The sequence below is a fragment of the Brevundimonas sp. 01N35 genome (assembly GCF_056399785.1).
The window spans coordinates 1-55,274 of the sequence record NZ_JBFTRZ010000013.1 but is presented as its reverse complement, the minus strand read 5'-3'; the positions used below and the strand labels follow the sequence as shown (position 1 = coordinate 55,274).

Sequence of the window (55,274 nt, the reverse complement as noted above, 5' to 3'; positions counted from 1 at the left end):
TCGATCTCGATCGCCGTCCCGACCATGGGCGAGAGCGTCGCCGAAGGTTCGATCGGCACCTGGCTGAAGAAGTCGGGCGACACCGTCGCCAAGGACGAACTGCTGGTCGAGATCGAGACCGACAAGGTCGCGGTGGAAGTCTCGGCCCCGGCCGCCGGCGTCCTGACCATCGTCGCCGACAACGGCGCGACCGTGACCCCGGGTCAGGTCATCGGTTCGATCTCGGCTTCGGGCGCGGCCGCGGCTCCGGCCCCCGCCCCGGTCGTCGCCGCTCCGGCCAACACGGGTTCGGCCCAGGCTTCGGCTCACCTGTCGCCCGCGGTTCAGCGTGTCGTCTCGGAAAACAACCTGAACCCGGCCTCGCTGTCGGCCTCGGGTCCGAAGGGCAACATCACCAAGGCTGACGCCATCGCCGCCATCGGCGCCGCCGCTCCCGCCGCCAAGGCCGCCGCTCCGGCCGCTCCGCGCGCCGACCAGCCGCGCGAGGAGCGGGTGAAGATGACGCGCCTGCGTCAGACCATCGCCCGTCGCCTGAAGGAATCCCAGAACACGGCCGCCCAGCTGACCACCTTCAACGAGGTGGACATGACCAACGTCATGGCCCTGCGCGCCCAGTACAAGGAAGTGTTCGAGAAGCGCCACGGCGTGAAGCTGGGCTTCATGTCCTTCTTCACCAAGGCCGTGGTTCAGGCCCTGCACGAGCTCCCGGCCGTCAACGCCGAGATCGACGGCACGGACATCATCTACAAGAACCACTACGACATCGGCGTGGCCGTCGGCACCGATAAGGGTCTGGTGGTTCCGGTCCTGCGCGACGCCGACACTTTGTCGCTGGCGGGCATTGAAAAGGGCATCGGCGCCCTGGGCAAGGCCGCTCGTGACGGCGCCCTGACCATGGATCAGATGCAGGGCGGCACCTTCACCATCACCAACGGCGGCACCTATGGCTCGCTGATGTCGACGCCGATCCTGAACGCGCCGCAGTCGGGCATCCTGGGCATGCACAACATCGTGCAGCGCCCGATGGCCATCAACGGCGAGGTCAAGATCCGCCCGATGATGTACCTGGCCCTCAGCTACGATCACCGCATCGTCGACGGCAAGGAAGCCGTGACCTTCCTGGTCCGCATCAAGGAACTGCTGGAAGATCCGGCGCGCGCCCTGCTGGACCTGTAAGGCCCGCAAGCAACGCGAAAACTGACGACGGCGGCTCTTTCGGGAGCCGCCGTTTTCAATTGGGCCGGGCGTGCTAGCCTCGCCCCATGAGCCTTGTCGAGATCGCCCGGTATCAGGATGTGTACGAGGCCGACCTCGCGGCGGCCTTTCTGGCGTCGCACGGGGTCGAGGTCGATGTGACCGAGCGGTTCCAGACGACGGTCGATCCCCTGATGCAGCGCGCGCTGGGACTACGGCTGATGGGGCGGGCCGATCAGGCGGAACAGGCCCGAGATTTGTTGTCGCGCGTTCGGGCGGGCGAGTTCGCGGCCGATGACGAGGACGACCTGTCGCCAGGCGAGCCGACGACGCGCGCCGTCGGTCGGGGGCTGGCTCTGTTCATGGCGGCCACAGGCGGCTTCGCCAGCACCAGCTTGCCGCGACGGCTGCGGCCGGTTCACTGGATCGGCGTGGCCCTGATCGGCGCGATCGCTGCGATCAGCCTGATCCTGGCCCTGACGGGCGTTTTCAGTCCGTCCTATTGAGCGTCGCCAGCACTTCGTCCGTGTCCTGCCCCAGCCTGGGCGGCGGGGCGTCGTAGCGCACCGGCGTCTTCGACAGGCGGATGGGCGAGGCGACGGTGCGGATCGGCGTGTTCAGGTCAGGACGCGACTGTTCGACGGTCAGGCCGCGATGGAGCGCCTGGGGCTCCTCGAACACCTGGTCGATGGTGTTGACCGGGCCGCAGGGGACGCTCGCCCCCTCCAGGGCCGTCATCAGCCCCTTCATGGTGAAACCGGCCGTCAGGGCCGACAGGGTGGCCGACAGCTCGATGCGGTGCTGGACCCTGAGCGCATTGGTCGCGAAGCGGGGATCGGCGCCCATGGGCTCGACGCCGAGGGCCTTGGCCAGGGCGCGGAACTGGCCGTCGTTGCCGACCGCGATCACCACCATGCCGTCCGAGCAGGGGAAGGGCTGGTAGGGGGCCAGGTTGGGGTGGGCGTTGCCCATCCGCGTGGGAGCCTGGCCCGAGACGAAGTAGTTGGTGGCCTGATTGGCCAGCATGGCCGCCTGGACGTCGAACAGGGCGATGTCGACCTGCTGACCCTCGCCGGTGGCGCGGGCGTGCATCAGGGCGGCGAGGATGGCGTTGGAGGCGTAGAGGCCGGTGAACAGGTCCACGACCGCCACCCCGACCTTCATCGGCTCTGCGCCCGGCGCGCCGTCTGGCTGGCCGGTGATGGACATCAGCCCGCCCATGGCCTGGATCATGTAGTCGTAGCCCGCCCGGTGGGCGTCCGGCCCGTCCTGGCCGAAGCCGGTGATCGAGCAATAGACCAGGCGCGGATTGAGGACCGACAGAGCGGCGTAGTCGAGGCCGTACTTCTTCAGCCCGCCGGTCTTGAAGTTCTCGACCACCACGTCGCAGGTCGTGGCCAGTTTGCGCACGGCCTCGGCGCCTTCAGGCGTGGCGATGTCCAACTCGACGGACTTCTTGCCCCGGTTGGCGCAGAAGAAGTAGGCGGCGTCGCCCTTGGAGCCGTCGGTCGTGGTGGTGAAGGGCGGGCCCCAGTGGCGGGTGTCGTCGCCCGCGCCCGGCCGCTCGATCTTGATCACCTCGGCGCCGAGGTCGGCCAGCGTCTGCGTCGCCCACGGGCCGGCCAGGACGCGGCTGAGATCAAGAACACGAACGCCGGAAAGGGGGCCTTGGATCTGGGTCATAGGACCTGACTAGCCCGCCTCAGACGAAGCGAGAAGGCCTAGAGCCCCACGTCCCAGACGCCAGCGTTGCGCATCCGGCATTCGCGCGCTTCCTCGGCGCGGCCGCCCATGTCGCGGGCCATGCCGCGGATGGCGTCGGAGACCGTGCTCTTGTGCACGCCCGGCACAACCGCATGCGCGAAAGCGCAGCCGGCCAGCCGGATCAGCTTGAAGCCGAACCGCGACGACGCGGCCATATGCTCGAGATAGGTCTCGCTGACCTCGCGCGGGTGATCGCGGAACAGGCGTGAAAAGGTGTTCGACATGGTTCCAGCCTAACGCGGTTCCCCGCCGCCCTCTACCCGGATGATGCATTTTGGCCTAAACCTGCGACCGGAACCGGGGTCGCGTCGTCACGCCCCTTCCACCCGGCGTGACGCTCAGAGAACTCCGCAACTCGCGCAGGAAACACGCCATGGCTGACGGCTCGCACGCCCCGCAACAGACCTTCCGCTGGGACGACCCGTTCGACCTGCGCGGCCGCCTGACCGACGACGAGCGGATGATCCAGGACGCGGCGCGCTCCTATGCCCGCGAGGCCCTGCTGCCGCGCGTGGTCGCGGCCTTCCGCGACGAGACCTTTGACCGCGCCATCATGACCGAGATGGGCGAGATGGGCTTCCTCGGCGCCATGCTGCCCGAGCAGTACGGCGGCTCGGAAGCCAGCCACGTCGCCTATGGCCTGATCGCGCGCGAAGTCGAGGCCATCGACAGCGGCTATCGCTCGGCCATGTCGGTGCAGTCGTCGCTGGCCATGTACCCGATCTACGCCTTCGGCTCGGAAGAACAGAAGTTTAAATTTCTCCCGAAGATGGCGGCGGGCGAACTGATCGGATGCTTCGGCCTGACCGAGGCCGACGGCGGGTCCGATCCGGCGTCGATGAAGACGAAAGCGGTCAAGGTCGAGGGCGGCTATCGCCTGAACGGCGCCAAATACTGGATCACCAACAGCCCGATCAGCGACCTGGCCATTGTCTGGGCCAAGCTCGATGACAAGATCAGAGGCTTCATCGTCGAGCGCGACTTCGACGGTTTCACCACGGACAAGATCGGCGACAAGCTGTCGCTTCGCGCCTCGATCACCGGCGACATCGGCCTGAACGACGTCTTCGTGCCGGAAGCCAACATTCTGCCGGGCGTGCAGGGGCTGCGCGGTCCTTTCAGTTGCCTGAACAAGGCGCGGTTCGGCATTGCCTGGGGGGCCATGGGCGCCGCCGAGTTCTGCTTCCACGCCAGCCGCGACTATGTCGGCGAGCGGATGCTGTTCGGCCGTCCCCTGTCGTCGCGCCAACTGGTGCAGAAAAAGCTGGCCGACATGCAGACCGAGATCTTCCTCGGCTTCGAGGGCGCCTATGCCCTAGGACGTCTGCTGGACACCGGCGCCTGGGTTCCCGAGGCCATCAGCCTGATGAAGCGCAACAACTGCGGCAAGGCCCTGGCCGTGGCGCGCGAAGCCCGCGACATGCACGGCGGCGCGGGCATCACCGGCGAGATGCACGTCATGCGCCACGCCATGAACCTGGAGACGGTCAATACCTATGAGGGCGCCCACGACGTCCACGCCCTGATCCTGGGCCGGGCCATCACGGGGCAGAGCGCCTTCTAGGAAGGCTCTTTTCTCGCCGTTACGGTGAAGCTAAGGGGGAGGCGTTCACGGAGATTCCCATGTTCGTCAAACGCGTCCTTCTCGCCGCCGTCTCTGCGGCGCTCATCCTCGCCGCGCCCGCGCAGGCGCAGGAGGGGGCGGTTCAGGACCTGTCCCCGCGCCTGACCGAGGCCTTGGCGGGAACGGACGTGCCCGGCACGGCCGTGCTGACTATCCGGAACGGCGTCGTCGTCGGCGAGGGCGTGGCGGGCGTTCGGGACCTGGACAGCCGAGCGCCGGCCGCGATCGGGGACGTCTGGCACCTGGGCTCGGACGGGAAGGCGATCTCGGCGACGGTGATCGCCCGCCTGGTCGACCAGGGCGTCCTGTCATGGACCGCGCCGTTGGAGACGATGCTGCCGGACCTGGCGGCAGCCATGCGGCCCGAATACCGCCAGGCGACCCTGGTCGATCTGCTGTCGCATCGCGCGGGCCTGCCGGACATCATCGGCCTGGACGAGACCCTGGCCTTTTTCGACGATCCGCGCCCTCTGCCCGAGCAGCGCCGGGCCTATGCGGCGGTCGCCGTGACACAGCCCGCCGAGGTCGAGCCGCGCACCGTTCAGCACTACAGTAACGGCGGCTATATCCTGGCTGCGGCGATCGCCGAACAGGCCACCGGAAAGCCGTTCGAGCAACTGACCGTCGAGCAGGTCCTGAGGCCTCTGGGCATGACGACCGCGGCCTTCGGACCCACCGAGCCCGGGCAGCCTCTGGGTCATGAGGGGGGCAGGCCTCTGACCGGCCCTCGCGCCGACAATCCGGCCGTGCTGGCCCCGGCGGGCGAACTCCACATGAGCTTGCAGGACTGGGCCTTGTTCGCCGTCGACCAGGTCGAGGGCGAGACTGGAAAGGGCAAGCTGTTGTCCGCCGAGAGCTACCGTCGTTTGCATCGTCCCGAAGGCGACAGCGGATCGGCGCTGGGGTGGGGGGCGCGCGGCGATTTCGCCAAGATGCCCGGACGCTTCCTGACCCATGTCGGATCCAACGGCTACTGGAACGCGATGATCGTGGTGCGTCTGGATAATCGCAGCGCCATCCTGACCGTCGCCAACGGAGGCGACGACACCGAGGCGGCGGCGTTGAATTTGAAAGTGTTGCGCATGTTGGCGGCGGAAACGCTGGGCGACTGACCGCGCCGCGTGGTTCGTTGCGAACGGGGCGGTCGTCACGTCTGGAATCTCGCGCTAGGCTGCAAGCCTGTGAAGGGATCGACCATGATGCGACACACCCTGCTGGCCTCGACCGGCGCCGTCCTGGCCGTGATCCTCAGCATCGCGCCGGTCGGCGCCCCCCTTGGCGTCGCGGCGGCCTTGGCCCAGACGCCGGGCTTTCAGGGCCTGCCCTACGATGCGCGGCGCGGCGTCTTCACCTTCGCCGCGGGACTGGACGCCTCCCTGCCCGCCGTGGTCCAGGTCACCACCCTGGGTCAGTCGCGCGGCCCCAGTTCGGCCGGTGAGCCCAAGCCCGCCCAGGGCGGATCGGGCGTGATCATCGACGCCGCGAACGGCATCATCGTCACCAACAACCACGTCGTCGAGAACGGCCAGAAATTCACCGTCGACATGATCGACGGTCGCCTGTTCGACGCGGTGCTGATCGGGTCCGACAAGGCCACCGACATCGCCGTGCTGAAGATCGAGGCCAAGGGACTGTCGCAGGTCGAGACGGTGGATTCCGACACCTTGCGCACGGGCGACCTGGCCTTCGCCGTAGGCTATCCGCTGGGGCTGGATCAGACTCTGACCATGGGCGTGATTTCGGGCCTGAACCGCTCGGGCTTGGGCGACGCCATCGAGGACTATATCCAGACCGACGCGGCGGTGAACTCGGGCAATTCGGGCGGGCCGCTGCTGGACAGTCGGGGGCGGCTGATCGGCATCAACACCTCGATCCTGTCCAGCGGCATGGGCGGCGGCAACGACGGCATCGCCTTCGCCGTGCCGACACGGATCATGATGTTCGTGGTCGATCAGTTGCGCGCCTCGGGCGAGGTCAAGCGCGGCCAGATCGGCGTGGCCCTGGGGTCGCTGACGGCCGAGCGGGCCCGCGACCTGGGCCTCAATATCGTGCGCGGGGCGGTGGTCTATGACGCCGCGCCGGGATCGCCCGCCGAACAGGCGGGGCTGCGCCCCGGCGACGTCATCACCCGGATCCAGAACCGCCCCGTAGCCAACGCCGGGTCGGTCCAGGCCACGGTCGGCATCGCCCGGCCGGGCGCGACCCTGCCGGTGGTCTATCTGCGCGGCGGGCGTGAGGCGACCGCCAGCATGACGGTCGCTTCGTCTGATCCCGTGGCGGTGCGCGTCGGGGTCAGCGCGGGGATGGCGCGCGGCCTGACCTTCCGTAACGCCGGCGACGGCGCGGGGGCCCAGATCACGGTGGTCGAGGGCGGATCGGTCGCGGCGGCGGCGGGGCTGCAGGCCGGCGACGTCGTGGTCGAGGCGGGCGGCGCGGGCGTGGACGGCATGGCGGCTCTGGCCCGCGCGCTGCAGGGCGCGACCGGCGCGATCGACCTGACCGTGACGCGGGAGGGAGAGCGGACGATGATCAGCCTGCCCGGCTGATCCTCAGTCTCGAGGTCCAGACAGCAAAACGCCCGCGCTGCCAGGAGGGGGAGGGGGGCAGGCGCGGGCGTCTCGCTTGGAGGAAGCATCGGCCCATCGAAGCCCTTTAGCGGAAAAATCCTGGGGGGCTGGGGGGGCTGTTCAGGATCCGGGACTCTTCCGAACTCCGACAGGCCGATGGTTTATCTCTGGCATCCGTTCCGGGCGGGCGAACGACCGAATGGGGGCCTTTTCGTGTTCTGCGAAACTTTCGTCTCGGCGGGCCGAAATCAGACCTTGGACAGGATCAGGGTGCCGTTGGTGCCGCCGAAGCCGAAGCTGTTGGACATGACGTGCTTCAGTTCGCCGTCATGGCGTTCGCGCAGGATCGGCATGCCCTCAAATTCAGGGTCCAGGTTTTCGATGTGGGCGCTTTCGGCGGCGAAGCCGTGCTTCATCATTAACAGGCAGTAGATGGCTTCCTGGGCCCCCGCAGCGCCGAGCGAGTGGCCCGTCAGCGACTTGGTCGAGGAGATCATCGGCAGGTCGTCGCCGAAGACGTTGCGCACCGCGCCCATTTCCTTGGAGTCCCCGACCGGCGTCGAGGTGCCGTGCGGGTTCAGATAGTCGATGCGGGGATCGCCGGCCATCTTCAGCGCCAGCTTCATGCAGCGCTCGGCGCCCTCGCCCGAGGGGGCCACCATGTCGTAGCCGTCCGAGTTGGCGGCGTAGCCGGTGACTTCGGCGTAGATGGTCGCGCCCCGCGCCACGGCGCGTTCGTATTCTTCCAGCACGACGATGCCGGCGCCGCCGGCGATGACGAAGCCGTCGCGGTCCTTGTCATAGGCGCGGCTGGCCTTGGCGGGGGTTTCGTTGAAGTTGGAGGACATGGCGCCCATGGCGTCGAACATGTTCGACATGGACCAGTCGATGTCTTCGCAGCCGCCGGCGAAGACCACATCCTGCTTGCCCCAGGCGATCTGCTCGGCGGCCGCGCCGATGCAGTGGGCCGAGGTCGCGCAGGCCGAGGAGATCGAATAGTTGATCCCCTTCAGCTGGAACCAGGTGGCCAGGACGGCCGAGGGACCGCTGGCCATGGCCTTGGGCACCGCGAACGGGCCGATGCGCTTGGGCGAGCCCTTTTCGATGGTGGTGGCGGCGGCTTGCAGGATGATCTGGGTCGAGGGGCCGCCCTCGCCGACGATCAGGCCGATGCGCTCGTCCTTGATCTCGTCGGCGCTGAGCCCTGAGTCCTTCAGCGCCTCTTCAAACGCGATGTGGGCCCAGGCGGTGCCGTTGGCGAGGAAGCGGGCGGCCCGGCGATCCACCAGCGGCGCCCAGTCTTCGGCGGTCACGCCGAGGGCGGGCGGGGCCCAGACCTGGGAGCGGAAGCCGTGCTTGATGTGGTCCGGCGCGGCCTGCACGCCCGATTTCGCTTCGCGCAGGGAGGCTGTGACCTCGTCCTGGCCAGTGCCGATGGAGGAGACGATGCCCAATCCGGTGACGACGACACGCCGCATGCTGGTTTCCTAACGTTCAGTCTTCAGGCGCCGCGTTGACCGCGGTCTGGATTAAATGGGGTCAGGCTTCGGTCGGCGCCACCAGACCATTCCCAAGAGAATGGTCCCACGACAAAGAGAGCGAAACCTGAGCGCGAATGCTAGGTATTCGAGCCGGTTTCGCTCTGGCCGCCGAACAGACCGACGCGCATATCCGCGCAGGTGTAGATGACCTGGCCGTCGGCCTCGAGCACGCCGTCGGCGATGCCCATGACCAGCTTGCGGTTGATGACGCGCTTCAGGTGGACCTTGTAGACCACCTTCTTGACGTCCGGCGTCACCTGCCCGGTGAATTTCACTTCGCCGACGCCCAGGGCGCGGCCCTTGCCGGCGCCGCCGATCCAGCCGAGGTAGAAGCCGACCAACTGCCACATGGCGTCCAGGCCGAGGCAGCCCGGCATGACCGGATCGCCGATGAAGTGGCACTGGAAGAACCAGAGGTCCGGGTTGATGTCGAGTTCCGCCTCGACATACCCCTTGCCGTAGTCGCCGCCGTCGGCGGCAATGGTCTTGATCCGGTCGAACATCAGCATCGGCGGGGCCGGCAGCTGGGCGTTGCCCGGACCGAACAGTTCGCCACGGCCCGAGGCCAGCAGGCCTTCATGATCGAACGACGACGGATATTGGGACTGGCTCAAGGATGACGCTCCGGAAGTGTTGCGGGCGGGTTACACGACCCTGCGCGCCCGCTCAACTGTTGTGAAGTCTAGCTCCGGCCTGTTCCGGCCGGGCGCGAGGCGTTGCACAGAGCCCGGTCCTGGGTTCCGAACACCCCGCGCTGGGCCACCCAGCCGCTCATCTTGCGGGCGCGAACCCGGCACCAACCCTCTTCGCACTCGTCCAGCGAGACGATGGAGCGCGGCGACAGGCGGGCCCGCACCGACGAGGTCGTGGACCGGCCGGAATGGATCATGATTTCTTCGGCCGAGCGGTTGAAGACGCTGCGGCGGCCCGAGGCCACGGTGCGGTGGATCCAGGCGACCGAGCCGTCGGGGTCGCAGATCTTGCGCCACTCGCGGGTCTCGGCGATCACCTGCACGGGCAGGCCCGCGGCGTGGTATTCCCACAGGATCTGGTAATCGAGGCCCGGCCCCTGGCGCGCCCGAACCTGAGAGGATTTCAGCGTGACCCAGCGCGGCACTTCCAGCCCGGTCGGCGTCGGCCGGCCGTCAGGCATGAGGGCGCCGGCGCCCGCGAAGACGCCCAGCCCCAGAACGGCGGTGATGACGGCGATACGCCGGAAACTTTTGAACCTGACCACAGCTTTGCTAGACACCGGATCGACCCGTCCCGCACGGGCGTTCCCGCCCGTCGAAACCCAGGCCCCCTATGTCCGCCCGCAAGCTTAAGGTCGTATTAACCAGGCGCCTGCCCGACGCCGTCGAAACGCGCCTGCGCGAGCTGTTCGACGCCGAGCTGAACCTGACCGACCGCGCCATGGACCGCGAGGCCCTGGCCGTCGCCCTGCAACGCGCTGACGTCCTGGTCCCGACCATCACCGACCATCTGGACGCCGACCTGATCGCGGGCGCGGGCGAGCAGTTGAAGATGATCGCCAACTTCGGCGCCGGCGTGGACCATATCGACATCGACGCCGCCGTGGGGCGCGGGATCATCGTCACCAATACGCCGGGCGTCCTGACCGAGGACACCGCCGACCTGACCATGAGCCTGATCCTGGCCGTCAGCCGCCGCATCGTCGAAGGCGCCAATGTCGTCGCCGCAGGACAGTTTGAGGGCTGGAGCCCGACCTGGATGTGCGGCCGCAAGCTGTGGGGCAAGCGTCTGGGCATCATCGGCATGGGCCGGATCGGCCAGGCCCTGGCCCGCCGCGCCAGGGCCTTCGGCATGCAGGTCCACTATCACAACCGCAAACCCGTCTCGGCCATGATCGCCGAGGAACTGGGCGCGACCTGGTGGGACGATCTGGACCAGATGCTGGCGCGGATGGACGTCATCTCGCTGAACTGTCCGGCGACCAAGGACACCCACCATCTGCTGTCGGCCGAACGCCTGGCCCGGCTGCAGCCCCACGCCATCCTGGTCAACACCGCGCGCGGCGAGCTGATCGACGAGGCCGCCCTGGTCGAGGCGTTGGATCGCCGCGCCCTGTTCGGCGTCGGTCTGGACGTGTTCGAGCACGAGCCGGCGGTGCACCCGGGTCTGGTGGGCCGCGCCAACGTCGTGCTCCTGCCCCACCTCGGCTCGGCCACGATCGAGGCCCGTCAGGACATGGGCGACCGCGTCATCGCCAACATCATGACCTACCAGAACGGCCACCGCCCGCCGGACCGGGTCATCCCGGCGATGTTGTGACCGACGTTATCTGATTTCTTGACCTCTGGCGCCGCCGCTCCGTAATGGGGTTTAGGGGTGAGACCGGAGGGATGGGTGCAGGTTCGAGATCACGGTCGCGGCGCGGCGCTGTCACGACGAGGCCTGCTTTATGCGGGCGCCGCCGGGGCTGTTTTTGCGCTCACGGGCGCGCGGTTGGCGAACGCGGCGCCCGCAGCCGCCTACACCGCCGCCGATTTCTTTGTCGGGCAGAAGACGAAGGCGGTGGTCCTGTCGCCGTCAGGCGCGCGCATTGCGATCCTGGAACAACTCGGAACCCGCGACGAACCGCGCGGCGTCCTCGACCTGCTCGACGCCGCCGCTCCTGAAGGGCGGCGTCGGCGTATCGAACTGGGCAAGCTCACCGTCGAGGCGCTGGAGTGGGCCAATGATCGGCGGCTTCTCGTGCGGGTCGCCATCAAGCGGGTGATACCGGGCAGAAAGCCGCCAGGGTCGAACCTGACCGGCCCCAGTCAAACGGTGACGTCGCGCCGGGTCATGTCTCTGGATCATGAGACCGGGGAAAACGTCGTCCTGTTCGAGGGCGAACGCCAGCGTATGCGCTATTCGCCGGATCTCGGCCGCGTCATCGACATTCTGCCCGACGACCCCGATCACGTCCTGATGACCGCCTGGGAGATGGACGGCGTTATGGGGCTGCACCGGGTCAATATCGTCGACGGCAAGGCCGAACGGCTGGAGCGCGGCGCCTCCGCGACCATCGGCTGGCAGACCCATCAGGGCGTCGCGGTGCTGCGCCGCGACGTCAACGCGCGATGGACGGTGGAGACGATCCACGCCCGCGCTCCGGGCGAGACGGAATGGCGTTTCGTTCGCCGCAACCGCATTGTCGATGCGCCGGACTTCTCATGGGTCGGCGGAGGAAGCGCTCCGAACATGGTCCTGGTGTCGGCCCGCGCCGAGGGCGAAGACGTCGAGACCATTCGCGAGATGAACCTGCACACCCTGGCTTTCGGCGCGCCGATCCAGCCGAGGGCGGGCCGCGACGTGCTGTACGGCCTGATGGATGCCCGCAACCGCTACATGGGAGCCGCCTACTATGGCGACAGGCTGGAGTATGACTTCGTCGAGGCGGGACTGGCGGCGCACCATCGCGCCATGAACCGCTTCTTCGATGACGACTGCGACGTGCACCTCAGCCAGGTCAGCGACGACCGCAACCGATTCATCGCCTATGTCGAGGGGCCCCGCGAGCCGGGCGCCTGGTATCTGTACGACAAGACCGCCCGGAGCATGACGAATCTGGGCTCGCGATACGCCCTGGATTTCGAGCGGCTGGGCGGCTGTGAACTGTTGTCGGTGCGAACGCGCGACGGGGCCTCGATCGAGGCCTATCTGACCGCCCCGCCCGGCGCCGCGCCGGGACCGCTGGTGGTGATGCCGCACGGCGGCCCCGAGGCCCGTGACCAGCGGGGCTATGATCGTCAGGTCCAGGTCTTGGCCGCGCAAGGCTGGTGGGTGCTGCAGCCCAATTTCCGAGGCTCGGGCGGGTATGGGCTGGCCTTCGCCCAGCAAGGCTGGCGGCGCTGGGGCGAGCGGATGCAGGAGGACGTCGAGGACGCGGTCGCTCAGGTCGTGCGCGACAAGGGGCTGGACGGGGACCGGGTGGCCATCATGGGGACCAGCTACGGCGGCTATGCGGCCCTGATGGGCGCCGCGCGACGGCCTGACCTGTACAAGGCCGCGATCTCGATCTGCGGCGTATCGGACCTGTCAGACATACTGGCCTGGGAAAAACGGGACGACGACACCCCGACCAAGGAAGTCTACGGCTTCTGGAAGAAGCGGATCGGCGACCCGGATACGGACGCGGCCATGCTGCGGGCGGCCTCGCCTCGCCTTCGCGCCGCCGACATCGTCTGCCCGGTCCTGCTGGTGCACGGCGTGGACGATGGCATCGTGCCGGTGATTCAGTCGCGCATCATGAACAGCGCCCTGCGCGGCGCGCGCAAGACCGTTGACTATGTCGAGGTGCCCGACGCCGGCCACGCCGACTGGGAGGACGACATCGAGAAAGGACTGATGGAGCGCTACGTGGCTCTGTTGCGTCGGGCTTTCGCCTAGCCGCACACGGGGCAGGCCGGGTCCGCCGCGACCTTCGCCACCCGGCTGGTTGCGGCCAGGCCGTCGTAGAGCAGCAGGCGGCCGGTCAGGGGCTGGCCCGCGCCGGTGATCAGCTTGATCGTCTCCAGCGCCGCCATGGCGCCGATGACGCCGGCCAGGGCGCCGACGACGCCGACGCGGGCGCAGGTCTCGGCGTCGGGCGGGCTCTCGGGGACCAGGCACTGGTAGCAGGGGCGGCCGGCGAAGACGCCGACCTGACCGTTCCAGCGGCCCAGCGCCCCGGACACCAGGGGCACGTCCGCCGCGACGCAGGCGGCGTTGACGGCGAAGCGCGTGTCGAAGTCGTCGGTGCCGTCCAGCACCAGGTCGAACCGCTCGATGACGGCGCGGGCGTTGTCGGGGGTCAGCCGCTCGACGAAGGGCTCGACGGCGACATGGGGGTTGAGGGCGGCCAGATGCTCGGCGCCCGCCTCGACCTTGGGCCGCTCAGCGTCGGCGGTGGTGAAGATGATCTGGCGCTGAAGGTTCGACAGGGCGACCGTGTCGTCGTCGATCAGACCCAGGGTCCCGACCCCCGCAGCGGCCAGATAGAGGGCGGCGGGCGCGCCGACCCCGCCTAGGCCGACGATCAGGACGCGGGCGCGCTTCAACGCCTGTTGGCCGGGGCCGCCGATCTCAGACAGGACCAGTTGGCGCGCATAGCGGTCGACCTCCTCGTCGGAGAAGCGGACGGGTCTGGCGGGGGCGGAGGACTGGGTCACGTCCGCCTGTCTAGCGCAGTCGGACCGGCCCGTCAGGCTGGAACGGGCAGGGCTTGCGCCGCCGTGCTCAGCAGCACTTCGGCGCGGTCGGGCCCAAGTTGGTCGAGCGTGGCGCCGTTGAGCAGGCGCGCGGCGGCGGGGGTCAGTTCGGCCAGGGTCATCGGCCACTCGGGGAAGAGGCGGCAGGGCACGTCCTGATCCGACAGAAGGCGGATGTTCTCGTGACGGGGATCGGCGCGCAGCCGGTCCATCAGCCGGTCCACGTCGGCGCGATGGCCTTCGATGGCCTGCAGGAACCGCCCGCCGTGACGCATCAGCACCCCGGTCAAGCCGTCGCGGCGGTTGTTGCGTTCGGACACGCCGAGGATCTCGGCCAGAACCAGAAGGCTGGTCGCGGCGTCGGCGACGGCGTCGCTGACGTAGATGGCGCGGTGAAGAGGCAAGGCGGTACTCGAAAGGCAGGCGAAAGCGACGCGATCGCAAGGGGGGCGCGCTCCCTGTCACGCCGAGGTTAACAAAGAGGTCACCACGCCAGTGCCGTCGGCGGGCTGCGGCGCGGGGCGTCTTGCGGGAGCGATCAATCCTCGCCATCTGATCCGCCATGACCCAGACATCAGGCTTCCCCGACTGGCACGGCACCACCATTCTGGCGGTGCGCAAGAACGGCCGCACCGTCATCGCCGGCGACGGTCAGGTCTCGATGGGGGCGACCATCGTCAAGGGCGCCGCGCGCAAAGTGCGCAAGCTGGCGGGCGGCAAGGTCCTGGCCGGATTCGCCGGAGCCACGGCCGACGCCTTCACCCTGATCGAGCGGCTGGAAGCCAAGCTGGAGCAGTATCCCGACCAGTTGGCGCGCGCCTGTGTCGAACTGGCCAAGGACTGGCGCACCGACCGCTACCTGCGCCGGCTGGAGGCCATGCTGCTGGTGGCCGACAAGGATGCGATCCTGACCGTCACCGGCGTCGGCGACGTGCTGGAGCCGGAATACGGCGTGGCCGCCGTCGGCTCGGGCGGCAACTACGCCCTGTCCGCCGCCCGCGCCCTGCTGGAAGAGACAGACCTGGACGCCGAGCAGATCGCCCGCAAGGCGATGAAGCTCGCCGCCGAGATCTGCGTCTACACCAACGGCAATCTGACCATCGAGAGTCTTTAAGGGCGCGACCCTGGGCTCGCGGAGCCTCGCGGCTCGAGCAGGTCTTTGCTCTGACGCTCGCCGCCGGGGCGCTTGTGCTTGAGCGCGAGCGCGGTGGTCCGGTTTTCCGCGAATTAACGCGACACTTGTCGATTTCGGGCGATCAATGAGCGCGGAGGATCGCCGCCATGCCGCTCGACGCCCTGCTGTTCGCCGCCGCCATGATGTCCGCCGACAGGCCTTCCTGTCCCGCGGACTCGCCCGCGCCGGTGGTCGCCGCCGAACGGGCCTTCGCCGCCGACGCGCCCGGTCTGGGGATCGGCGGCAGTTTCAACAAATGGGCCTTGCCCGACGCCGTGGTCATCGCCCAGGGGCGGGCGCAGACGGTGCGCGACGTCTATCCGCCCGAGGCGGCGCGTCCCGTCGACGAGCCGAAACTGGAATGGTGGCCCAACTGGGCCGGGATCGCCCGTTCCGGCGATCTGGGCTTCACCACCGGCGGGGTGGCGGTGAACGGCGTGCGCGGCGGTCACTATTTCACGATCTGGGCCTGTCAGCCGGACGGCCGCTGGGCCTGGGTCTATGACGGCGGTTCGGGCGCGACGGCGGCGGCTGTCCCTGGCCCCGACAGCGAGCCCGACCTTATGGCGGCCGGCGATGGCGCCTCCACCTCGCCCGAGGCGGCGATGCAGGAGGTGCGGGCCGTCGAGGCGGCGCTGGCCGAGGCCGCGCGGGCGGATCAGAAGGCGGCGCATCTGGCGGTCCTGACCGACGACGGGCGGCTCTATGTCGCCCCGCGTCCGCCCGCCATTGGACGCGGGGCCATGGCGGCGGCGCTGGACGGCTGGCCCGCAACTTTCGACTTCGGCCCGGCCGAGGGCGGCGAGGCTTCGCGGGCCGGCGATCTGGCCTGGACCTACGGCCCGGCGCGGTGGACAGGCGACGGCGCCGAGCGGCGCGGCTGGTATGTCCGGCTGTGGCGCAAGGGGGCGGACGGATGGGCTCTGATGTTCGCGCAGCTGATTCCGGTCCCTCCGGTCGCCGTCCCCCCTCCCGCTGGCGAGTGAGGCCTCCTATCTGGGGTCCATGACCGACCTTTCTCCCCGCGAAATCGTTTCCGAACTGGATCGCTTCATCGTCGGCCAGGACGACGCCAAGCGCGCCGTGGCCGTGGCCCTGAGGAACCGCTGGCGCCGCAAGCGGGTGCCGGAAGACCTGCGCGACGAGGTCACGCCCAAGAACATCCTGATGATCGGCCCCACGGGGGTCGGCAAGACCGAGATCGCCCGGCGCCTGGCGAAGCTGGCCGGCTCGCCCTTCCTCAAGGTCGAGGCGACCAAGTTCACCGAGGTCGGCTATGTCGGCCGCGACGTGGATCAGATCATGCGCGATCTGGTCGAGAGCGCTCTGGTCATGGTGCGTGAAAAGCGCCGCGCCGGGGTCAAGGCCCGGGCTGAAGGCCAGGCCGAAGAGCGGATTCTGGACGCCCTGGTCGGGCCGGGCTCGCAAGCCGCGACGCGCGACGCCTTCCGCAAGAAGCTGCGCGACGGTGAACTGGACGACAAGGAGATCGAGATCGCCTTGGCCGACACGGGCTCGCCGATCCACGGGCTGGACATGCCGGGCGGCGGGAATGTCGGTCTGCTGAACCTGTCGGACCTGCTGGGCAAGATGGGCGGCGGGCGCACCAAGACGGTCAAGCTGACCGTGGCCGAGGCCCTGATCCCGCTGACCACGGAGGAAAGCGACAAGCTGCTGGATCAGGAGAGCCTGACCAAGGAGGCCCTGCTGCTGGCCGAGAACGAGGGTATCGTCTTCCTCGACGAGATCGACAAGGTGGCGACGCGCCAGGATCGCGGGGGCGGCGCCGACGTGTCGCGCGAGGGGGTGCAGCGCGACCTGCTGCCCCTGATCGAGGGCACGACCGTCTCGACCAAATACGGGCCGGTGAAGACCGACCATGTCCTGTTCATCGCCTCAGGCGCCTTCCATGTCGCCAAGCCGTCGGACCTGCTGCCGGAACTGCAGGGGCGCCTGCCGATCCGGGTCGAGTTGAAGGCCCTGACCCGCGACGATTTCAAACGCATCCTGACCGAACCCGAGGCCAATCTGATCCGTCAGAACCAGGCCCTGCTGGAGACCGAGGGCGTGACCCTGGTCTTCACCGACGATGCGGTCGAGGCCATGGCCGACGCCGCCGTGACCGCCAATTCGACGATCGAGAACATCGGCGCGCGGCGGCTTCAGACCGTGCTGGAGCGGGTGCTGGAGGAAACCAGCTTCAAGGCCTCCGACCTGTCGGGCCAGACCCTGACCTTCGACGGCGACAAGGTGCGCGAAAAGGTCGGCGAACTGGCCAGGAACATCGACCTGAGCCGGTTCATCCTGTGATGGCCTAAGTCTTTCCTCCCCATTTCATGGGAGGTGGCGCGGCCGACGTGACGGAGGGGCCGCTTCAGCGGAGCAAGCCCCTCCACCGCGGAGCCTGTCCTTGGGCTCGCCAGAGGCGAGACCTGAGGGCGGTCCCCCTCCCCACACAATGGGGAGGAAAGCAGGATCAGCCCCGCATAGCCTCCACCGCCGCGACCAGACGGTCGAGATCGCTCGGCGTCGACAGGCGGTGGTCGCCGGCCTCGATCAGGTCCAGGCGCACGTCGCCGCCGGTCAGCCGCTCGATCAGTTCGACCTGATGGCGCCAAGGCACCACGTCGTCCGCGCGGCCTTGCAGCACGTGGATCGGGGCGGTGATGGCGATGACGCCGTCCAGCAGCAGCCAGTCGCGCGCCTCCTCGAACATGCGCCGCGTCAGGACATAGGACCCCAGACCTTCCTCGGTGATGATCGTCTCGCCCTCGCGCAGGATGGCCTGACGCTCATGGTCGGCCAGACCGGGCCACATCAGCTTTTCCGTAAAATCCTGCGCCGGATTGACCAGCACCAGCCCCTTGATCCGCTCAGGTCGGGCCAGGGTCGCCAACAGGGCGACCCAGCCGCCCATGGACGAGCCGACGGGAATGACCGGTCCATCCAGACTGTCGATCAGGGCGACGGCGTCCTCGCGCCAGCGGCCGATGGTGGCCTGTTTCCAGTCGCCGGACGACTGGCCGTGGGCGAAATGGTCGTAGCGGACGAAGTTCCAGCCGCGCTCGCGCGCCGCCGCTTCCAGCGCCAGGGCCTTGGTCCCCTCCATGTCCGAGCGGAAGCCGCCGATCCAGACCACGGTCGGCCCGGCGCCCGTGACCGCCTTGAAGGCCAGGGTCTCGCCGTCGGGGCGGGCCAGAATCTGGGGCAGGGTCTGGAAGTCGGACATGAAGGCTCCTCGGACTGTCATTCGGCGCGGAATGGCTTTAGCAGAGACGGCGTTTCTTCACAGGCCGCGAGGGGCCCCCGCTTGTCCGCACCCAAAGTCCTGTTCGTGTCCGCCAACCGTATCGGCGACAGCATCATCTCGTCAGGGGTGATCCGTGAAATCAACCGCCGCCTGCCGGGGGCGGAAATCACCGTCGCGGCGGGCCGCCCGCCCGCGCCCTTCTTTCGCTCGGCGCCCGGCGTGACCAAGGTCATCGCACTCGACAAGAAGAAGGCCGCCGGCCACTGGATCGAACTGTGGAAACAAGCGGTCGGGACGAAATGGGATCTGGTCGTCGACATCCGCGGCTCGGCCCTGGCCTATCTGATCCCGGCCAAGCGGCGCATCATCTACAATCGCAGTTGGGAGACCGGGCTGCGCAAGGTCGAGACGGTGTCGGCGATGATGGGCGCGGCCGTGCCGCTGGACCCCGAAATCTTCCTCGACGACCGGGCGCGGGCCGAGGCCGCCGCCATCATCGACCCCCAATTGACCCAGGGCGCTGGTCCCGGGCCGATCATCGCCCTCGCCCCCATCGCCCACCAGCCCGGCAAGTCCTGGCCGGCCGACCGCTGGGGCGCTCTGGTCGAGCGGATGAAGGCCGAGCCGCGCTTCGACGGTTGGCGCTTCATGCCCGTCGGAGGACCCGGCGACCGGCCGCCGGCGACCCCGGCGCTGGAAGCCGCGGGCGACCGCGCCATCGACTGTGTCGGCAAGGGCGACATTCTGTGTTCGGCCGCCGCCATCGAGCGCGCGGCCCTGTTCGTGGGCAATGACAGCGGGCTGATGCACGTCTCGGCGGCGCTGGGCCGACCGACGCTGGGCCTGTTCGGCCCGACCGAATGGTGGCTCTACGGGCCGTGGGGACCAAAGACGCGCACGGTGGCCTCCAACGAGACCCGCGGCCAGTTCGCGCCGATCGAAGACCTGACCGTCGATCACGTCTTTGAAGGGGTGCTGGCGCTGCACGACGCCTACATCGACGGCGCAAACCCCGACCAGCCTTGAATTACAGGCCTTCTATCGTCATATTCCCGCAGTCGGGAACGCGACGCCTCCGTCGCGCGCTGGTCCCTGCAAGATTTATCGCCTGTCTTCTGATCACATAAGGAAACGACGCCCATTCGCCGTCCCATGCAAGCGCCGCCCGTCAAGGACGGGCCGCCCATCAACCAGGAAATCCGCGCCACGCGCGTGCTGCTGATCGACCAGAACGGTGAGAAACAGGGCGTCATGCCGCTGTCGTCCGCGCTGGAAGCGGCCGAAGAGGCTGGTCTGGACCTCGTCCAGATCGTCGGCAACGCCGAGACGCCGGTCTGCAAGATCCTGGATTACGGCAAGCATCGTTTCCAGGAGCAGAAGAAGAAGGCCGAGGCGCGCAAGCGTCAGAAGGTCGTCGAGCTTAAGGAAATCAAGCTCCGTCCGAACATCGATGTCCATGACTATGAGGTCAAGGCCAAGTCGATGCACCGCTTCTTCGAGGAGGGCGACAAGGTCAAGGTGACCCTGCGCTTCCGCGGTCGTGAAATGGCCCACCCCGAACTGGGCATGAAACTGCTCCACAAGGTGCAGGCCGACTTCGACGAAGTCGCCAAGGTCGAATACGCTCCGCGTATGGAAGGCCGCCAGATGATCATGATCCTGGCGCCTCGCTAAGAGGCGAAGCCTCAAGGCGAGGTTTTTCAGGTCGCTATGCTCGCCGCGTGGCGGCTCGCGACTTGAGCGAGGGTCTTGGGTCCAGTTCAGACGCCCGGTTCCGGACAGATGTCTGAGGCCGGGCGTCTTGCTTTTGGGGGGACGGCGCCGTAAAAGCCGCCCCTTCGCGTACCGAACCGCCGGGCTAACAGGCATGCCTGGGCGGTTCGTTTCAGCTTCGCACTCCGGGCTCAAGCAGCTCGAAGAGCGATAGCCCACTAAAAAGAGAGAGTGAAAATGCCGAAACTGAAGACGAAGTCTGGCGCCAAGAAGCGCTTCAAATTCACGGCCACGGGCAAGGTGAAGGCTGGCGTTGCCGGCAAGCGCCACCGTCTGATCAGCCACAACTCGAAGTACATCCGCCAGAACCGCGGCACTTCGGTCATGGCCGACGCCGACGCCAAGAAGATCAAATCCTACATGCCGTACGCCTGATCGGCGCGCGCGTTTCGATCTGATCTCTACGTAAGAATTTGAAAGGATAGCGACACATGGCTCGCGTCAAACGGGGCGTAACGTCCCACGCCAAACACAAGAAGGTTCTCAAGCAGGCCAAGGGCTTCTACGGCCGCCGCAAGAACACCATCCGCACGGCCAAGGCCGCTGTCGACCGCGCAGGCCAGTACGCCTACCGCGACCGTCGCAACAAGAAGCGTTCGTTCCGCGCCCTGTGGATCCAGCGCATCAACGCCGCCGCCCGTCTGGAAGGCTTCACCTATTCGCAGTTCATGCACGGTCTGGCCAAGGCCGGCATCGAGCTGGACCGCAAGGTTCTGTCGACGATCGCCGCCGATGAAGCCAGCTTCAAGGGCATCGCCGACAAGGTTCGCGCCGCTCTGGCTTAAGGGCCTGATCGCGCTCAAGCAGCGAGGCTCCGCGAGCCGAGCGCTAGCGCAAGACGACAAAAGCGCCCGTCCCGGTCTCCGGGGCGGGCGTTTTCGTTTGCGGGTGACTCCCGCCGGGGATGGGCGCAGTTTGGCCGGGCCGGATCGACTGGCGACCCGGCGGTTCAGGAGGCTGTGCTGATGTCCATCGCCCGTGTCACCGAGATCACCGCGTCGTCCACCGTCAGTTTCGACGACGCCATCACCCAGGGGATCGCCCGCGCCGACAAGACCCTGCGTCACGTCGAGGGCGCCTGGATCCAGGAACAAAAGGTTCTGGTCCGCGAGGGCAAGATCGCCGAGTACCGCGTCAATATGAAGGTCACTTTCGTCCTCGCCGACTGAGCCTGATCGACGCTGAAGGCTTTGCGTGACGGCCGTGTCGGGCTAGACGCTGCGGACCATGACCGATCTCGCCCAGCTAGAACTCGACCTGATCAACGCCATCGGAGCGGCCCCCAGCGTCGCTGCGATCGAAGAGGTGCGCGTCACCGCCCTCGGCAAGACGGGGACCATCTCGGCCCTGCTGAAGGGGATGGGCGCGCTCAGCCCCGACGAACGCCGCGAACAGGGGCCGATCATCAACAGCCTGCGCGACCGCGTCGCCGCCGCCATCGCCGGCCGCAAGGCCGAGTTGGAGGCTGCCGAACTGGACGCCCGCCTGCTGGCCGAGCGCGTCGACCTGACCCTGCCCAGCCGCCCGCGCCGCAAGGGCGGGGTGCATCCGACCATGCAGGTCATGGACGAGATGATCGCCCTGTTCGCCGAGATGGGCTTTGCCGTCGCCGAAGGCCCGGACATCGAGGACGACTTCCACAATTTCACGGCCCTGAACTTCCCGCCCAAGCATCCGGCGCGGGAGATGCACGACACCTTCTTCCTCAAGCCGGACCCGGAGACGGGCGAGCGCAAGGTGCTGCGCACCCACACCAGCCCGGTGCAGGTGCGGACCATGCAAACCCAGAAGCCGCCGATCCGCATCATCGCGCCGGGCCGCACCTTCCGTAAGGATTCCGACGCCACCCACACGCCGATGTTCCACCAGATCGAGGGTCTGGTGATCGACCGCGACATCCACATGGGTCATCTGAAGACGACGCTGGAGACCTTCATCGCTCGCTTCTTCGAGCTGGACGACGTCAACGCCCGCTTCCGCCCCCATCACTTCCCCTTCACCGAGCCCTCGGCCGAGATGGACATCCGCTGCGACCGCTCGGGCGGCAAGCTGACGCTGAACGAGGGCGACGACTGGCTGGAGATTCTCGGCTGCGGCATGGTTCACCCCAACGTGTTGCGCAACTGCGGCATCGACCCGGACGAGTATCAGGGCTTCGCCTTCGGCATGGGCGTCGACCGCCTGGCCATGCTGAAATACGGCGTCTCCGACCTGCGCCCCATGTTCGACGCCGATACGCGCTGGCTGGCGCATTACGGCTTCTCCGCCTTCGCCGCCCCCAACCCTGCCTCGGGACTGTCCTGACATGAGCCTGCTTCCGATCAACCGCCCTGTCGCCTTGGCCGAGGACTTCGGCGCTGCGGTGTTCGAGAACGTCGACCTGACGCTCTATGACGTCTTCGCCCATGCGGTGAAGAACGGACCTGGCCTGATCCAGGGGCGGACCTTCAAGGGCTGCCGCATCCAGGGACCCGCCATCGTTCTGGCTTCCAACGGCGTGACCTTCGAAGAAACCAATTTCGGCGACAGCCGCGGCGACATCCGCAACCTCGTGATGAAGCCCGTCGGCGACAAGGCGATCGGCACGGTGCCGATGCGCGACTGCGCCTTCATCGGCTGCGAATTCTATGGCGTCGGCTTTACCGGGACGGATGAATTCATCGCCCAGATCATCGCCCTGCCGAACTCTATCTAGATCGAAGACAGACATGACCGACCAGACCCAGACACCGATGTCCGCAGAAGAGAAGTTCGGCCGCGACCTGGTGGCCCGCACGACCTTCGAGAAGGAGGCCGTCTGGCTGCCTTCGCTGGCGGTGCACCATATGAACGCCGGCCAGACCTTCATCGAAGACAAGACCTTCACCGAATGCCTGATCGAGGGGCCGGCGGTGATGGCGGTGATGAACGGCACGTCCTTCGACACCTGCAACATGGGCGTGGCGGAAAATCCCCGCACCCTGCTGCTGGAGCCGCGCGGCGACATGATCGCCGGCGTCGTCGGCATGTCGAACTGCCGCTTCGTGCGCTGCCGTTTCGTCCAGGTCGGCTTCACCGGCGCGCCGGACCTGCTGGACAGCATCGAAAAGGATCTTCTCAGCGCGCGCGAACAGGCGGCCCAGGCATGACCGACGTCAACACCAACGCCCCGATCACGCTCGAGCCCCTGGGCGCCGGGCCGACCTATACCAACGTCAACGTCTGGCTGCCGCAGCTCTTCCTGGAGACGGCGCGGGCGGGCTCGCAGATGATCGAGAACCGTCGGTTCGAAGGCTGCCTGATCGAGGGGCCGGCCGTGTTGCTGGCGGTCGAGGGCTGTCAGTTCGACGGATGCGACATGGGCGTCTCCAACGGCGATCCGCGCAATCTGATGCTGGCCCCCCAGGGACCGCGCCAGGTCGTGGGCGTGGTGCCGTTCAAGAACTGCCAGTTCGTCAACTGCCGCTTCCTCGGCGTCGGCTTCACCGGCGCGGCGGGCTTCCTTGAAAACATGGTTCAGGCGCTCGGCGGCGGAGCCTCCGAATGAAGTTCACGCTTTCCTGGCTGAAGGAACACCTCGACACGACCGCCGAGGTCGATGAGGTCGCCGCCGCCATGACCATGGCGGGCCTGGAGGTCGAGGAGGTCCACGATCCCATCGCGGCGCTGGCCCCCTTCACCGTGGCCAGGATCGTCTCGACCGAACGCCACCCCAACGCCGACCGGCTGCAGGTCTGTCAGGTCGAGACGGTGGACGGGCTGAAAGAGATCGTCTGCGGCGCGCCGAACGCGCGCGCGGGCCTGACCACCATCTACGCCCCCATCGGCGCCTATGTGCCCGGCCTGGGCGTGACCCTGGTCGAGAAGCCTGTGCGCGGCGTGGTCTCCCACGGCATGCTGTGCTCGGGCGCCGAGCTGGAACTGGCGGACGACAGCGACGGCATCCTTGAACTGAGCGACGACCTGCAGGTCGGCATGCCCGCCGCCGGGGTCTTCGGCGCCGAGCCGGTGATCGACTTCGAAGTGACGCCGAACCGTCCAGACTGGCTGGGCGTGGCGGGCATCGCCCGCGACCTGGCCGCCGCGGGCCTGGGCCGACTGACGACGCCGGAGATCAAGCCGGTCGCGGGCGGGTTCGCCTCGCCGATCACGGTGCGGATCGACACGCCGGACCTCTGCCCGGTCTTCGCCGGTCGCGTGATCCGCGGCGTGCAGAACGGGCCGTCGCCGGCCTGGCTGCAGCACCGGCTGACCGCCATAGGTCTGCGCTCGATCAACAAGCTGGTCGATATCACCAACCTGATTTCCTACGACCGCGCCCGGCCCCTGCACGTCTATGACGTGGCCAAGCTGTCGGGCCACGAGATCGTCGTGCGCGCCGGTCTGGTCGCCGCCGACACGGGCGAGCACGAGCATCTGATCGCCCTGGACGGCAAGACCTACGCCGCCTCGCCCGCCGACTGCGTCATCGCCGACGCCGAGGGCGAGCGCCCGATCGGCCTGGGCGGCGTCATGGGCGGCGAGAGCACCGGCTGTTCGGACGAGACCGTCGACGTCTTCGTCGAGAGCGCCTGGTTCGACCCGCTGGCCATCGCCCAGACGGGCCGGTCGCTGGGCATCAGCTCCGACGCCCAGTACCGCTTCGCGCGCGGCGTGGACACGGCCTCGGTCGTGCCGGGGCTGGAGCTGGCGACCCACGCGATCCTCGACCTGTGCGGCGGCGAACCGTCCGAGATCACGGTGGCGGGCCAGGCGCCCGTCGCGCCGCAAGGCTTCGCCTTCGACCCCGCCTATGTGAAGCGCCTGGCGGGTCTGAGCCTGACCGACGACCGCATCTTCGAAATCCTGACCGCGCTGGGCTTCACCGTCATGCGCGATGCAGCCTGGACCGTGGTGCCGCCGTCGTGGCGCCGCGACGTCGAAGGACCGGCTGATCTGGTCGAGGAGGTCGCCCGCATCGAGGGCTTCGACGCCCTGCCGCACACGCCCCTGCCCGAGATCGCCCGCAATGCGCGCGGCGTCCTCAGCCCGCGTCAGGCGCGCGTCCGCGTCGCGCGTCGGGCGCTGGCGGCCCTGGGCTACGCCGAGGCCGTGACCTGGTCCTTCACCAAACAGTTGACGGCCGTCCTGTTCGGCGGCGGCGACGAGCGGCTGGTGCTGGAAAACCCCATCGCGGCGGACCTCGACTGCATGCGGCCGTCGATCCTGCCCAACCTGATCCAGGCGGCGGCGCGCAACGCCGCGCGCGGCCATGCCGACGCGGCCCTGTTCGAGATCGGCCCCGTCTATCTGAACGATCAGCCGAACGGCCAGCGCACCGCCATCGCCGGCCTGATCGCGCCCCACCCCGACCGCCACTGGGGCGGGACGGGCGAAGACGCCCTGTTCGGCCTCAAGGGCGACCTGTTCGCCCTGCTGGAGGAGATCGGCGCGGCGGTCGCCTCGCTGCAGCTGGCGCAGGGTTCCAACCGCGACTGGTGGCATCCCGGCCGCTCGGCCCGACTGCAACTGGGGCCCAAGAACGTCATCGTCGAGTTCGGCGCGCTTCATCCGCGCGTGCTCAAGGCTCTGGATGCAGACGGTCCCATGCTGGGCTTCGAGATCATCCTCGACGCCCTGCCCGAGCCTAAAGGCAAGGGCGGCAAGGCTCGCGGTGCAGCGGACCTGCCGAACCTGATGCCGCTGAGCCGCGACTTCGCCTTCCTGCTGGACGAAGCCAAGGCCGTGGGCGACCTGACCCGGGCGGTCGTCGGCGCCGACAAGGTGCTGATCGCCGAGGTGCGCGTCTTTGACGTCTATCGCGGCCAGGGCGTGCCCGAGGGTCTGAAGTCGGTCGCGCTGGAAGTCGAGATTCAGCCGCGCGCCGCCACCCTGACCGAAGCCGAGATCGAGGCCCTGACGGCCAGGATCGTCGCCGCCGCCGCCAAGACCGGCGCGACGCTGAGGACCTGAGGATGGCGGACAAGAAGCCCTGGGCGGAGACCCACTTCGAACGCGGCCTGTTCCGGGCTCGCTGGCTGATGGCGCCCTTCTACCTGGGGCTGGTGGCGGCCTTGGTCATGCTGCTGGCTGTCTTCGTGCGCGAGCTGATCTACTACGTGCCGCAGGCCTTCCTCATGGGCGAAGGCCACATGAAGTCCGACGGGGCCATCCTGGCCATCCTCAGCCTGGTGGACCTGTCTCTGGCGGGCAATCTGCTGCTGATCGTCATCTATTCCGGCTACGAGAACTTCGTCTCCAAGCTGGATCTGGACGAGAACCAGGTGGACCGGCCGCCGTGGATGGGCACGGTCGACTTCTCGGGCCTGAAGATGAAGCTGATCGCCTCCATCGTGGCGATCTCGGCCATCTACCTGCTGAAGAGCTTCATGAACATCGGCAAGCCGGGCGTTCCGCTGGACGAGGCGGGGCTGATGTGGGCGGTGATCATCCACCTGACCTTCGTCGTCTCGGGCGTGCTTCTGGCGCTGATGGACTGGGTCGCCTCCAAGACGGACAAGCACTGAAGCGAAGCCGGAGCGAAAGCTCCGGCTTCTTTCTTTTGGGGGGCCTATCGCGCTTCGCGCTGCTTGAGGCCATCAGGCGGGGGAGGCTTACTGACGAAGCCTTGATCAGGCTAGGCGGCTTTGAATATGGCTAAGCAAGGTTCCGTTAACCTTGAAGCCGCAAGGCTGCCGCAAAAGACACGGACGGTAGGTCAAGCCCGCGACGATGGGCGAACCGTTCTCTGTCAGGAGCCTCGACATGCATCGCCGCCAACTGATCCGTTCCAGCCTTGGTCTCGCCGCCGCCGGCGCCCTGCCCGTGGGCCTCGGCGCCTGCGCCACGCGCCAGCCGGTCGACCCCGCCTATCCGATCGCCTCGGACCAGAACGCCCAGGCCTATACGTTCGAAGAACTGGTCTCGGCCGGTTCGCGTGAAATGGGCATCGCCGCCGAGGCCATGGGCTCGGCCCTCGAGCGCGTCTTCGCCGAACAGGGCGACCGCCCGACCGCCTATATCGCCGGCGAGGAAGCCGCCGGCGCCGCCGTCGTGGGCGTGCGCTATGGTCGCGGGGCCCTGCACATGAAGGATCTGTCGGCCTCGCAGGAAGTCTTCTGGCAGGGCGCCTCGATCGGTTGGGACGTCGGCGGCAACGCCAGCCGGGTCTTCACCCTGGTTTACGGCCTCTATCACCCCGACATGCTCTATCGCCGCTACCCCGGCGTCGAGGGCTCGGCCTATCTGGTCGCCGGTCTGGGCGTGAACTATCAGCGCGCCGACGGCATTGTCCTGGCCCCTATCCGCACCGGCGTCGGCCTGCGCCTGGGCGCCAACGTCGGCACCATGAGCTACAGCCGCCAGCGGAACTTGCTTCCTTTCTGACATTAAGGGCCAAGGGGCGCTAACGCTCGCGACGCGGTCGCTCGCTGCTTGAGCGCAGAAGGGCGCAACCGCGTCCTTCATCACCGCCGTCATCCTCGGGCTTGACCCGAGGATCGAGGGTTCAGTCTGCACAGTGTTCGAAGCGCTCGCACCTGCGCCCGACCCTCGGGTCAAGCCCGAGGGTGACGGCCTGTGTGGGGCAGCAGCGCCTCTATCCCCTCGCGCCAGGTCCGGTACTTCGGCCGCCAGCCCAGCTCGGCCTTGGCGCGGGCGTTCGAGAGGCGTTTGGAGTCGTTGTAGAAGCGCCGCATGGCGTCCGACACCGACGGATCATCGAGCGCCACTTCGGGCGGGGACGGCAGGTCAAGGCGCGCCGCCGTCCATTCCATCACCACGTCCGCCGGGGCGGGCTCGTCGTCGGCCAGGGTGTAGGCGCGGCCCGGATGCGGGCGGGCCATGGAGGCGAACAAGGCCGAGACGGCGTCCTCGACATGGATGCGGTTGAAGACCTGGCCCGGTTTGCGCACCAGCCGGGCTGTGCCGTCGCGCAGGCGGTCCACCGGCGAGCGGCCGGGACCGTAGATCGCAGGCAGGCGGAAGATCTGCACCGTCAGTCCCATGGCGCGCCCGGCGTCCAGCCAGTCCTGCTCGGCCCGCACCCGACGGGCGCCCTCCAGACTGGCGGCGTTCAGTTCGTCGTCCTCGAAGGCCCAGCCGCCGGCGCGGTCGCCATAGACGGCGGTCGAGGAGACGTAGCCGATCCAGTCGGGCCGGGCGCCGGAAGCGGTGAGGACGGGGAGCAGCACCGTCAGTCCCGGACAGCCTGCGCTGTCGGGCGGGGCGGTGACCAGAATGGCCGAGACGGCGGCGACGGCGGCCCCGAGCGCCGCGGCGTCGGTCGGATCGACGGCGACGGCGCCGACCGCCGAGAGTGCCGCCCGCCGGGCCGGCTCGCGCGAAGTGGCGAAGGCGCGGCCGCCCCGTCGGATCGCTTCGCGCGCCGCCTCGAGCCCCAGATAGCCGCCGCCGAAGACCAGGAGAGAAGGGGCGGCGGGCTCGGTCATGGCGGTCCGATCAGGCGATGCAGTCAGGCGGTTTTGGCGGCGGCCGGCGGGGCGTCGACCGCTTGGGATTGCAGCGCTTCGGCGCGCTTGCCGTTCCAGCTGGAGACGCAGGGGATCTTGGTCCGGTCGGCGCGGTCGGCGTAGCGGCGGGCGATGTCGGTCACGTCGGCCATCAGGCCCTCGACCAGGGTGATGGGCTTCAGGCCCAGATCGCGGAACTGATCATTGGCGACGACCAGTTCGTTCTCGTCGGCCTCCTGACGCGGGTTGGGCACGTTGTGGACCTCGGCGCCGGTCATGTCGGCCACCATCTGCGCCAGGTCGCGGACGCGACGGCTCTCGGTCATCTGGTTCAGAATCTTGACCCGGTCCCCTGATTTCGGCGGGTTCTTCAGCGCCAGCTCGACGCAGCGCACCGTGTCCTGGATATGGATGAAGGCCCGGGTCTGACCGCCCGTGCCGTGGACCGTCAGCGGATAGCCGACCGCCGCCTGCATCAGGAAGCGGTTCAGCACCGTGCCGTAGTCGCCATCATAGTCAAAGCGGTTGATCAGGCGCTCGTCCTGACGCGTCTCTTCGGTCTGGGCGCCCCAGACGATGCCCTGGTGCAGGTCGGTGATCCGCAGGCCGTCGTTCTTGGCGTAGAATTGAAACAGCAGGGCGTCCTGGGTCTTGCTCATATGATAGATGCTGCCCGGATTGGGCGGGAACAGGATCTCCTGCTCGGTCGGGCCGTGGTCGGTGTCCACCGTGACCTTCAGATAGCCCTCGGGGATGCGCAGGCCGGCGGTGGTGTAGCCATAGACCCCCATGGTGCCCAGGTGGGCCAGATGCACGTCCAGACCGCTCTCGACCATGGCGGCCAGCAGGTGGTGGGTGGCGTTGATATTGTTGTCGACAGTGTAGAGCTTGTGCCGCGCCGACTTCATCGAATAGGGGGCCGCCCGCTGCTCGGCGAAGTGGACGACGCTGTCGGGCTTCCAGTCCTTGATCAGGGCGACCAGACGGTCGAACTCCTTGCCGACCGTCATGTTGACGAAGTCGATGCTGCGGCCGCTGACCTCACGCCACGCGGCGATGCGCTCGCCCATGGTGCGGATGGGGGTCAGGGACTGGACCTCCAGCTCGTTGTCGATGTTGCGACGGCTGAGGTTGTCGATGATCAGCACCTCCCAGCCGCGGGCCGACAGGTGCAGGGCTGTGGGCCAGCCGCAGAAGCCGTCGCCGCCGAGAATGATCACGCGCATGGATCGAGCCCTAGTTGTCTTGCCGTCGTCCCTCCTGCCTAGCCGATGGCGCGAGCCGACGAAAGCGGCGGCGCGTGACAGAGGATGTCCAGGGCTCTCCCCGATGCGGGCGTGACGCCGTTACGGCCGTCGCTGCACGGCGGCCAGCATGACGGCGCCGTTGTCTGCGGACCCGAGCGTGCGCTGTACAGCGACCTGCCCCCAGGCGTCCGCCAAGGCGTCCTTGATGCACAGGTGGCGGAGTCGATAGTGGGACATGGCCAGATTGGCGTCGCGGCATACATAGCGCGCCGCGACATTCAGGCGGTGGTCGAGAATCCGCGCGCCATCGGCCTGGGTGAGATCGAGATCGACATAGGTAACGAGCGCGGAGTCGACGTGTGCTTCGGCGCGCATGGACTGAGCTTCGGCGTAGATCGGCGCGGCGCCAGAGATCAGAAAGGCCGCGCTTAAAATCATCGCTTTCATTTTACTGCTCCTGATCGCCCGCGCGCTGTGCTCGCCTTCTCCTTTGAAATGGGCAGCGCCCGACAGAGGCAAATATACGCCGCTTCTGTTCTCGCCGCTCGACGAAAACACAGGGTTCTTCCCGCAGAGTTACACAAGATCGTGCCGCGCAGGCGTGCGGCGGAGCTGGAACCTTCGTCAGGCGGCGGCTCAGAGCAGGGCGGTGATGGCCGCGCGGGTCGCCTCGCCCAGGTCGGGGCGTTTCAGGGCCAGGGCGACATTGGCGCGCAGCAGGCCGATCTTGTCGCCGCAGTCGTGGGTCACGCCCTCATACTCATAGGCGGTGAAGGTCTGGGCCTGCATCAGCCGGGCCATGGCGTCGGTCAGCTGAATCTCGCCGCCGGCGCCGCGTTCCTGGGTTTCCAGAATGTCGAAAATTTCCGGCTGCAGGATGTAACGGCCCGAGATCGACATATTGGAGGGGGCCGTGCCGGGGGCGGGCTTTTCAACCATGCCCTTCATGGCGAAGCGGCGACCGTCGCGGCTGGAGGGGTCGACGATGCCGTACTTGTGGGCAGCGGCCTCGGGCACGGCTTCGACGCCGATGACATTGCCGCCGACCTCGGCGTAGAGGTCCGCCAGCTGTTTCAGGGCGCCCGGCTGCGAATCCACGATCACGTCGGGCAGGATGACGGCGAAGGGCTCGTGGCCGATGATGTCGCGGGCGCACCAGACGGCGTGGCCCAGACCCTTGGGTTGCATCTGGCGGGTGAAGCTCATCTCGCCGGCCCGCGCCAGTTCGGCGTTCATGGCCTCCAGCAGCTCGATCTTGCCCTTGGCCAGAAGCTGGGCCTCCAGCTCGATCTGGTGGTCGAAATAGTCCTCGATGGCCTGTTTGGCGCGGCCGGTGACGAAGACGATGTGCTCGATCCCGGCCTCGCGCGCCTCTTCGACGATGTACGACAGGATCGGCCGGTCGACGACGTTCAACAGTTCCTTGGGCGTGGTCTTGGTGCCGGGCAGGACGCGGGTGCCGAGACCGGCCACGGGCAGGACCGCCTTGCGAAGGCGGGCGGGAGAAGTCGTCATCGGTCGTCCTGAACAGCCGTTAGCCGGCTTTCATAGGCGCAAAACGTGACGGGTCCAAACGCCCGCCGTCGCTGGTCACCTCACTCGACGGTGACCGACTTGGCCAGGTTGCGGGGTTGGTCGACGTCCGTGCCCTTCTGGACGGCGGTGTAATAGGCCAGCAGCTGCACAGGCACCGCATAGACCAGGGGCGCGATCAGCGGGTGGCAGTCGGGGGCGTCGACGCGGCGGATGCCGGCGCCGTGCGGGTCGGGGGCGGTCGCCGGGGCGATCATGACGACGGGACCGCCGCGTGCGGCGACCTCCTGCAGGTTGGAGGCGGTCTTCTCGAACACCTCGTCCAGCGGGGCCAGGGCGATGATCGGGGTCTTTTCGTCGACCAGGGCGATGGGGCCGTGCTTTAGCTCGCCGGCGGCGTAGCCCTCGGCGTGGATGTAGCTGATTTCCTTCAGCTTCAGCGCGCCTTCCATGGCCAGGGGGAACATGGCGCCCCGGCCCAGGAACAGGACGTCGGTGGCCTTGGCCAGGTCGAGGGCGATGGCGCGGATCTGGCCGTCCATCTGCAGGGCCTCGGCGATCAGGCGCGGCGCCTCGAACAGGGCCTTGACCAGTTCGGCCTCGCGCACGGGGTCGATCTTGCCCCGCGCCACGCCCGCCGCGACGGCCAATGCCAGCAGGGCCGCGACCTGGGCGGTGAAGGCCTTGGTCGAGGCGACGCCGATTTCAGGGCCAGCGTGGGTCGGCCACAGGACCGCCGCTTCACGCGCCATGGACGAGGTGTGGACGTTGACGACGGCGGCGGTGCGAAGGCCTTGCGCCTTGCACCAGGTCAGGCTGGCCAGGGTGTCGGCGGTCTCGCCCGACTGGCTGACGGCGACGGCGACCGTGCCGGGCGTCAAAGCCGGCGAGCGGTAGCGGAACTCCGACGCGATCTCGACGTCGCAGGGCAGGCCGGCATATTTCTCGAAGGCGTATTTGCCGATCTGACCGGCGTAGAAGGCGGTGCCGCAGGCGACGATCTGGATGCGGTCGACGGCGGCGAAATCGACGGCTTGCGGCTTGGCCGTGGCCGTCGCCAGGTCGAGATATTCCGACAGGGTGTGCTGGACGCTGTCGGGCTGTTCATGGACTTCCTTTTCCATGAAGTGGCGATAGGCGCCCTTCTCGACCAGGGCCGAGGAGGCCGAGACCTGGACCACGGCGCGGTCGGCGGGGTGGCCCGAGGCGTTGAAGATGTGGGCGCCCGACCGGGTCATGGCGACGTAATCGCCCTCTTCCAGATAGGAGATTTTCTGGGTGAAGGGGCCGACAGCCAGGGCGTCCGAGCCCAGATACATTTCGCCCTCGCCCCAGCCGACGACCAGCGGGCTGCCGCGGCGCGCGCCCAGGATCAGCTCGTCCTCGCCTTCGATCAGCACCGCCAACGCATAGGCGCCGGTCAGCCGGTCCAGCGTCGCCTTGAAAGCGTCCAGCGGGGCCAGGCCCGCCGCCAGCTTGTGGTCCAGCAGATGGGCGACGACCTCGGTGTCGGTCTGGCTCTCGAAGACGCGGCCCTCGGCTTCCAGTTCGGCTTTCAGCTCGGCGAAGTTCTCGATGATGCCGTTGTGCACCAGGCAGACGCGACCGGCCTGGTGCGGGTGGGCGTTGGCCGTGGTCGGGGCGCCGTGGGTGGCCCAGCGGGTGTGGCCGATGCCGATCGTCGTGTCCGACAGGGGATCAGCGGCCAGCACCGCTTCCAGCTCGCGGATCTTGCCCTTGGCGCGGCGGCGCTCGATCCGGCCGTCGACGATGGCGGCGATCCCGGCGGAATCGTAGCCGCGATATTCCAGCCGCTTCAGGCTGTCGACCAGACGGGGGACGACCGGGCCGGCGCCCGTAATGCCGATGATGCCGCACATGAGATCTGCTCCGGTGAAGGGGCGGGGCGGTCTCGCTTTGCGCGACGCCGCCGTAAGGGGTAAGCGAGAGGGTTCCGCCCGTCTCGCCCTGTGACCTTGCGTCTAGGGGAAGCGAAGACCGACGACATCAAAAAATGGGTTTCGAAAGGTTTCTTTGCAAACCGGTCGGCCCCCCGACATCGAAGGACGACGCCCTTGGGCGAGAGAAAATACTTCGGCACCGACGGCATTCGCGGTCGCGCCAACACCCATCCGATGACGGCCGAAGTCGCGCTGCGGGTCGGTCTGGCGGCGGGCAAGCTGTTCCGCACCGACGACGACCGCCGTCACCTGGTGGTGATCGGCAAGGACACGCGGCTGTCCGGCTATATGATCGAGCCGGCCCTGGTGGCGGGTCTGGCCAGCGTAGGCATGGACGTGCGCACCTTTGGCCCCCTGCCGACGCCGGGCGTGGCCATGATGACGCGGTCGATGCGCGCCGACCTGGGCATCATGATCTCGGCCTCGCACAACGACTACGCCGACAACGGCATCAAGCTGTTCGGTCCCGACGGCTACAAGCTGTCGGACGAGATCGAGCTGAAGATCGAGGCCATGATGGACGGGGCGCTGGATCAGGATCTGGCTCCCGCCAACAAGCTGGGGCGGGTCAAGCGGATCGACGACGCCCCGCCGCGCTATATCGAGATCGCCAAACAGTCCTTCCCCAAGCGGCTCAGCCTCAAGGGCCTGCGCATCGCCATCGACTGCGCCAACGGCGCCGGATACCGCGTGGCCCCGACCACCCTCTATGAGCTGGGGGCCGAGATCTTCCCCGTCGGCGTCGAGCCGAACGGGCTGAACATCAATGCCGACTGCGGCTCGACCTATCCGGCGACGGTGTCCGAGGCGGTGAAACGCTATCGCTGCGATATCGGCATCGCCCTGGACGGCGACGCCGACCGGGTCATCATCTGCGACGAGAAGGGTCACGTCGTCGATGGCGACCAGATCATGGCCCTGATCGGCCTGGACTGGGGCAGACGCGGACGTCTGAACGGCGGGGGCGTGGTCGCCACCGTCATGTCCAACCTGGGGCTGGAACGGAAGTTGAAAGCCGAGGGCCTGACGCTGGAGCGCACCAAGGTCGGCGACCGCTACGTCATGGAACGGATGCGCGCGGGCGGCTTCAACATCGGCGGCGAGCAGTCGGGCCACATCATTTTGAAGGACCACGCCACGACCGGCGACGGCCTGATGGCGGCGCTGCAGGTGCTGGCCGTCCTGGTCGAGACGGGCGTGCCGATGAGCGATCTGGCCCGCCAGTTCGAGCCGGTGCCGCAACTGCTGCAGAACGTCCGCTACACGTCCGGCAAGCCGCTGGAAGACGCCAAGGTCAAGGCCGCCATCGTGGAGGCGGAGGCCGCGCTGAACGGCTCGGGCCGTCTGCTGGTCCGTCCCTCGGGCACCGAAAGACTGATCCGCGTCATGGCCGAGGGCGACGACGAGGCTCTGGTTAAACGCGTCGTGGCCGATGTGGCGGCGGCGGTGAAGGCGGCGGGCTAGATCGCCAGCAAGTCCGTCAGCGCCTCGATGCGCTGGCGAATGTCGGGGACAGCGATGGTTTCCCACAGGGCGGCGCGGGCCGGCGGACCAAGGACGTAGAGGTCCGGGTCGGCGGCGCCGTCGGCGTGCAGCACGCGCCCCGCCTCGTCCAGGTCGAGACCCAGTTGCAGCGGGTCGAGGCGGGCGCGGCCCTCGGCGATCAGGGCGGCGGTCAGCGGCGTCGCCGCCGCATCGTGGCCGGGGCCGGTGCAGTCGATCAGCCATTGCGCCGTCAACGTTTGCGCGGCCTCGCGCGGCGGCGTCACGGTCAGGGTCACGGCGTCGGCGGAGGCCTCGGTCGCGTTGATGCGGCCGGCGCGGACGGTCAGGCGGCCTTCGGCGACCAGGGCGTCGAGCGCCGCGGCGATCTCGGGGGCGATGCGGTGACGATGGACGTCCCACCAGGGGCGCAGATGGCGCAGGAAGCGGGCGCGTTCCTGCGTCGTCGCCGCGCGCCACAGTTCGGCGGTGATCGGGCGATAGCCCTCCATGATGCCGCGCCAGCCGTGTTCGCGCGCCAGCCGCCGGGCGGAGGCCAGCCGCTGGGACAGGGCGCCGTTCAGGGCGTCCGGCGGCAGGGCGACCGCCGCGTCGTGATGGGCACCGTGGGCGCGGGGCGTCAGGCCGCGCCGCGACACCGCCGTGGCCCGACCGCGCCAGCCCTGCGCCTGAAGCGCCAGAACCACGTCGACCATGGTCAGCCCCGAGCCGAGGATCAGCACGGCGTCCTCGGGCTGAACGCGGTCCAGGGCGCCGGGCGCCCAGGGATCGGACAGGACGCGCGGGCTCTGATCCGTCGGGGCGGTGCGCGGGGCGGGGTTGCCGGTGGCCAGCACCACGGCGCGGCCTTTGATGCGGCGGCCGTCCGACAGCGCCACGATCCGCCCGTCGACGGCGACCGCCTGTCCGGTCACGCGCCGGATCAGGCCCGGATGGGCCGCCTCGACCGCGTCCAGCCGGGCGCGGACATAGAGGCCATAGAGCCGGCGGGTGGGAAAGCCGTTGGGGTCGGCGTGGTCGGGATGATGGTTCTTCAGCCAGTCGACGAAGTCGCCGGGCCGAGCGGCCAGGGCGCTCATCCGCTCGGCGCGAACGTTCAGGAGGTGAGCGTCCAGCGTCGCGGTATAGGCGACGCCGGGGCCGAAGACGGCGCCGCGCTCGATCAGGACCGAGGCCTGTCCGCGCTCGGCCAGCCGCGCGGCCAGCATGGCGCCCGAGAAGCCGCCGCCGACGATGACCACGGGCAGGGAGGGGGCGTCGTTCATCGGGTCACCACGCCAGAGCCGTCGCGTCGCGTCAAAGGGATTCAGATTTCCTGATTATAGGCGCCGATCTCGGGATAGGCGGCGAGGCGCGGTTTGACCTCGTTCCTGAACAGGTCGCGCATGTCGTCGGCGGAGCGCATGCTCTCGACCACCACCACCAGTTCCGGCTTGTTGGACGAGGCGCGGACCAGCACCCAGGAGCCGTCCTCGAGGTGGACGCGCACGCCGTTGACGGTGATGGCCTCGACGATCTTGCGGCCGAGGATTTCGCCGCCCGACGCCGCCAGGTCCTCGTATTCCTTCACGATCCTGGCCAGGACGTCGTACTTCAGCTCGTCGTCGCAGTGGGGCGACATGGTCAGGCTGGTCCAGGCGTCGGGCAGGGCGGACTTCAGTTCGCTGAGCGACTTGCCGGGGTTGCGGTCCAGCATGGCCAGGACGGCGCCGGCGGCGACCAGACCGTCGTCATAGCCGTGGCCCAGATCGCCCGACAGGAAGAAGTGGCCCGACTTCTCGAACCCGGCCAGGGCGCCCAGCTCGGCGGTCTTGCGCTTGATGTAGGAGTGGCCGGTCTTCCAATAGACGGTGGTGGCGCCGTTGGCTTTCAGTACTGCGTCGGTCTTGTAGAGGCCGGTCGACTTCACATCGACGACAAAGGTGGCGTTGGGGTGCAGGGCCGAGAGGTCGCGGGCCAGCATCAGGCCGATCTTGTCGGCGAAGATCTCCTCGCCGGTATTGTCCACCACGCCGCAGCGGTCGCCGTCGCCGTCGAAGCCCAGGGCCAGATCGGCGCCGGTCTCGCGCACCTTGGCCGCCATCTGCATCAGCATGGCGTGGTCTTCCGGGTTCGGATTGTATTTGGGGAAGGTCCAGTCGAGCTCGGTATCCATCTCGATCACCTCGGCCCCCATCAGGCGCAGAGCTTCGGGGGCGAAGGCGCCGGCCGTGCCGTTGCCGCAGGCGGCGACGACCTTGAGGGGGCGGGTCAGCTGGACCTTGGACGCGACGTCCTGGATGTAGCGTTCGCGGAAGCCTTCGACGCGCTCCAGCTTGCCGCCGGGGCGGGCCACGCCCTCGCCGCTCAGGACGATGGCCTTCAGGCGGGTCATCTCGTCGGGGCCGAACGTCAGCGGCGCCTGGGCGCCCATCTTCACTCCGGTCCAGCCGTTCTCGTTGTGGCTGGCCGTGACCATGGCCACGCAGGGGCAGTCCAGCGCGAACTGGGCGTAATAGGCCGTCGGCGACAAGGCCAGGCCGATGTCGACCACCTCCATCCCGCCTTCCAGCAGGCCGAGGATCAGGGCCTGCTTCACCGACAGGGAATAGGAGCGGAAGTCGTGGCCGACGGCGATTCGGGGACGCTGCCCGATCTCATGCACATAGGTGGCCAGACCCAGGCCGAGGGCCTGGATGCCCAGCAGGTTGATCTCTTTTTCCAGGATCCAGCGGGCGTCGTATTCGCGGAAGCCGGTCGGCTTCACCAGGGGAAGGGTCTCGTACTCCGCCGTGTTGGGGCGGATGTCCTGGCGCGGTTTCAACATGAGTCTTCCTGAGCGTGCGCGAATGGGCGAGCGGGACTGAACGACCCGCACCCTAGCGTCGCGGTATAGCGGGCGTCCCCGACGAGGCCAACAACGCGCGGCGACGGTTCAGGCTGCATTGCGCCCCCGTCGGGAAACCTTGACCACCCCTGCGTCCACGGCCTACGCGAAAGAGGAATTACGGAGACGCCCATGCCCCGCCTGATCCTGCTGCGCCACGGCCAGAGCCAGTGGAACCTGGAAAACCGCTTCACCGGCTGGGTCGACGTCGACCTGACCGCCGAGGGCGAGGCCCAGGCGCGGCGCGGCGGCGAACTGATCGCTGAAGCCGGGTTCAAGCCGGCGGTCATGTTTACCTCGGTGCTGACGCGGGCCAAGCGCACCGGCGCCCTGGCGCTGGACGCGGCGGGCTTGAAGGACGTGCCGACGGTCGAGGACTGGCGTCTGAACGAGCGTCACTACGGCGGGCTGACTGGCCTGGACAAGGCCGAGACGGCTGCCAAGCACGGCGAGGACCAGGTCAAGGTCTGGCGCCGCAGCTATGACGTACCGCCGCCGCCGCTGGCCCCGGGCGGCGAGTTCGATTTCGGCGCCGACCCCCGCTATGCGGGCCAGGACATCCCTGACACCGAGAGCCTGAAGACCACGCTCGACCGGGTCCTGCCCTATTGGAACGCGGCCATCGCTCCGCGCCTGAAGGCTGGCGAAGACGTTCTGATCGCGGCTCATGGCAACTCGCTGCGGGCCATTGTCAAACACCTGTTCGACGTGCCGGACGATCAGATCGTCAACGTCGAGATCCCCACCGGCAATCCGCTGGAGATCGATCTGGACGCCGACCTGAAGCCGGTCGCGGCCCGCTATCTGGACGAGGGGCGGGCGCAAGCCCTGCCGGCGATCACGAAAGCGGTCGCGTGAGCACGTCCGGCATGGACGCTTCGGGAGGCGACGCCGTCCACATGCGCCGCGCCATCGATCTGGCGCTGGCGCGCATGGGCGAGACCTGGCCCAATCCGGCGGTCGGCTGCGTCCTGGTCAAGGACGGCGTGGTGCTGGCGGAAGCCGCCACCGCCCCTGGCGGACGGCCTCACGCCGAGGAACAGGCCGTGCCCGCCGCAGGCGAGGCCGTGAAGGGCGCGACCGCCTATGTCACGCTGGAGCCCTGCGGCGCGCGGTCGTCGGGCCGCAAGTCCTGCGCCCATTTCCTGGCCGAGGCCGGGGTGACGCGGGTGGTGATCGCCGCCCTGGACCCCTCGCCCTTCGCCTCCGGGCGCGGCACCGAACGTCTGCGCCAGTCGGGACTGACGGTCGAGACCGGCCTGCTGGCCGAGGACGCCGCCGTCCTGTGCGAAGGCTTCCTGCACCGGGTCGAGACCGGGCGGCCGATGGTCCGCGTCAGCGAGGACGGCAAGGGCTTCGACGGCCGCTTCGTCGCCGCGCCGCGCGCCGACCTGACGACCGAGCTGAACCGGCTGGGCGAGGCCGGCTACACCCGGTTGTGGACCAATGAGGGCGAACTGGCGGACGCCTTGCGCGCGCAAGGCCTGCTGAGCGCGTAGAAATGTTTGTTTCTGCAAAGCTTCCTTAACGGCCGTAAGCCATGTTGGGGGCATGAGCGACGCCGCCGATCCTGTCCGCAAGAAACTGACCCAGGCTGAGGTCGACGCCATCTGCGTCAAGCATGATCGCCTGTGGCAGGCGCGGCCCGGCGGCGCGCGCGCCGTCTTCGCCTGGATGGACCTGTCGGGTCTGAGCCTGCGCGGCCGTAACCTGTCCGACGCCGATTTCGCCGCCGCCCGCCTGAACAGCTGCGACCTGACCGGGGCCAAGCTGGACAACGCCAACTTTTTCGGCGCGGACATGCAGGACATCGTCCTGACCGACGCCAGTTTGCGCCGGGCCGACCTGCGCGGCGCCTGCCTGCGCGGGGCGGACCTGTCGGGCGCCGACCTGTTCGAGGCCGACCTGCGCGAAGGCACCATCGCGGCGGCAGATTCCAAGCTGGGCTTCCGCGTGGTCGAGGCCCAGAAACGCGCCGACACCCAGGCCCAGGGCGCCAGCCTGGTCGGGGCCAATCTGCAACGGTCGCGCATGACGGGGGTGGTGGCCGTGGCCGCCGACTTCACCGACGCCATCATGAAGGACTGCAAGCTGGTCCGGGCCAATCTGAAACAGGCCAATTTCCGCGGCGCCGATCTGGCGGGGGCGGACCTTTCGGGCGCGGACCTGTCTGGGGCCGACCTTTCCGGGGCCATCCTGGTCGGGGTCAAGGCCACCATGTGGCGCACCGACGGGGCCAATATGGAAGGCGCGCTGACCGACAATCGTTCGGCGGGCGAGCCGGTCAGTCGCATGCCTGCCGCCGAGATGCTGCGCGACCACGCCCAGTGGTGCGAGACGGGCGGGGCCGAGGGCCAGCCCTCGGTGTTCGACGGGGTCGACCTGCGACCGCTGGAATCCATTCGCGGCCTGAACCTGACGGCCCTGTCGGCCAAGGGGGCGGTCTTCTACGGCCTGGATATGGAGGGCGTGCAGCTTCAGGGCGCGCAGTTGGAAGGCGCGGACCTGCGCTCGGCCAATCTGCGTCGCGCCGACTTGCGCGGGGCGCGGTTGGCGCGGGCCAAGCTGAATGGGTCGGACCTGCGCGAGGCGCAACTAGGGCCGCTGATGCTGGGGCCTGAGCGGCTGTTGCCCGCCGACCTGACGGGTGCGGTCCTGCGCGGGGCGGATCTGTCCGGCGCCGACCTGCGCCGTGCGGTGCTGGCGGGGGCGGACCTGAGCCGCGCCGTCCTGCACGGCGCCCAGACCAAACAGGCCGACTTCACCGGCGCCCAGGTCGGCGGCGCGCGCGGGCTGGACCCGGCCGATCTCAAGGCCGTGGCGGCTTAAAACCTGTTCGTCATCCCGGCCGAAGCCGTCAGGCGAAGCGCCGGGACGCCCCAGACGCCGACGCTTCCTGCGGTCCCGGATAACGGCTGCGCCGTTTCCGGGGATGACGGAGATTTGTGGGCACGAAAAAGGGGCGGCGCGAACGCCGCCCCTTCCTCAGTTTTTCGGACGTCGGGCGCGCTTAGGCGGCCTTGTCGGTCTTGGTCTCGATCAGCTTGCCGGTCGCGATCTCGATGCGGCGCGGCTTGAGCGCCTCGGGCAGTTCGCGTTGCAGGTCGATGGTCAGCAGGCCGTTCGACAGGTCGGCGCCCTTGACCACCACATAGTCGGCCAGCTGGAAGCGGCGCTCGAAGTCACGCTCGGCCAGCCCGCGATGCAGATAGGTCTTCTGGGCCGACGCGTCGTCGTTTGCGGCCTTCTTGCCGATGACGGTCAGCTGGTTTTCCTTGGCCTCGATGTTCAGCTCGTCGGGCGAGAAGCCGGCGACGGCGATTTCGATGCGATAGGCGTTCTCGCCGGTCGTCTCGATATTATAGGGGGGCCAGCCGTTCTCCTGGCTGGAACGCGCGGCGCTTTCCAACTGGCGGGCCAGACGGTCGAAGCCGACGGCGGAACGGTACAGGGGCGAGAAATCATAGGTACGCATGGGTCATCCTTCTGAAATTCAGCAAGGTTGAACCGCCCGGCAATTGAGCCCCGGACGGCGGAGGGATTCAGTCCCGACGATCCGTAATCGGCCCCGCCAAGTCTGGAGAGCCCGGGATCGGCGCTCTCGGAAGGAGAAGTAGGCGGCGTTTTTCGCGCCGCAAGGGGCGCGCGAAATCGTCGCTTGGCCCAATCCGCGCCTTGCCGAGGCCGCGAAGCGCCGTAAGGGTTGAGGATTGTCTCTTTCAGGACCGACCGGAGCCCTCATGCGACCCCTCGTCCTCGCCGCCATCCTGGCGTCCGCCCTCGTCTCGCCCGTTCTGGCGCAGAACCCCCCGCTGGGCGCCCCGCCCGAGCCCGCCCTGCGGCACCGCCAGGGTCTGTCGATGGAGATGCCCGCGATCGCCGAGGACGCGGCGCTTCAGGCCGCCGTCGCCTCGACCGCGCGCCCCGAGGCCGACCGCGCCCGCGACAGCCAGCGCCATCCGTTCGAGACCCTGACCTTCTGGGGCCTGCAGCCCGGCCAGACGGTGGTCGAGATCGAACCCGGCCGTGCGGGCTGGTGGCGCAATATCCTGGAGCCCTATGCGGCGGCGACCGGCGGCCGCTATGTCGCCGTGGGCAAGCCGACCGAGAGCATGGGCGTCGCCGACAGTTCGGCCGACATGGTCGTGGTGGCGCGCGCCTTCCACAACTGGTCGAGCGACGGGCGCACCGATCCCTATCTGGCCGCCTTCTTCAAGGCGCTGAAGCCGGGCGGCGTCCTGGCCGTCGAACAGCACCGCAGCGTCGAGGGGATGAACGTCGCCGACACCGCCTCGACCGGCTACGTCCCCGAAAGCTACGTCATCCACGCCGCCCGCCGCGCCGGCTTCCAGTTGGAGGCGCGCAGCGAACTGAACGCCAATCCCAAGGATGACCGTCACCATCCGTTCGGGGTCTGGACCCTGCCGCCGACGCGCACTTCGCAGAAGGACGGCCGCGTCCTGACGGCCGAGGAGCGCGCCGCCTTCGACGCCGTCGGCGAGAGCGACCGGATGACCCTGCGTTTCCGCAAGCCCGAGACCGCAAACTGATGGGGTTTGCGGTTTTGACCCTCGCGCAGAAGCGCCTTAAGCCCACGGGCATGACCCAATCGGCGGAAGGAGGCGCGCATGTCTGAGCGATCGACGCGACGCGCGGTTTTGGCCGGGGCGTGCATGGCCGCCTTCGCCGGCCTGGCCGCTTGCGGCAAGAAACAAGACAAGGCGGCGGCCCCCGCGCCGACCACGCCGGCGGGACCGTCGGAAGGCTCGCTTGACTGGGCGGTGGCGGGCGACTGGCGTTCGGCGGCCGACAAGGCGCGCGACGCTTGGCGTCATCCCATTGAAACCTTGCGGTTCTTCGGTCTGCAGCCGAAGATGACGGTGGTGGAGTTCTGGCCCGGCAGCGGCTGGTACACCGATATCCTGGCCCCCTATCTGAGCAAGGGCGGCGGCACCTATGTCGCGGCGGGATTCGCCGAGGGGCCAGCCGCCGATCCGGCGCAAACCGCCTTGAACGCGGCGCTCAGGGCGCGGCTGGAAGGCGACAAGAAGCTGTACGGCGAGGTCCAGTTCAGCGCCTTTGGCCCGACGACCGGGCCGGTGGCGCCCGCCGGGACCGTCGATCTGGTCCTGTTCATGCGCTATATCCACGCCTGGATGGCGGCGGGGATCGCCGAGAAGGCCTTTTCCGACGCCTATGCGGCCCTGCGCTCCGGCGGCGTCCTGGGGGTCGAACAGCACCGGCTGCAACCGGACGAGGATCAGGATCCGGCGGCGGCCAACGGCTATGTGCAGGAATCCTTCGTCAAACAACTGGCAGCCGAGGCCGGTTTCGTCTTCGTCGAGGCGTCCGAGATCAACGCCAACCCCAAGGACACCAAGGACCATCCCTTCGGCGTCGAGACTTTGGCACCGCGCCGTCTGACGGCGCCGCTGGGCCAGCCGGCCAATCCCGAGTTCGACCGCACCAAGTACGACGCGATCGGCGAGAGCGATCGCATGACCTTGAAGTTCAGGAAGCCCGAGTGAGCCGCCCCACCGCCTTCGCCGCCCATGCGCCCCTGATGGGGGTTCCCGGCGCCGCCTCCCCTCCCGGCGGAGAGGGCGACTGGTTCCGCGGCGCGGGCGGCCTGCGCCTGCGCGCCGCCCTGTGGACGCCCTCGGCCATGGTGGCCAAGACCCCGCGCGGCACGGTGGTGCTCAGCCCCGGCCGCACCGAGCCGATCGAGAAATATTTCGAGGTCATCGGCAATTTCCTGGCGCGCGGTTTCTGCGTCCTGGCCCACGACTGGCGCGGCCAGGGCCTGTCGGCGCGGTTGTTGCCCGACCGGCTGCGCGGCCACGCCCGGGCGGTCGAGGAGTTTCTCGACGACTACGCCCGCCTGCTGGACGCCTATGAGGCCCGCGCGCCCAAGCCGTGGATCATGGTCGGCCACTCGATGGGGGGCTGCCTGAACCTGCTGTCGCTAGAGGCGGGCGAGAACCGGTTCGCCGGCGCCGTGCTGTCCAGTCCCATGCTGCGCATCAAGACCGGCAAGCGGTCGATGTGGTCGGTCAAGCTGGCGGTGCGCTGGAACCTGCGTCACGGCAAGGCGGGCGACTATGTGCTGGACGACGCCGACGACCCCTTCGACCACACCTTCGAGAAGGACGCCCTGACGTCCGACCGCGCGCGTTACGACATGTGGCGGCAGCAGCTCTACGCCTGCCCCCATCTGGCCATCGGCGGCCCGACCTGGGGGTGGCTGGCCTTCGCTCTCGACGCGGGCGAACGCGTCCTGAAGCCGCGCGCGCTGAAGGCGGTGAAGATCCCCGTCTGCGTGGTTCAGGCCGCCGACGACGACAAGGTCTGGAAACAGACCAACCGCTGGGCGGCGCGGCGTCTGGGCCGGGGCCGGTATGTCGAGGTTTCGGGCGCGCTGCACGAAGTGATCATGGAGGCGGACCCGCTGCGCGGCGTCTTCCTCGACGAGTTCGACGCCCTGGCCGGCTATGTCGCGCCCGCTGAAGGACAGGCCGCGTCGCCCGCGCCGGAGAAGGGCGCGGGCTAACTAGGTCGCGTTCAGAACCGCCAAGGCCTGACCCGTCAGGGCGGCGTCGCCGACCGCCAGGATGCGGCCGTCGCCGTCCGGCGCCTGGCCGGTCCAGCCCGTGACCCGGCCCCCCGCCGCCTCGATCACCGGCAGCAGCGCCGACCAGTCCCAGATCTTCAGCTCGGTTTCGGCCACCAGGTCGATCCGGCCCGCCGCCACCATGGCGTAGGCGTAGCCGTCGCAGCCCAGGCGGGCCAGCCGGGCCGAGGCCCGCAGCCGGGTCCAGGCCTCGCGGTCGGCGCCGACGAAGATGTCGGGATCGGTGGTGGCGACCAGGGCGTCGGCCAGAAGCGGACAGGCGCGGGTCTTCAGCGGGGTGTCGGCGCCATCGCGCAACAGCCGCGCGCCGGAAGGGCCGCCCAGGAAGACCTCGCCCAGGTAGGGCTGGCCGATGGCGCCGATCACGGGGCGCGCCTCGTGACGCAGGGCGATCAGGGTGGTCCACAGTGGCAGGCCGGCGATGAAGGCGCGGGTGCCGTCGATGGGGTCCAGCACCCAGACATGGCCGGCATCGGGCCGGTCCTCGCCGTATTCCTCGCCGATCACGCCGTGGTGCGGATAGCGGGCGGCGATCAGGCGGCGGATGGCGGCCTCGGCGGCGCGGTCGGCCTCGGTGACGGGGTCGAAGGCGCCGGGCCCGGCCTTGTTCTCCTCGGCGTTGTCGCCACGGAAATAGGGCAGGGCCGTGCGCGCGGCCTCATGCGACAGTTCGACGGCGAAGGCTTCCAGCTCGGTCATGGCGGCGGCATACACCGCCCGTCCTGCCGGAGCGAGGGGTCAGGCCGCCTCGTGGTCCGTGTGTAGCGACCGAGCCAGGTCCAGCAGACGGCGGCGCGGCCGTTCGTCCAGCTGATGATAGGCCTGGATCAGATCGAGGGTTTCCTTGCGGGAAAAGCCTTCCACGGCGGTGGCGGCCGCATCCTCATGGTGCTGCAGCGCCTCGGTCAGACCGTCGTAGAAATAGCTGACCTGGGTCTCCAGCGCTTCGGCCAATTCCCACAGGCGGGCGGCGGAGATGCGGTTGGCGCCGCACTCGTATTTCTGAATCTGCTGGAACCGGATGCCGACCTGAACGGCGAGCTGCTGCTGGGTCAGGCCCAGCAGACGGCGGCGGCGGCGCAGGCGGCGGCCTAGATGAAGATCGATGTCGGCGGCCATGACGGCCCCTTTCTCTGTCCTAAGGGCGCTGTGTCGAAACGACACGGCTGGCCTGCTGCGCCGCAAGCGCCGTGCCGGATTCGCTTTTCTGGAGAATGGCGGCGCTTGACGGGCGAGCGGAGGCAACCCCTGGGCGACCGACGCATTAGGGCCAAGGCATCAAGCCGGACTTGAAGGGAGCAAGGACATGAGCGGCTTTGGTTGGATCGCCTGGATCATCATCGGCATCGTGGCCGGGTGGCTGGCGGAAAAGATCATGAAGCGGGACCACGGCCTGCTGACCAATCTGGTGGTCGGCGTCGTCGGCGCGTTGGTCGGCGGGTTCCTGGCCAATAATCTCCTGGGCGTGGATGCGGCCGGCAACTGGATCGTCGGCATCATCGTCGCCACGATCGGCGCGGTGGTCTTGCTGTTCCTGCTGGGGCTGGTCAAGAGGCGGGCCTGAACGGCGCGGATACACGCCCAGAAGCGACCCAGAAGCGACCCAGAAGCGACAAAGGGGCGGCCCGACGGCCGCCCCTTTTTCATACCCGGCCGAAGATCAGGCGGCCGGCGCAGCGACCGCCGGCGGCTCGTCCGGGGTGGGCGTGGAATCAGGCTCCGTGGGCAGGGTCGGCGGGGTGGCGTCGGGGGCCGCCTCGGTCGGGGCCTCGCTGCTGATGGGCGCAGCGGCCTGGAAGTCGGACAGGGTGGCGTCGACGACGATTTCGGCGCCGTCCTGGCGGATGCCGGCCAGCCCGACAGGGCGGACCGCGCCATCGGCCCCGCGCACCGTCAGTTCCTGGCCCGAGGCGCCGTTCTGCACGCCGACCAGCTTGCCGAGTTCCGCGCCGTCGGCGCTCCGGACCACGGCGCCCGGCGTCAGGGTCAGGCTTTGGGGTTGAGCCGCAGCGGCCTCTGTGGGGGCCGGTTCGGGCGTCTGCAGCATCGTCGCGCCCTGAGCGAGCACGGGCGCGGCGAACAGGAGGGCGCCGGCGATGCCGGTCAGCAGGGCGGTCTTGCGGATCATGAGGTCACTCCGATTGAGCGAGTCTGGCGCTCGCGAAAAGGTGAACCCGCTGGGTTTCGGATTGTTTCAGCGGCCTAGAAATGACCTTTTCAGCGCCGCAAACGACCGATTCCTGCTCTATGGTGCAAGCTTAAGGGGGACGGATGACAGCCAAGGCGAGACACGGCGGAGCGGGACGCATTCTGCGGCGACTTGGCGGGCTGGCCTATGAGCTGACGCCGCAGGTCTTCGCCGTGGCCTCGTTCTGCGCCGGCGCCCTGATGCTGGCTTCGGCGGTGACGCCGGCCTTCAGCGACCGGCTGCGGGCGCTGGACCGGTTCGCGCCGCCCCTGCTGATCGACCTGTCGCATTTCGCCGCCAGCGTGGCGGGCTTTCTGCTGCTGCTTCTGTCGGCGGGCCTGTGGCGGCGTCGACGGGGAGCCTATTATGCGGCCATGCTGGCCCTGATCGTCGGCGCGGTCTTTTCCCTGCTCAAGGGACTGGAGTTCGAGGAGGCGGCGCAGCTGACGGCCATCGCCTTCCTGCTGGCGCCGTGCCGGGCGGCGTTCAACCGCCGCTCGCGGCTAGGAGAGCCGCTGACCCCGGGCTGGCTGCTGCTGCTGATCGCGGCGGTGGGGGCGATCCTGTGGCTCGGCTTCTTCGCCTATCGCGACGTGGCCTATACCGACGAACTGTGGTGGAGCTTCCTGATCGATCGTCAGGCCTCGGGCTTCCTGCGCGCCGGGGCGGTGATGGCGATCCTGACCCTGGCGGTGGCGATCCGCTCCCTGCTGACCGAGCCGGGGGCCGGCAGCCATGGACCGGCCGGTTCGGCCGATCTGGCCCGCGCCCGCATCGCCCTGGCCGAGGCCGACAGCGCCGCGCCGGAGGGCTGGCTGGCGACTCTAGGCGACAAGGCCCTGTTGTTCAGCCCGTCAGGCCGCAGCTTCATCGCCTATCGGGTCCGCGGCCGCCGCTGGATCGCCATGGGCGAGCCCGTCGGCCAGCGCGTCGAACGGCAGGAACTGCTGTGGGCCTTCGCCACCATGGCCGACCGCTACGGCGGGGCGGCTGTCTTCTATTCCATCGGCGAAGGGTTGCTGGCCGAACTGGCGACCATGGGGCTGGCGGTCAGAAAGGTCGGCGAGGCGGCGGTGATCGACGTCGCGGCCTTCTCGCTCGAAGGCAAGGCCAAGCAGAACCTGCGCACCGCCGTGAACCGGGCCGAACGCGAGGGGGCGTCGTTCGAGGTCCTGCCGCCGGGTTCGGCCAGCGGACTGGCGGCGGAGCTGCGCGCCGTGTCGGAGGCCTGGATGAAGATCCATAACAGCGAGGAGAAGGCGTTTTCCCTGGGCCGGTTCGATCCCGACTATCTGGACCTGACTCCTCTAGCCGTGGTGCGCGAGGGCGGGCGCATCGTCGCCTTCGCCAACCTGCTGCCGGGCGCGGGGCGGGGCGAGGTGGCCATCGACCTGATGCGCTATCGGCCGGACGCGCCGACGGGGGCGATGGACTATCTGTTCGTGCGCGCCATCCAGTGGGCGGGCGCCGAGGGCTATGAGGGTTTCGATCTGGGCATGGCCCCGCTGTCGGGGCTGGAGGATCGTCGGATCGCCCCCGTCTTCGCCCGCGTCGGCGCCCTGGTGTTCGAGGAGGGCGGCGCGCTTTACGGCTTCGCCGGCCTGCGCGCCTACAAGGCAAAATTCGCCCCCGAGTGGCGGGCGAAATTCATCGCCGCGCCCGCGTCGACGCCCCTGGCCATGGCCTTGCTGGACGTCGCCCTGCTGACCAGCGGCGGCTGGCTGGGGATGTTGGGCTTCAGGAAGTAGGCCCCTTCCATCGTCATCCCGGACGACCTGAAAGGTCGATCCGGGACCACAGGAAGCGCGGACCGTCGTGTGTGGGGCGGTCCCGGCTCTCCGCTGCGCTTCGGCCGGGATGACGATGAAGGGGAGCGGGCCTCAAGCAGACTTCGGTAGGCACCAACAAAACCGGCCTCAAGCAGACCGTAAGGTCGGTAGGCCCCAACCAGCCGGCCTCAAGTAGCCCGAAGGGCGGTAGGCCCTCAGGGAAAGATCCCAAAAAGAAAGGCGACCCTTGCGGATCGCCTTCTTCATTTCGTCTGTCGTCAGCCTCAGTCGGGGCGGGCGCGCTTCTTGCGGAACGAGGGGTTCAGAATCTGCTTGCGCAGACGGATCGACTTGGGCGTGACCTCGACCAGCTCGTCGTCGCCGATATAGGCGATGGCCTGTTCCAGCGACATCTGGCGCGGCGGGGTCAGGCGAACGGCTTCGTCCTTGCCCGAGGCGCGGACGTTGGTCAGTTGCTTGCCCTTGATCGGGTTGACGTCCAGGTCGTCCCAGCGTGCGTTCTCGCCGATGATCATGCCTTCGTAGGTCTTCTCGCCAGCGCCGACGAACATGATGCCGCGGTCTTCCAGGTTCCACAGGGCGAAGGCCGCCGTGTCGCCGTCCGAGTTAGAAATCAGCACGCCCCGCAGACGGCCAGCGATCTCACCCTTATAGGCTTCGTAGTGGCTGAAGACGCGGTTCAGCACGCCCGAGCCGCGCGTATCGGTCAGGAACTCGCCCTGATAGCCGATCAGCGAGCGCGACGGGCACTTCAGGCTGATGCGGGTCTTGCCGGCGCCTGACGGACCCATGTCGGTCATTTCAGCCTTACGGGCCGACAGCTTCTCGATGACGATACCCGAGAACTCGTCGTCGACGTCGATCATGACGTCTTCGATGGGCTCCATCTTCTCGCCGTTCTCGCCGGTCTGGAAGACCACGCGGGGACGGGAGATCGAGACCTCGAAGCCTTCACGGCGCATGTTTTCGATCAGAACGCCCAGTTGCAGTTCGCCACGGCCAGCCACTTCATAGGCGTCGCCGCCCTCGGTGGTGGTGACGCGGATGGCGACGTTGGCTTCGGCTTCCTTCAGCAGGCGGTCACGGATGACGCGCGACTGGACCTTGTCGCCTTCGCGGCCGGCCAGCGGGCTGTCGTTGACCGAGACGGTCATGGAGATGGTCGGCGGGTCGATCGGCTGAGCCGGCAGGGCGTCGGTGACTTCCATGGCGCACAGGGTGTCGGCCACGGTGGCCTTGGACATGCCGGCGATGGCGACGATGTCGCCGGCTTCCGAACCTTCGTCTAGGGCCTGACGCTTCAGGCCGCGGAAGGCCAGGACCTTGGTGATGCGGCCGCGTTCGATTTCCTTGCCATCACGGTCCAGGGCATGGATGGCCATGCCGGGGATAGCCTTGCCGCTCTGGATACGGCCGGTCAGCAGGCGGCCCAGGAAGGGGTCGCTTTCGATCAGGACGTTCAGCATCTGGAAGGGCTTGTCGCGGTTTTCTTGAACCTTGGGCGCCGGGACGTGCTCGACGATCAGGTCGAACAGCGGGGCAAGGTTATCGCTAGGGACGTTGAGGTCCAGCGTGGCCCAACCCGAACGGCCCGAGGCGTAGATGTGCGGGAAGTCCAGTTGCTCGTCCGTCGCGCCGATGGCGGCGAACAGGTCGAAGGCTTCGTTGTGGACGCGGTCCGGATCGGCGTGGGCGCGGTCAACCTTGTTGATGCAGAGGATGGGCTTCAGGCCCATCTTCAGAGCCTTGGTCAGAACGAACTTGGTCTGCGGCATGACGCCCTCTTCGGCGTCGATCAGGATGACGCAGCCGTCCACCATGCCCAGGATGCGCTCGACTTCACCGCCGAAGTCGGCGTGGCCGGGGGTGTCGATGATGTTGATGCGGGTTTCGCCAGCCTTGCCGTTCCAGAGCACCGAGGTGCACTTGGCCAGGATGGTGATGCCGCGCTCTTTTTCCTGGTCGCCCGAGTCCATGGCGCGCTCAGTGGTCGCCTCGTTGGCTCGGAAGACGCCGGACTGAGCCAGCAGGGCGTCAACCATGGTGGTCTTGCCGTGGTCAACGTGGGCGATGATAGCGACGTTACGAAGGTTCATTTCGGGCTCGGGCGGACTGTGTTCGGCCGCGGAAACTCCGGGCCGCTGCAAGATGCGGTATCAGGAAGGAAGCGGCGCCTCTTACAGCCCTCTGACTCGAAAGGCCAGCGTGGCGGTTCGATTGTGCGTCAGGCCGGCAAAATCAGCACGATCGTCGTCAACGCCAGGGCGCCGATCAGTAGGGCCGAAAGTGCGGCGACAGCGGCCACGCGCGGCCCGGCGCGAACCACGGCGCGCGGATCCACCATCAGCCCCAGCCCCGCCATGGCGATCAGGGTCATGGCGGTTACCCCGGTCTGGAGCGAGGGCAGGACGACTTCCGGGATCAGGCCCGCCGAGCGCAGTCCCATCAGAATCAGGAAGACGATGATGAACCAGGGGGCCATGTGGTGCAGCTTGGGACCCTTGGCGCCCTCGACCTTGCCCGAGCGCATCAGGCCCAGCACCAGGCAGACCGGGCCCAGCATCAGGACGCGGACCAGCTTGACGATCGCGCCGGTCTGGACAGCCAGCAGCCCGGCGGGGGCGGCGGCGGCCAGAACCTGGGGCACGGCATAGACGGTCAGACCGGCCAGAACGCCGACCTTGACGGGGTCGAAGCCCATCAGGGCACCGACGACGGGGACCAGAAGGACCACCAGAATGCCCAGGACGGCGGTGAAGCCGATGGCGGCGGCCACGTCCTGGCCTTCCGCCTCGATGACCGGGGCGACGGCGGCGATGGCGGAGTTGCCGCAGATGGCGTTGCCGCAGGCGACCAGCAGGGCCATGGCGGGCGGCAGGCCGAAGGCCCGGCCCAGGGCGTAGCCGCCGACGATGGCCAGGGCGACCACGCCGACGATGGCCAGCAGCAGGACCGGCCCCAGGGCAACGACGGCGGCGCCGGAAACGGTGGCGCCCAGCAGGGCGACGGCCACCTCCAGCAAGGTCTTGGCGCTGAAGCGCACCCCGGGCGTCCAGACCTCGGACGGGGTCCAGACCAAGCGCAGGCCCGCCCCCGTCAGGATGGCCAGCACCAGGCCTTCGATCCACGGATGGCCGAACAGCCGCGTCTCGATCATCTGCAGGCCGAAGGCCGCGGTGCCGATTCCGGCGCTCAAAAGCACGCCCGGCAGCAGGCGCATCGGGCCGGTCAGGGAGCGGCGGGCGTGGACGGGGTGGAGGGCGGTCGTCATGACGCCGCATCCTCTGCTCCGACATCTGATCGATCCAATGGATAGTTCTGGATTTAACGATCGATAAAGACGATTGATGGGTCATGACGCTGGAACAGCTCCGCATCTTCGTCGCCGTGGCCGAGCGTCTGCATATGACGCGGGCGGCCGAGGCGCTGAACCTGACCCAGTCGGCGGTCAGCGCGGCCGTGGCGGCGCTGGAGGCGCGGCACGGGACGCGGTTGTTCGACCGGGTCGGCCGGGGTCTGGCGCTGAACGCTGCGGGCGCGGCCTTCCTGCCCGAGGCCCGGGCGGTGCTGGCTCAGGCCGAGGCGGCGGGGCGGGTGCTGGACGATCTTGCGGGGCTGAAGCGCGGCTCGGTGCGGCTGTTCGCCAGCCAGACCATCGCCGCCTACTGGCTGCCGCCCCGCATGGCGGCCTTTGCCCGGGCCCACCCGGAGATCGACCTGCATCTGACCATCGGCAACACCCATCGGGTGGTCGAGGCGGTGCTGGCGGGCGAGGCCGAACTGGGCCTGATCGAGGGGGCGTTCGAGGCTGCAAGGGTCGAAAAGGCGCGGATCGACGCCGACCGGCTGGTGGTCGTGGCGGCGCCGGGGCATCCGCTGGCGGGGCGGGGCGAGCCCCTGTCGGCGTCCGATCTGCGCGGGCTGGACTGGGTCTTGCGCGAAGAGGGGTCTGGCACGCGTAGCGAGTTCGAGGCGGCCCTGCCGCGCGGCGTCGCGGCGTCGGAGCTGCGGACGGTTCTGACCCTGCCGTCGAACGAGGCGATCCTGGCGGCGGTGGCGGCCAGTGATCTGGTCACGGCGATCTCGGAACTGGCCGCCCAGCCCCTGATCGAGGCGGGGCGGCTGGTTCGTCTGCCGCTCGATCTGCCCGAGCGGCCGTTTCATCTGCTGCGCCACCGCGAACGGCGGCCCAGCCGGGCGGCGGAGGCCTTCGCCTCCGCGCTTTAGCTAGAGCTGGGTCAGACCTTGGCCGAGCGGCTGCGGATCCAGGCGTAGAGGGCGAAGGTCAGGCCAGCGAAGGCGACGACGCCCGCCAGCATGGCCGGCCACATGGTCTCCTTGGGCAGAAGGGCGAAGGGGGCTTCGTTCCGGGTGCTGACGATGACGGCGGCGGTGAAGACGCCGAACAGGCTTTCACCGACGATCAGGCCCGAAGCCAGAAGCACGCCCATGCGACGGCCGACCTCATTGAAGCGGGTCGTGGCGATCCACTTCTCATAGATCCAGCCGCAGACCGCGCCGATGACCAGCATGGTGGTGACGGCGGCCGGCAGATAGACGCCGATGCCGGCGGCCAGCGGCGGCAGCTTGATCTTGCCCTTGGTCGAGCGTTGCAGGACCACGTCGAGGATGATGACCAGGACGCCGACGGCGGCGCCGATGCCGATCAGGTCCCAGCGCAGGTCGCCGCTGATGACGCCCTTGGCCAGGGCCGAGATCAGGGTGGCTTGCGGCGCGGCCAGGGTCTGCGTGCCCTCGACGATGGCGGGCGGGCCGCCCTCGAAGCCGAAGGCCTGGTTCATCATGTCCAGGACGAAGGGGATGACCAGGGCGCCGGCGACGACGCCGACCAGCAGGGCCGTCTGCTGACGCCAGGGCGTGGCCTCGACCAGTTGGCCGGTCTTCAGGTCCTGCAGGTTGTCGTTGGAAATGACGGCGACGGCGAAGACGATGGAGGTGACGATCAGGGCGAAGGCGATGATCGACGGATCGGCAGGCACGTTGGCGATGGCCATGACGCCCAGCATCAGCAGCGAGGCGATGACGATGGCCAGGATGCCGACGCCCGACACCGGGCTGTTGGACGAGCCGATCAGGCCGGCCATGTAGCCGCAGATGGCGGCCACGGCGAAGCCGATGACCACGACGTAAATCAGCCCGCCGATGACCAGGATGGGGGCCGAGGCCGCCAGCGTCGTGCCCTGCGTGAACAGGGCCAGCAGGACGGCGATGCCGACCAGGGCGGCGACCGAGAGCAGGCCGACCAGCTTGATCGGGATGTCCTGTTCGGTGCGGTCCAGAACCTCGCCGTGGGCGCGTTTTTCCTGTGCGGCCAGGGCCGAAGCCAGGCCGGCGACCAGGGGCTTGGCGAGTTTGAACAGGGTCCACAGGGCGGCGACGCCGATGACGCCGGCGCCGATGAAGCGGACTTCCTTGGCCCAGACCGTCATGGCCAGTTCTTCGGCCGGGGCGCCCGCCGGGACGGAGGCGGCGATGGAGGGCACGCCGTGGGCGGCCAGCCAGGCCACGGTGTCGGGCGAGGTCAGGATGGGCACGAAGATCAGCCAGGCCAGAACCAGACCGAACAACTGGGTCAGGCCGACGGCCAGACCGATCAGGTGACCGGCGCCCAGCAGGGCGAACTGCATGGAGAAGCCGACGCCGGTGGCGCCGCCGCCGAGCGCGGCGGGGAGGCGCAGGAAGGCGACGGTCTCGGCGGCGAAGACGCGGGCCGAGGCCAGGAAGGCGAAGAAGGCCGAGGCGACGGCGCTGCCGACCACGACGACCAGGCCCGAACGGTTCTCGCGCACGGCGCTTGCGGACTCATCCGCGCCGGGCGACCCGACCTTCAGCACCTCGGCGGCGGCGACGCCCTCGGGGTAGGGCAGGTCGGCCTGCACCACCAGGGTCCGGCGCAGCGGGATGGAGAAGGTCACCCCCAGGACGCCGCCGAGGATGCAGATCATCACCGACTCCCAGAAGGGGAAGTTCATCCACCAGCCGATCATGACCAGACCGGGCAGGACGAAGATGATCGAGCTCATGGCGCCGCCGACCGAGGCGACGGTCTGAACCGTCATGTTCTCCCAGATGGTCGACCCCTTGAAGGCCCGCAGCAGGGCCATCGAAATGACCGCCGCCGGAATGGCCGAAGCGAAGGTCAGGCCGACTTTCAGGCCCAGATAGGTGTTGGCCGCCGTAAACACCGCCGCCAGCAGGCAGCCCAGGATCAGGGCGCGGATGGTCAATTCGATGCGTTTGCCGATCCCGGCGGGTTTGTCTGTCATGCGGGTTCTTTCCGTTGTCGCCGGAGGTAATCCCGAAAGCGGCGCCGTGACAACGCCCTTCCCTTCTCCCCTTGCGGGAGAAGGTGGCCGAGCGGAGCGAGGTCGGATGAGGGGTGGCGCTGAGGACTGACTATTCGTTGTCGGCCAATGTCGCGAGACCCCTCATCCGTCAGGCTTCGCCTGCCACCCGTCGTCGGCTCGCATGCGAGCCTCCTCCACCCGCAAGGGGAGAAGGAACACAGACGCCCGCCTCGCGTGAACGCGGGCGGCGGAGGGCTGGGCGGGGCGCCGGGCCTTCGCCCGGAGAGGATGTAGTTTTACCGTTTCGACGAAGACCGACGCCCCGCGCGAAGAGTTGGACATGAGCTCGGGGCAGGCGCCGCTGTTTGCGGCTACCCCCGGCGCCCATGACGGGCAGGCCGCGCGACGACGCGGTCCTGGAACGGTCTGAGTAACCCCCTCGACCCTGACCGGAGCCTCTACGATGGACGGGTCGAACGCCCCGTCGCTAGGCCCCAGCGGCGTCTTGATTGAGGTGTGGTCTATCGCCCTTCGGGCTACTTGAGACCACAAGAGCAACGCGTGTTCGCGAGCCGCTCCCTTCACCTCTGAACCGCCCGCCTGATCCATCGCCGCCTTCCGCTGGGTGCTCCCTTGCCCGGTGCGCGCGACGAGAGGCTGACGGTCCGACAAGACCCCCGTTCTCTCCGCTCCCGCCGCCGCTTCGGTTCGCCGGCCAAGCGAGCCCTCCCTTGCG

At 68.4% G+C, this 55,274-nt stretch carries 54 protein-coding genes (1 of these 54 running past the window's edge); 32 read left to right on the top strand and 22 right to left on the bottom strand.

The window, feature by feature from the left end; translation table 11 throughout:
- Positions 1-1,176, top strand: partial view of a 2-oxoglutarate dehydrogenase complex dihydrolipoyllysine-residue succinyltransferase gene (gene odhB / locus AC1DJ5_RS13065; protein WP_477020891.1) — the 3' portion only. It extends 315 nt beyond the left edge of the window; only the last 1,176 of its 1,491 coding nucleotides appear in the window; its start codon lies beyond the left edge, outside the window; its stop codon occupies positions 1,174-1,176.
- Between the two features lie 86 nt (positions 1,177-1,262).
- Positions 1,263-1,700 carry a hypothetical protein gene (locus AC1DJ5_RS13060; protein WP_477020890.1) on the top strand — a complete coding sequence of 146 codons (438 nt, stop codon included), beginning with the start codon at positions 1,263-1,265 and terminating at the stop codon, positions 1,698-1,700.
- On the opposite strand, the gene AC1DJ5_RS13055 is transcribed toward AC1DJ5_RS13060, so the two are convergent.
- The gene (locus AC1DJ5_RS13055; RefSeq protein WP_477020889.1) at positions 1,684-2,877 is read right to left on the bottom strand and encodes a CaiB/BaiF CoA transferase family protein; all 1,194 of its coding nucleotides are present in this window, start codon (positions 2,875-2,877) and stop codon (positions 1,684-1,686) included. The two genes, AC1DJ5_RS13060 and AC1DJ5_RS13055, sit on opposite strands and share 17 nt — an antisense overlap.
- Positions 2,878-2,915: 38 nt before the next feature.
- Positions 2,916-3,182, bottom strand: coding sequence for a DUF6356 family protein (locus tag AC1DJ5_RS13050; RefSeq protein ID WP_441456270.1), 267 nt, complete (start codon positions 3,180-3,182; stop codon positions 2,916-2,918).
- A gap of 149 nt (positions 3,183-3,331) precedes the next feature.
- Here AC1DJ5_RS13050 and AC1DJ5_RS13045 point away from each other — a divergent pair, with 149 nt between their 5' ends.
- From AC1DJ5_RS13045 to AC1DJ5_RS13035, 3 genes are all read left to right on the top strand, one after another.
- Positions 3,332-4,522, top strand: a complete 1,191-nt coding sequence (locus AC1DJ5_RS13045) for an acyl-CoA dehydrogenase (protein WP_477020888.1) — start codon at positions 3,332-3,334, stop codon at positions 4,520-4,522.
- Between the two features lie 59 nt (positions 4,523-4,581).
- On the top strand, positions 4,582-5,694 hold the full coding sequence (locus tag AC1DJ5_RS13040) for a serine hydrolase domain-containing protein (protein ID WP_441456268.1): 1,113 nt from the start codon (positions 4,582-4,584) through the stop codon (positions 5,692-5,694).
- A gap of 84 nt (positions 5,695-5,778) precedes the next feature.
- On the top strand, positions 5,779-7,128 hold the full coding sequence (locus AC1DJ5_RS13035) for a trypsin-like peptidase domain-containing protein (RefSeq protein WP_477020887.1): 1,350 nt from the start codon (positions 5,779-5,781) through the stop codon (positions 7,126-7,128).
- A 269-nt stretch (positions 7,129-7,397) separates the two neighbouring features.
- Here AC1DJ5_RS13035 and fabB read toward each other — a convergent pair whose 3' ends face one another.
- The 3 genes from fabB to AC1DJ5_RS13020 all read right to left on the bottom strand — a co-directional run bounded on the left by fabB (position 7,398) and on the right by AC1DJ5_RS13020 (position 9,942).
- Positions 7,398-8,627 carry a beta-ketoacyl-ACP synthase I gene (fabB, locus tag AC1DJ5_RS13030; protein ID WP_441456266.1) on the bottom strand — a complete coding sequence of 410 codons (1,230 nt, stop codon included), beginning with the start codon at positions 8,625-8,627 and terminating at the stop codon, positions 7,398-7,400.
- Between the two features lie 140 nt (positions 8,628-8,767).
- On the bottom strand, positions 8,768-9,304 hold the full coding sequence (gene fabA / locus AC1DJ5_RS13025) for a 3-hydroxyacyl-[acyl-carrier-protein] dehydratase FabA (protein WP_477020886.1): 537 nt from the start codon (positions 9,302-9,304) through the stop codon (positions 8,768-8,770).
- Positions 9,305-9,372: 68 nt separating this feature from the next.
- The gene (locus AC1DJ5_RS13020; RefSeq protein WP_477020885.1) at positions 9,373-9,942 is read right to left on the bottom strand and encodes an SH3 domain-containing protein; all 570 of its coding nucleotides are present in this window, start codon (positions 9,940-9,942) and stop codon (positions 9,373-9,375) included.
- Positions 9,943-9,995: 53 nt separating this feature from the next.
- On the opposite strand from AC1DJ5_RS13020, the gene AC1DJ5_RS13015 reads away from it, so the two are divergent.
- Positions 9,996-10,982, top strand: a complete 987-nt coding sequence (locus AC1DJ5_RS13015; RefSeq protein ID WP_477020884.1) for a 2-hydroxyacid dehydrogenase — start codon at positions 9,996-9,998, stop codon at positions 10,980-10,982.
- A gap of 75 nt (positions 10,983-11,057) precedes the next feature.
- Complete coding sequence (locus AC1DJ5_RS13010; protein WP_477020883.1) at positions 11,058-13,085, top strand: alpha/beta hydrolase family protein; 2,028 nt, start codon at positions 11,058-11,060, stop codon at positions 13,083-13,085.
- Here the strand turns inward: AC1DJ5_RS13010 and AC1DJ5_RS13005 are convergent.
- Positions 13,082-13,846 (bottom strand): HesA/MoeB/ThiF family protein, encoded by a 765-nt coding sequence (locus AC1DJ5_RS13005; protein ID WP_477020882.1) that lies wholly within the window; start codon positions 13,844-13,846, stop codon positions 13,082-13,084. The genes AC1DJ5_RS13010 and AC1DJ5_RS13005 overlap by 4 nt on opposite strands.
- Before the next feature lie 32 nt (positions 13,847-13,878).
- Positions 13,879-14,289 (bottom strand): BLUF domain-containing protein, encoded by a 411-nt coding sequence (locus AC1DJ5_RS13000; RefSeq protein WP_441456260.1) that lies wholly within the window; start codon positions 14,287-14,289, stop codon positions 13,879-13,881.
- A 158-nt stretch (positions 14,290-14,447) separates the two neighbouring features.
- On the opposite strand from AC1DJ5_RS13000, the gene hslV reads away from it, so the two are divergent.
- From hslV to hslU, 3 genes are all read left to right on the top strand, one after another.
- Entirely contained in the window at positions 14,448-14,999 is a 552-nt protein-coding gene (hslV, locus tag AC1DJ5_RS12995) for an ATP-dependent protease subunit HslV (RefSeq protein ID WP_477020881.1), read from the top strand.
- A 167-nt stretch (positions 15,000-15,166) separates the two neighbouring features.
- Positions 15,167-16,045, top strand: coding sequence for a DUF4440 domain-containing protein (locus AC1DJ5_RS12990; RefSeq protein ID WP_477020880.1), 879 nt, complete (start codon positions 15,167-15,169; stop codon positions 16,043-16,045).
- A 19-nt stretch (positions 16,046-16,064) separates the two neighbouring features.
- Positions 16,065-17,369, top strand: a complete 1,305-nt coding sequence (hslU, locus tag AC1DJ5_RS12985) for an ATP-dependent protease ATPase subunit HslU (RefSeq protein ID WP_441456257.1) — start codon at positions 16,065-16,067, stop codon at positions 17,367-17,369.
- Positions 17,370-17,535: 166 nt separating this feature from the next.
- Here the strand turns inward: hslU and AC1DJ5_RS12980 are convergent, their stop codons facing one another.
- Positions 17,536-18,288: an alpha/beta fold hydrolase gene (locus tag AC1DJ5_RS12980; RefSeq protein WP_477020879.1), complete on the bottom strand. Its 753-nt coding sequence runs from the start codon at positions 18,286-18,288 to the stop codon at positions 17,536-17,538.
- An 81-nt stretch (positions 18,289-18,369) separates the two neighbouring features.
- Between AC1DJ5_RS12980 and AC1DJ5_RS12975 the strand changes: the two genes are divergently transcribed.
- The 12 genes from AC1DJ5_RS12975 to AC1DJ5_RS12920 all read left to right on the top strand — a co-directional run bounded on the left by AC1DJ5_RS12975 (position 18,370) and on the right by AC1DJ5_RS12920 (position 27,426).
- On the top strand, positions 18,370-19,335 hold the full coding sequence (locus AC1DJ5_RS12975; protein ID WP_477020878.1) for a glycosyltransferase family 9 protein: 966 nt from the start codon (positions 18,370-18,372) through the stop codon (positions 19,333-19,335).
- A 126-nt stretch (positions 19,336-19,461) separates the two neighbouring features.
- Positions 19,462-19,983, top strand: a complete 522-nt coding sequence (infC, locus tag AC1DJ5_RS12970) for a translation initiation factor IF-3 (RefSeq protein ID WP_441456254.1) — start codon at positions 19,462-19,464, stop codon at positions 19,981-19,983.
- 276 nt (positions 19,984-20,259) lie between these two features.
- Complete coding sequence (gene rpmI / locus AC1DJ5_RS12965) at positions 20,260-20,457, top strand: 50S ribosomal protein L35 (RefSeq protein WP_003166435.1); 198 nt, start codon at positions 20,260-20,262, stop codon at positions 20,455-20,457.
- Positions 20,458-20,513: 56 nt separating this feature from the next.
- Entirely contained in the window at positions 20,514-20,867 is a 354-nt protein-coding gene (gene rplT / locus AC1DJ5_RS12960) for a 50S ribosomal protein L20 (RefSeq protein ID WP_477020877.1), read from the top strand.
- 180 nt (positions 20,868-21,047) lie between these two features.
- Entirely contained in the window at positions 21,048-21,251 is a 204-nt protein-coding gene (locus AC1DJ5_RS12955; RefSeq protein ID WP_441456252.1) for a dodecin family protein, read from the top strand.
- Between the two features lie 58 nt (positions 21,252-21,309).
- Positions 21,310-22,386 carry a phenylalanine--tRNA ligase subunit alpha gene (gene pheS, locus AC1DJ5_RS12950; protein ID WP_477020876.1) on the top strand — a complete coding sequence of 359 codons (1,077 nt, stop codon included), beginning with the start codon at positions 21,310-21,312 and terminating at the stop codon, positions 22,384-22,386.
- A 1-nt stretch (position 22,387) separates the two neighbouring features.
- A complete protein-coding gene (locus AC1DJ5_RS12945) occupies positions 22,388-22,777 on the top strand; it encodes a hypothetical protein (protein ID WP_441456250.1) in 390 nt (129 codons plus the stop codon).
- Between the two features lie 13 nt (positions 22,778-22,790).
- Entirely contained in the window at positions 22,791-23,210 is a 420-nt protein-coding gene (locus AC1DJ5_RS12940) for a hypothetical protein (protein ID WP_441456249.1), read from the top strand.
- Complete coding sequence (locus AC1DJ5_RS12935; protein ID WP_477020875.1) at positions 23,207-23,608, top strand: hypothetical protein; 402 nt, start codon at positions 23,207-23,209, stop codon at positions 23,606-23,608. Before AC1DJ5_RS12940 ends, AC1DJ5_RS12935 begins: the two co-directional genes overlap by 4 nt.
- Positions 23,605-26,013 (top strand): phenylalanine--tRNA ligase subunit beta, encoded by a 2,409-nt coding sequence (gene pheT, locus AC1DJ5_RS12930; protein WP_477020874.1) that lies wholly within the window; start codon positions 23,605-23,607, stop codon positions 26,011-26,013. The genes AC1DJ5_RS12935 and pheT overlap by 4 nt, the downstream gene beginning before the upstream one ends.
- 2 nt (positions 26,014-26,015) lie before the next feature.
- The gene (locus tag AC1DJ5_RS12925; protein ID WP_441456246.1) at positions 26,016-26,567 is read left to right on the top strand and encodes a TIGR00645 family protein; all 552 of its coding nucleotides are present in this window, start codon (positions 26,016-26,018) and stop codon (positions 26,565-26,567) included.
- A 238-nt stretch (positions 26,568-26,805) separates the two neighbouring features.
- Positions 26,806-27,426, top strand: coding sequence for an EipA family protein (locus tag AC1DJ5_RS12920; protein WP_441456368.1), 621 nt, complete (start codon positions 26,806-26,808; stop codon positions 27,424-27,426).
- Between the two features lie 170 nt (positions 27,427-27,596).
- Here the strand turns inward: AC1DJ5_RS12920 and AC1DJ5_RS12915 are convergent, their stop codons facing one another.
- The 5 genes from AC1DJ5_RS12915 to glmS form a co-directional block, all read right to left on the bottom strand.
- Positions 27,597-28,490: an NAD-dependent epimerase/dehydratase family protein gene (locus AC1DJ5_RS12915; protein ID WP_477020873.1), complete on the bottom strand. Its 894-nt coding sequence runs from the start codon at positions 28,488-28,490 to the stop codon at positions 27,597-27,599.
- 23 nt (positions 28,491-28,513) lie between these two features.
- Positions 28,514-29,737, bottom strand: a complete 1,224-nt coding sequence (locus tag AC1DJ5_RS12910; protein ID WP_477020872.1) for an NAD-dependent epimerase/dehydratase family protein — start codon at positions 29,735-29,737, stop codon at positions 28,514-28,516.
- Positions 29,738-29,857: 120 nt separating this feature from the next.
- On the bottom strand, positions 29,858-30,205 hold the full coding sequence (locus AC1DJ5_RS12905) for a UrcA family protein (protein WP_477020871.1): 348 nt from the start codon (positions 30,203-30,205) through the stop codon (positions 29,858-29,860).
- A gap of 189 nt (positions 30,206-30,394) precedes the next feature.
- A complete protein-coding gene (gene galU / locus AC1DJ5_RS12900; RefSeq protein WP_441456372.1) occupies positions 30,395-31,273 on the bottom strand; it encodes a UTP--glucose-1-phosphate uridylyltransferase GalU in 879 nt (292 codons plus the stop codon).
- A gap of 80 nt (positions 31,274-31,353) precedes the next feature.
- Positions 31,354-33,171 (bottom strand): glutamine--fructose-6-phosphate transaminase (isomerizing), encoded by a 1,818-nt coding sequence (gene glmS / locus AC1DJ5_RS12895; RefSeq protein WP_441456373.1) that lies wholly within the window; start codon positions 33,169-33,171, stop codon positions 31,354-31,356.
- A gap of 195 nt (positions 33,172-33,366) precedes the next feature.
- Here glmS and glmM point away from each other — a divergent pair, with 195 nt between their 5' ends.
- On the top strand, positions 33,367-34,716 hold the full coding sequence (gene glmM / locus AC1DJ5_RS12890; RefSeq protein WP_477020870.1) for a phosphoglucosamine mutase: 1,350 nt from the start codon (positions 33,367-33,369) through the stop codon (positions 34,714-34,716).
- On the opposite strand, the gene AC1DJ5_RS12885 is transcribed toward glmM, so the two are convergent.
- Together AC1DJ5_RS12885 and AC1DJ5_RS12880 are read right to left on the bottom strand one after the other, a co-directional pair.
- A complete protein-coding gene (locus tag AC1DJ5_RS12885) occupies positions 34,713-36,020 on the bottom strand; it encodes an FAD/NAD(P)-binding protein (protein WP_477020869.1) in 1,308 nt (435 codons plus the stop codon). The genes glmM and AC1DJ5_RS12885 overlap by 4 nt on opposite strands.
- Before the next feature lie 41 nt (positions 36,021-36,061).
- The gene (locus AC1DJ5_RS12880; RefSeq protein ID WP_441456376.1) at positions 36,062-37,561 is read right to left on the bottom strand and encodes a phosphomannomutase/phosphoglucomutase; all 1,500 of its coding nucleotides are present in this window, start codon (positions 37,559-37,561) and stop codon (positions 36,062-36,064) included.
- Between the two features lie 192 nt (positions 37,562-37,753).
- Between AC1DJ5_RS12880 and gpmA the strand changes: the two genes are divergently transcribed.
- From gpmA to AC1DJ5_RS12865, 3 genes are read left to right on the top strand one after another with little or no spacing between them, the layout of a single operon-like run.
- Positions 37,754-38,479, top strand: a complete 726-nt coding sequence (gene gpmA, locus AC1DJ5_RS12875; protein ID WP_477020868.1) for a 2,3-diphosphoglycerate-dependent phosphoglycerate mutase — start codon at positions 37,754-37,756, stop codon at positions 38,477-38,479.
- Between the two features lie 11 nt (positions 38,480-38,490).
- Positions 38,491-39,120, top strand: a complete 630-nt coding sequence (locus tag AC1DJ5_RS12870) for a bifunctional diaminohydroxyphosphoribosylaminopyrimidine deaminase/5-amino-6-(5-phosphoribosylamino)uracil reductase RibD (RefSeq protein ID WP_441456390.1) — start codon at positions 38,491-38,493, stop codon at positions 39,118-39,120.
- Positions 39,121-39,172: 52 nt separating this feature from the next.
- The gene (locus AC1DJ5_RS12865) at positions 39,173-40,450 is read left to right on the top strand and encodes a pentapeptide repeat-containing protein (protein WP_477020867.1); all 1,278 of its coding nucleotides are present in this window, start codon (positions 39,173-39,175) and stop codon (positions 40,448-40,450) included.
- Between the two features lie 181 nt (positions 40,451-40,631).
- Here AC1DJ5_RS12865 and AC1DJ5_RS12860 read toward each other — a convergent pair whose 3' ends face one another.
- Complete coding sequence (locus tag AC1DJ5_RS12860; RefSeq protein WP_441456379.1) at positions 40,632-41,096, bottom strand: Hsp20 family protein; 465 nt, start codon at positions 41,094-41,096, stop codon at positions 40,632-40,634.
- 265 nt (positions 41,097-41,361) lie between these two features.
- Between AC1DJ5_RS12860 and AC1DJ5_RS12855 the strand changes: the two genes are divergently transcribed.
- The 3 genes from AC1DJ5_RS12855 (at position 41,362) to AC1DJ5_RS12845 (ending at position 44,171) form a co-directional block, all read left to right on the top strand.
- The gene (locus AC1DJ5_RS12855; RefSeq protein WP_477020866.1) at positions 41,362-42,171 is read left to right on the top strand and encodes a class I SAM-dependent methyltransferase; all 810 of its coding nucleotides are present in this window, start codon (positions 41,362-41,364) and stop codon (positions 42,169-42,171) included.
- 78 nt (positions 42,172-42,249) lie between these two features.
- Complete coding sequence (locus AC1DJ5_RS12850) at positions 42,250-43,149, top strand: class I SAM-dependent methyltransferase (protein WP_477020865.1); 900 nt, start codon at positions 42,250-42,252, stop codon at positions 43,147-43,149.
- On the top strand, positions 43,146-44,171 hold the full coding sequence (locus AC1DJ5_RS12845; protein WP_477020864.1) for an alpha/beta fold hydrolase: 1,026 nt from the start codon (positions 43,146-43,148) through the stop codon (positions 44,169-44,171). The genes AC1DJ5_RS12850 and AC1DJ5_RS12845 overlap by 4 nt, the downstream gene beginning before the upstream one ends.
- On the opposite strand, the gene hisN is transcribed toward AC1DJ5_RS12845, so the two are convergent.
- Complete coding sequence (gene hisN / locus AC1DJ5_RS12840; protein WP_477020863.1) at positions 44,172-44,951, bottom strand: histidinol-phosphatase; 780 nt, start codon at positions 44,949-44,951, stop codon at positions 44,172-44,174. It abuts the gene before it with no gap.
- Positions 44,952-44,990: 39 nt separating this feature from the next.
- Positions 44,991-45,371 carry a helix-turn-helix domain-containing protein gene (locus AC1DJ5_RS12835; protein WP_441456383.1) on the bottom strand — a complete coding sequence of 127 codons (381 nt, stop codon included), beginning with the start codon at positions 45,369-45,371 and terminating at the stop codon, positions 44,991-44,993.
- A 187-nt stretch (positions 45,372-45,558) separates the two neighbouring features.
- On the opposite strand from AC1DJ5_RS12835, the gene AC1DJ5_RS12830 reads away from it, so the two are divergent.
- Positions 45,559-45,816: a GlsB/YeaQ/YmgE family stress response membrane protein gene (locus tag AC1DJ5_RS12830; RefSeq protein ID WP_441456384.1), complete on the top strand. Its 258-nt coding sequence runs from the start codon at positions 45,559-45,561 to the stop codon at positions 45,814-45,816.
- 96 nt (positions 45,817-45,912) lie between these two features.
- On the opposite strand, the gene AC1DJ5_RS12825 is transcribed toward AC1DJ5_RS12830, so the two are convergent.
- Positions 45,913-46,380: a superoxide dismutase gene (locus AC1DJ5_RS12825; RefSeq protein ID WP_477020862.1), complete on the bottom strand. Its 468-nt coding sequence runs from the start codon at positions 46,378-46,380 to the stop codon at positions 45,913-45,915.
- A gap of 143 nt (positions 46,381-46,523) precedes the next feature.
- Here AC1DJ5_RS12825 and AC1DJ5_RS12820 point away from each other — a divergent pair, with 143 nt between their 5' ends.
- The gene (locus tag AC1DJ5_RS12820; protein WP_477020861.1) at positions 46,524-48,188 is read left to right on the top strand and encodes a phosphatidylglycerol lysyltransferase domain-containing protein; all 1,665 of its coding nucleotides are present in this window, start codon (positions 46,524-46,526) and stop codon (positions 48,186-48,188) included.
- 305 nt (positions 48,189-48,493) lie between these two features.
- Here the strand turns inward: AC1DJ5_RS12820 and typA are convergent, their stop codons facing one another.
- Together typA and AC1DJ5_RS12810 are read right to left on the bottom strand one after the other, a co-directional pair.
- Positions 48,494-50,326: a translational GTPase TypA gene (gene typA / locus AC1DJ5_RS12815; protein ID WP_441456387.1), complete on the bottom strand. Its 1,833-nt coding sequence runs from the start codon at positions 50,324-50,326 to the stop codon at positions 48,494-48,496.
- A gap of 128 nt (positions 50,327-50,454) precedes the next feature.
- Positions 50,455-51,501: a YeiH family protein gene (locus AC1DJ5_RS12810; RefSeq protein WP_477020860.1), complete on the bottom strand. Its 1,047-nt coding sequence runs from the start codon at positions 51,499-51,501 to the stop codon at positions 50,455-50,457.
- An 83-nt stretch (positions 51,502-51,584) separates the two neighbouring features.
- Between AC1DJ5_RS12810 and AC1DJ5_RS12805 the strand changes: the two genes are divergently transcribed.
- Positions 51,585-52,457 carry a LysR family transcriptional regulator gene (locus AC1DJ5_RS12805; RefSeq protein WP_477020859.1) on the top strand — a complete coding sequence of 291 codons (873 nt, stop codon included), beginning with the start codon at positions 51,585-51,587 and terminating at the stop codon, positions 52,455-52,457.
- 11 nt (positions 52,458-52,468) lie between these two features.
- Here AC1DJ5_RS12805 and AC1DJ5_RS12800 read toward each other — a convergent pair whose 3' ends face one another.
- Entirely contained in the window at positions 52,469-54,517 is a 2,049-nt protein-coding gene (locus AC1DJ5_RS12800) for an OPT family oligopeptide transporter (RefSeq protein ID WP_477020858.1), read from the bottom strand.
- Positions 54,518-55,274: the final 757 nt, after the last annotated feature.

Bases quoted from the DNA above. Each gene is read 5' to 3' on its own strand.
- AC1DJ5_RS13060 (WP_477020890.1), top strand. From the start codon at position 1,263: ATGAGCCTTGTCGAGATCGCCCGGTATCAGGATGTGTACGAGGCCGAC.
- AC1DJ5_RS13055 (WP_477020889.1), bottom strand. From the start codon at position 2,877: ATGACCCAGATCCAAGGCCCCCTTTCCGGCGTTCGTGTTCTTGATCTC.
- AC1DJ5_RS13050 (WP_441456270.1), bottom strand. From the start codon at position 3,182: ATGTCGAACACCTTTTCACGCCTGTTCCGCGATCACCCGCGCGAGGTC.
- AC1DJ5_RS13045 (WP_477020888.1), top strand. From the start codon at position 3,332: ATGGCTGACGGCTCGCACGCCCCGCAACAGACCTTCCGCTGGGACGAC.
- AC1DJ5_RS13040 (WP_441456268.1), top strand. From the start codon at position 4,582: ATGTTCGTCAAACGCGTCCTTCTCGCCGCCGTCTCTGCGGCGCTCATC.
- AC1DJ5_RS13035 (WP_477020887.1), top strand. From the start codon at position 5,779: ATGATGCGACACACCCTGCTGGCCTCGACCGGCGCCGTCCTGGCCGTG.
- fabB (WP_441456266.1), bottom strand. From the start codon at position 8,627: ATGCGGCGTGTCGTCGTCACCGGATTGGGCATCGTCTCCTCCATCGGC.
- AC1DJ5_RS13015 (WP_477020884.1), top strand. From the start codon at position 9,996: ATGTCCGCCCGCAAGCTTAAGGTCGTATTAACCAGGCGCCTGCCCGAC.
- hslV (WP_477020881.1), top strand. From the start codon at position 14,448: ATGACCCAGACATCAGGCTTCCCCGACTGGCACGGCACCACCATTCTG.
- AC1DJ5_RS12990 (WP_477020880.1), top strand. From the start codon at position 15,167: ATGCCGCTCGACGCCCTGCTGTTCGCCGCCGCCATGATGTCCGCCGAC.
- hslU (WP_441456257.1), top strand. From the start codon at position 16,065: ATGACCGACCTTTCTCCCCGCGAAATCGTTTCCGAACTGGATCGCTTC.
- AC1DJ5_RS12980 (WP_477020879.1), bottom strand. From the start codon at position 18,288: ATGTCCGACTTCCAGACCCTGCCCCAGATTCTGGCCCGCCCCGACGGC.
- infC (WP_441456254.1), top strand. From the start codon at position 19,462: ATGCAAGCGCCGCCCGTCAAGGACGGGCCGCCCATCAACCAGGAAATC.
- rpmI (WP_003166435.1), top strand. From the start codon at position 20,260: ATGCCGAAACTGAAGACGAAGTCTGGCGCCAAGAAGCGCTTCAAATTC.
- rplT (WP_477020877.1), top strand. From the start codon at position 20,514: ATGGCTCGCGTCAAACGGGGCGTAACGTCCCACGCCAAACACAAGAAG.
- AC1DJ5_RS12955 (WP_441456252.1), top strand. From the start codon at position 21,048: ATGTCCATCGCCCGTGTCACCGAGATCACCGCGTCGTCCACCGTCAGT.
- pheS (WP_477020876.1), top strand. From the start codon at position 21,310: ATGACCGATCTCGCCCAGCTAGAACTCGACCTGATCAACGCCATCGGA.
- AC1DJ5_RS12945 (WP_441456250.1), top strand. From the start codon at position 22,388: ATGAGCCTGCTTCCGATCAACCGCCCTGTCGCCTTGGCCGAGGACTTC.
- AC1DJ5_RS12940 (WP_441456249.1), top strand. From the start codon at position 22,791: ATGACCGACCAGACCCAGACACCGATGTCCGCAGAAGAGAAGTTCGGC.
- AC1DJ5_RS12935 (WP_477020875.1), top strand. From the start codon at position 23,207: ATGACCGACGTCAACACCAACGCCCCGATCACGCTCGAGCCCCTGGGC.
- pheT (WP_477020874.1), top strand. From the start codon at position 23,605: ATGAAGTTCACGCTTTCCTGGCTGAAGGAACACCTCGACACGACCGCC.
- AC1DJ5_RS12925 (WP_441456246.1), top strand. From the start codon at position 26,016: ATGGCGGACAAGAAGCCCTGGGCGGAGACCCACTTCGAACGCGGCCTG.
- AC1DJ5_RS12920 (WP_441456368.1), top strand. From the start codon at position 26,806: ATGCATCGCCGCCAACTGATCCGTTCCAGCCTTGGTCTCGCCGCCGCC.
- AC1DJ5_RS12915 (WP_477020873.1), bottom strand. From the start codon at position 28,490: ATGACCGAGCCCGCCGCCCCTTCTCTCCTGGTCTTCGGCGGCGGCTAT.
- AC1DJ5_RS12910 (WP_477020872.1), bottom strand. From the start codon at position 29,737: ATGCGCGTGATCATTCTCGGCGGCGACGGCTTCTGCGGCTGGCCCACA.
- AC1DJ5_RS12905 (WP_477020871.1), bottom strand. From the start codon at position 30,205: ATGAAAGCGATGATTTTAAGCGCGGCCTTTCTGATCTCTGGCGCCGCG.
- galU (WP_441456372.1), bottom strand. From the start codon at position 31,273: ATGACGACTTCTCCCGCCCGCCTTCGCAAGGCGGTCCTGCCCGTGGCC.
- glmS (WP_441456373.1), bottom strand. From the start codon at position 33,171: ATGTGCGGCATCATCGGCATTACGGGCGCCGGCCCGGTCGTCCCCCGT.
- AC1DJ5_RS12885 (WP_477020869.1), bottom strand. From the start codon at position 36,020: ATGAACGACGCCCCCTCCCTGCCCGTGGTCATCGTCGGCGGCGGCTTC.
- AC1DJ5_RS12880 (WP_441456376.1), bottom strand. From the start codon at position 37,561: ATGTTGAAACCGCGCCAGGACATCCGCCCCAACACGGCGGAGTACGAG.
- gpmA (WP_477020868.1), top strand. From the start codon at position 37,754: ATGCCCCGCCTGATCCTGCTGCGCCACGGCCAGAGCCAGTGGAACCTG.
- AC1DJ5_RS12870 (WP_441456390.1), top strand. From the start codon at position 38,491: ATGGACGCTTCGGGAGGCGACGCCGTCCACATGCGCCGCGCCATCGAT.
- AC1DJ5_RS12865 (WP_477020867.1), top strand. From the start codon at position 39,173: ATGAGCGACGCCGCCGATCCTGTCCGCAAGAAACTGACCCAGGCTGAG.
- AC1DJ5_RS12860 (WP_441456379.1), bottom strand. From the start codon at position 41,096: ATGCGTACCTATGATTTCTCGCCCCTGTACCGTTCCGCCGTCGGCTTC.
- AC1DJ5_RS12855 (WP_477020866.1), top strand. From the start codon at position 41,362: ATGCGACCCCTCGTCCTCGCCGCCATCCTGGCGTCCGCCCTCGTCTCG.
- AC1DJ5_RS12850 (WP_477020865.1), top strand. From the start codon at position 42,250: ATGTCTGAGCGATCGACGCGACGCGCGGTTTTGGCCGGGGCGTGCATG.
- hisN (WP_477020863.1), bottom strand. From the start codon at position 44,951: ATGACCGAGCTGGAAGCCTTCGCCGTCGAACTGTCGCATGAGGCCGCG.
- AC1DJ5_RS12835 (WP_441456383.1), bottom strand. From the start codon at position 45,371: ATGGCCGCCGACATCGATCTTCATCTAGGCCGCCGCCTGCGCCGCCGC.
- AC1DJ5_RS12830 (WP_441456384.1), top strand. From the start codon at position 45,559: ATGAGCGGCTTTGGTTGGATCGCCTGGATCATCATCGGCATCGTGGCC.
- AC1DJ5_RS12825 (WP_477020862.1), bottom strand. From the start codon at position 46,380: ATGATCCGCAAGACCGCCCTGCTGACCGGCATCGCCGGCGCCCTCCTG.
- AC1DJ5_RS12820 (WP_477020861.1), top strand. From the start codon at position 46,524: ATGACAGCCAAGGCGAGACACGGCGGAGCGGGACGCATTCTGCGGCGA.
- typA (WP_441456387.1), bottom strand. From the start codon at position 50,326: ATGAACCTTCGTAACGTCGCTATCATCGCCCACGTTGACCACGGCAAG.
- AC1DJ5_RS12810 (WP_477020860.1), bottom strand. From the start codon at position 51,501: ATGACGACCGCCCTCCACCCCGTCCACGCCCGCCGCTCCCTGACCGGC.
- AC1DJ5_RS12805 (WP_477020859.1), top strand. From the start codon at position 51,585: ATGACGCTGGAACAGCTCCGCATCTTCGTCGCCGTGGCCGAGCGTCTG.
- AC1DJ5_RS12800 (WP_477020858.1), bottom strand. From the start codon at position 54,517: ATGACAGACAAACCCGCCGGGATCGGCAAACGCATCGAATTGACCATC.